This is a genomic window from uncultured Bacteroides sp. (genome assembly GCF_905207245.1).
In the GTDB taxonomy this organism is placed as follows: domain Bacteria; phylum Bacteroidota; class Bacteroidia; order Bacteroidales; family Bacteroidaceae; genus Bacteroides.
Map to the genome: position 1 here is coordinate 1 of NZ_CAJLKP010000032.1, position 57,543 is coordinate 57,543.

The 57,543-nt window shown below is 41.8% G+C and carries 57 protein-coding genes (1 of these 57 only partly in view); 40 read left to right on the forward strand and 17 right to left on the reverse strand.

Going from position 1 to position 57,543, the window contains the following annotated elements:
- Nucleotides 1-153: 153 nt before the first annotated feature.
- Nucleotides 154-3,054, forward strand: a complete 2,901-nt coding sequence (locus QZ135_RS11225; RefSeq protein WP_294609007.1) for a triple tyrosine motif-containing protein — start codon at nt 154-156, stop codon at nt 3,052-3,054.
- A 162-nt stretch (nt 3,055-3,216) separates the two neighbouring features.
- Here QZ135_RS11225 and QZ135_RS11230 read toward each other — a convergent pair whose 3' ends face one another.
- Nucleotides 3,217-3,540, reverse strand: coding sequence for a thioredoxin family protein (locus QZ135_RS11230; RefSeq protein ID WP_294609009.1), 324 nt, complete (start codon nt 3,538-3,540; stop codon nt 3,217-3,219).
- 128 nt (nt 3,541-3,668) lie between these two features.
- On the opposite strand from QZ135_RS11230, the gene QZ135_RS11235 reads away from it, so the two are divergent.
- On the forward strand, nt 3,669-5,939 hold the full coding sequence (locus QZ135_RS11235; protein WP_294609011.1) for a cation:proton antiporter: 2,271 nt from the start codon (nt 3,669-3,671) through the stop codon (nt 5,937-5,939).
- A gap of 53 nt (nt 5,940-5,992) precedes the next feature.
- Nucleotides 5,993-6,418: an HIT family protein gene (locus QZ135_RS11240; protein WP_294609013.1), complete on the forward strand. Its 426-nt coding sequence runs from the start codon at nt 5,993-5,995 to the stop codon at nt 6,416-6,418.
- Between the two features lie 90 nt (nt 6,419-6,508).
- Here the strand turns inward: QZ135_RS11240 and QZ135_RS11245 are convergent, their stop codons facing one another.
- The 5 genes from QZ135_RS11245 to QZ135_RS11265 form a co-directional block, all read right to left on the reverse strand.
- Nucleotides 6,509-7,495 carry a Gfo/Idh/MocA family oxidoreductase gene (locus QZ135_RS11245; protein ID WP_294609015.1) on the reverse strand — a complete coding sequence of 329 codons (987 nt, stop codon included), beginning with the start codon at nt 7,493-7,495 and terminating at the stop codon, nt 6,509-6,511.
- A 24-nt stretch (nt 7,496-7,519) separates the two neighbouring features.
- A complete protein-coding gene (locus QZ135_RS11250; RefSeq protein ID WP_294609016.1) occupies nt 7,520-7,939 on the reverse strand; it encodes an RNA-binding S4 domain-containing protein in 420 nt (139 codons plus the stop codon).
- Between the two features lie 16 nt (nt 7,940-7,955).
- Complete coding sequence (gene pth, locus QZ135_RS11255; protein WP_294609018.1) at nt 7,956-8,519, reverse strand: aminoacyl-tRNA hydrolase; 564 nt, start codon at nt 8,517-8,519, stop codon at nt 7,956-7,958.
- Nucleotides 8,520-8,660: 141 nt separating this feature from the next.
- Complete coding sequence (locus tag QZ135_RS11260; RefSeq protein ID WP_294609020.1) at nt 8,661-9,251, reverse strand: 50S ribosomal protein L25/general stress protein Ctc; 591 nt, start codon at nt 9,249-9,251, stop codon at nt 8,661-8,663.
- A gap of 125 nt (nt 9,252-9,376) precedes the next feature.
- A complete protein-coding gene (locus QZ135_RS11265) occupies nt 9,377-9,805 on the reverse strand; it encodes a PUR family DNA/RNA-binding protein (RefSeq protein WP_294609022.1) in 429 nt (142 codons plus the stop codon).
- Nucleotides 9,806-9,978: 173 nt separating this feature from the next.
- On the opposite strand from QZ135_RS11265, the gene nusB reads away from it, so the two are divergent.
- From nusB to QZ135_RS11295, 6 genes are all read left to right on the forward strand, one after another.
- Entirely contained in the window at nt 9,979-10,905 is a 927-nt protein-coding gene (gene nusB / locus QZ135_RS11270; RefSeq protein ID WP_294609024.1) for a transcription antitermination factor NusB, read from the forward strand.
- Between the two features lie 39 nt (nt 10,906-10,944).
- Nucleotides 10,945-11,274, forward strand: a complete 330-nt coding sequence (gene yajC / locus QZ135_RS11275; protein WP_007213184.1) for a preprotein translocase subunit YajC — start codon at nt 10,945-10,947, stop codon at nt 11,272-11,274.
- Between the two features lie 18 nt (nt 11,275-11,292).
- Nucleotides 11,293-12,312 (forward strand): YbbR-like domain-containing protein, encoded by a 1,020-nt coding sequence (locus QZ135_RS11280; RefSeq protein WP_294609026.1) that lies wholly within the window; start codon nt 11,293-11,295, stop codon nt 12,310-12,312.
- Nucleotides 12,302-12,916 carry a dephospho-CoA kinase gene (coaE, locus tag QZ135_RS11285; RefSeq protein WP_294609027.1) on the forward strand — a complete coding sequence of 205 codons (615 nt, stop codon included), beginning with the start codon at nt 12,302-12,304 and terminating at the stop codon, nt 12,914-12,916. Before QZ135_RS11280 ends, coaE begins: the two co-directional genes overlap by 11 nt.
- Nucleotides 12,917-12,945: 29 nt before the next feature.
- Nucleotides 12,946-13,380 (forward strand): DUF5606 domain-containing protein, encoded by a 435-nt coding sequence (locus QZ135_RS11290; RefSeq protein ID WP_294609029.1) that lies wholly within the window; start codon nt 12,946-12,948, stop codon nt 13,378-13,380.
- Nucleotides 13,381-13,806: 426 nt separating this feature from the next.
- Nucleotides 13,807-14,043, forward strand: a complete 237-nt coding sequence (locus tag QZ135_RS11295) for a hypothetical protein (protein WP_294609031.1) — start codon at nt 13,807-13,809, stop codon at nt 14,041-14,043.
- A 64-nt stretch (nt 14,044-14,107) separates the two neighbouring features.
- Here QZ135_RS11295 and clpB read toward each other — a convergent pair whose 3' ends face one another.
- Nucleotides 14,108-16,696 (reverse strand): ATP-dependent chaperone ClpB, encoded by a 2,589-nt coding sequence (gene clpB, locus QZ135_RS11300; RefSeq protein ID WP_294609033.1) that lies wholly within the window; start codon nt 16,694-16,696, stop codon nt 14,108-14,110.
- Nucleotides 16,697-16,976: 280 nt separating this feature from the next.
- On the opposite strand from clpB, the gene QZ135_RS11305 reads away from it, so the two are divergent.
- The 6 genes from QZ135_RS11305 to QZ135_RS11330 all read left to right on the forward strand — a co-directional run bounded on the left by QZ135_RS11305 (nt 16,977) and on the right by QZ135_RS11330 (nt 21,672).
- A complete protein-coding gene (locus QZ135_RS11305) occupies nt 16,977-17,579 on the forward strand; it encodes a DUF6621 family protein (RefSeq protein ID WP_294609035.1) in 603 nt (200 codons plus the stop codon).
- Nucleotides 17,580-17,624: 45 nt separating this feature from the next.
- The gene (locus QZ135_RS11310; RefSeq protein WP_294609038.1) at nt 17,625-18,521 is read left to right on the forward strand and encodes a LysR substrate-binding domain-containing protein; all 897 of its coding nucleotides are present in this window, start codon (nt 17,625-17,627) and stop codon (nt 18,519-18,521) included.
- Between the two features lie 111 nt (nt 18,522-18,632).
- On the forward strand, nt 18,633-19,709 hold the full coding sequence (locus QZ135_RS11315) for a YeiH family protein (RefSeq protein WP_294609040.1): 1,077 nt from the start codon (nt 18,633-18,635) through the stop codon (nt 19,707-19,709).
- Between the two features lie 180 nt (nt 19,710-19,889).
- Nucleotides 19,890-20,405 carry an RNA polymerase sigma factor gene (locus QZ135_RS11320; RefSeq protein ID WP_294609042.1) on the forward strand — a complete coding sequence of 172 codons (516 nt, stop codon included), beginning with the start codon at nt 19,890-19,892 and terminating at the stop codon, nt 20,403-20,405.
- Nucleotides 20,386-20,913 carry a hypothetical protein gene (locus tag QZ135_RS11325; protein WP_294609044.1) on the forward strand — a complete coding sequence of 176 codons (528 nt, stop codon included), beginning with the start codon at nt 20,386-20,388 and terminating at the stop codon, nt 20,911-20,913. The genes QZ135_RS11320 and QZ135_RS11325 overlap by 20 nt, the downstream gene beginning before the upstream one ends.
- A gap of 6 nt (nt 20,914-20,919) precedes the next feature.
- Nucleotides 20,920-21,672, forward strand: a complete 753-nt coding sequence (locus QZ135_RS11330) for a DUF4252 domain-containing protein (protein WP_294609046.1) — start codon at nt 20,920-20,922, stop codon at nt 21,670-21,672.
- A 76-nt stretch (nt 21,673-21,748) separates the two neighbouring features.
- Here the strand turns inward: QZ135_RS11330 and recA are convergent, their stop codons facing one another.
- From recA to QZ135_RS11345, 3 genes are all read right to left on the reverse strand, one after another.
- Nucleotides 21,749-22,792: a recombinase RecA gene (gene recA, locus QZ135_RS11335; RefSeq protein ID WP_294609048.1), complete on the reverse strand. Its 1,044-nt coding sequence runs from the start codon at nt 22,790-22,792 to the stop codon at nt 21,749-21,751.
- 25 nt (nt 22,793-22,817) lie between these two features.
- The gene (bcp, locus tag QZ135_RS11340; RefSeq protein ID WP_294609051.1) at nt 22,818-23,264 is read right to left on the reverse strand and encodes a thioredoxin-dependent thiol peroxidase; all 447 of its coding nucleotides are present in this window, start codon (nt 23,262-23,264) and stop codon (nt 22,818-22,820) included.
- Between the two features lie 106 nt (nt 23,265-23,370).
- Nucleotides 23,371-24,564 (reverse strand): saccharopine dehydrogenase family protein, encoded by a 1,194-nt coding sequence (locus QZ135_RS11345; RefSeq protein ID WP_294609053.1) that lies wholly within the window; start codon nt 24,562-24,564, stop codon nt 23,371-23,373.
- Nucleotides 24,565-24,877: 313 nt separating this feature from the next.
- On the opposite strand from QZ135_RS11345, the gene QZ135_RS11350 reads away from it, so the two are divergent.
- Nucleotides 24,878-25,669: an META domain-containing protein gene (locus QZ135_RS11350; RefSeq protein WP_294609055.1), complete on the forward strand. Its 792-nt coding sequence runs from the start codon at nt 24,878-24,880 to the stop codon at nt 25,667-25,669.
- 64 nt (nt 25,670-25,733) lie between these two features.
- On the opposite strand, the gene QZ135_RS11355 is transcribed toward QZ135_RS11350, so the two are convergent.
- Both QZ135_RS11355 and QZ135_RS11360 read right to left on the reverse strand, forming a co-directional pair.
- A complete protein-coding gene (locus QZ135_RS11355) occupies nt 25,734-26,060 on the reverse strand; it encodes a multidrug efflux SMR transporter (RefSeq protein ID WP_294609056.1) in 327 nt (108 codons plus the stop codon).
- 70 nt (nt 26,061-26,130) lie between these two features.
- Complete coding sequence (locus tag QZ135_RS11360; RefSeq protein ID WP_294609058.1) at nt 26,131-26,694, reverse strand: Crp/Fnr family transcriptional regulator; 564 nt, start codon at nt 26,692-26,694, stop codon at nt 26,131-26,133.
- Between the two features lie 189 nt (nt 26,695-26,883).
- Here QZ135_RS11360 and QZ135_RS11365 point away from each other — a divergent pair, with 189 nt between their 5' ends.
- Nucleotides 26,884-28,224, forward strand: coding sequence for an AAA family ATPase (locus tag QZ135_RS11365; protein ID WP_294609060.1), 1,341 nt, complete (start codon nt 26,884-26,886; stop codon nt 28,222-28,224).
- A 1,341-nt stretch (nt 28,225-29,565) separates the two neighbouring features.
- On the opposite strand, the gene QZ135_RS11370 is transcribed toward QZ135_RS11365, so the two are convergent.
- Nucleotides 29,566-30,141 carry a cyclic nucleotide-binding domain-containing protein gene (locus QZ135_RS11370; RefSeq protein WP_294609062.1) on the reverse strand — a complete coding sequence of 192 codons (576 nt, stop codon included), beginning with the start codon at nt 30,139-30,141 and terminating at the stop codon, nt 29,566-29,568.
- Entirely contained in the window at nt 30,080-31,513 is a 1,434-nt protein-coding gene (locus tag QZ135_RS11375) for an MATE family efflux transporter (RefSeq protein WP_294609064.1), read from the reverse strand. Before QZ135_RS11375 ends, QZ135_RS11370 begins: the two co-directional genes overlap by 62 nt.
- Nucleotides 31,514-31,784: 271 nt before the next feature.
- Here QZ135_RS11375 and dnaK point away from each other — a divergent pair, with 271 nt between their 5' ends.
- The gene (dnaK, locus tag QZ135_RS11380) at nt 31,785-33,707 is read left to right on the forward strand and encodes a molecular chaperone DnaK (RefSeq protein WP_294609066.1); all 1,923 of its coding nucleotides are present in this window, start codon (nt 31,785-31,787) and stop codon (nt 33,705-33,707) included.
- 199 nt (nt 33,708-33,906) lie between these two features.
- On the forward strand, nt 33,907-37,761 hold the full coding sequence (locus tag QZ135_RS11385; RefSeq protein ID WP_294609068.1) for a TIM-barrel domain-containing protein: 3,855 nt from the start codon (nt 33,907-33,909) through the stop codon (nt 37,759-37,761).
- Between the two features lie 110 nt (nt 37,762-37,871).
- Here QZ135_RS11385 and QZ135_RS11390 read toward each other — a convergent pair whose 3' ends face one another.
- The gene (locus tag QZ135_RS11390; RefSeq protein ID WP_294609070.1) at nt 37,872-38,327 is read right to left on the reverse strand and encodes an N-acetylmuramoyl-L-alanine amidase; all 456 of its coding nucleotides are present in this window, start codon (nt 38,325-38,327) and stop codon (nt 37,872-37,874) included.
- A gap of 265 nt (nt 38,328-38,592) precedes the next feature.
- Between QZ135_RS11390 and QZ135_RS11395 the strand changes: the two genes are divergently transcribed.
- Genes QZ135_RS11395 through QZ135_RS11415 form a run of 5 tightly spaced genes read left to right on the forward strand, consistent with a single transcriptional unit; the run spans nt 38,593 to nt 43,117 of the window.
- Nucleotides 38,593-39,855, forward strand: a complete 1,263-nt coding sequence (locus tag QZ135_RS11395; protein ID WP_294609072.1) for a carboxypeptidase-like regulatory domain-containing protein — start codon at nt 38,593-38,595, stop codon at nt 39,853-39,855.
- A gap of 49 nt (nt 39,856-39,904) precedes the next feature.
- Nucleotides 39,905-40,456 carry an RNA polymerase sigma-70 factor gene (locus tag QZ135_RS11400; protein ID WP_294609074.1) on the forward strand — a complete coding sequence of 184 codons (552 nt, stop codon included), beginning with the start codon at nt 39,905-39,907 and terminating at the stop codon, nt 40,454-40,456.
- Complete coding sequence (locus tag QZ135_RS11405; protein WP_294609076.1) at nt 40,453-41,313, forward strand: FecR domain-containing protein; 861 nt, start codon at nt 40,453-40,455, stop codon at nt 41,311-41,313. Before QZ135_RS11400 ends, QZ135_RS11405 begins: the two co-directional genes overlap by 4 nt.
- Before the next feature lie 18 nt (nt 41,314-41,331).
- Nucleotides 41,332-42,885: a carboxypeptidase-like regulatory domain-containing protein gene (locus QZ135_RS11410; RefSeq protein ID WP_294609078.1), complete on the forward strand. Its 1,554-nt coding sequence runs from the start codon at nt 41,332-41,334 to the stop codon at nt 42,883-42,885.
- A 55-nt stretch (nt 42,886-42,940) separates the two neighbouring features.
- On the forward strand, nt 42,941-43,117 hold the full coding sequence (locus QZ135_RS11415) for a DUF4250 domain-containing protein (protein WP_007213229.1): 177 nt from the start codon (nt 42,941-42,943) through the stop codon (nt 43,115-43,117).
- A 10-nt stretch (nt 43,118-43,127) separates the two neighbouring features.
- Here the strand turns inward: QZ135_RS11415 and QZ135_RS11420 are convergent, their stop codons facing one another.
- Nucleotides 43,128-44,225: a DUF4421 domain-containing protein gene (locus QZ135_RS11420; protein WP_294609079.1), complete on the reverse strand. Its 1,098-nt coding sequence runs from the start codon at nt 44,223-44,225 to the stop codon at nt 43,128-43,130.
- A 415-nt stretch (nt 44,226-44,640) separates the two neighbouring features.
- On the opposite strand from QZ135_RS11420, the gene QZ135_RS11425 reads away from it, so the two are divergent.
- From QZ135_RS11425 to QZ135_RS11435, 3 genes are all read left to right on the forward strand, one after another.
- A complete protein-coding gene (locus QZ135_RS11425; protein WP_294609081.1) occupies nt 44,641-45,003 on the forward strand; it encodes a DUF6463 family protein in 363 nt (120 codons plus the stop codon).
- A 223-nt stretch (nt 45,004-45,226) separates the two neighbouring features.
- Nucleotides 45,227-45,586: a hypothetical protein gene (locus QZ135_RS11430; RefSeq protein WP_294609083.1), complete on the forward strand. Its 360-nt coding sequence runs from the start codon at nt 45,227-45,229 to the stop codon at nt 45,584-45,586.
- Nucleotides 45,587-45,818: 232 nt separating this feature from the next.
- Nucleotides 45,819-46,412, forward strand: a complete 594-nt coding sequence (locus QZ135_RS11435) for a type 1 glutamine amidotransferase family protein (protein ID WP_294609085.1) — start codon at nt 45,819-45,821, stop codon at nt 46,410-46,412.
- 197 nt (nt 46,413-46,609) lie between these two features.
- On the opposite strand, the gene QZ135_RS11440 is transcribed toward QZ135_RS11435, so the two are convergent.
- Nucleotides 46,610-47,110, reverse strand: a complete 501-nt coding sequence (locus QZ135_RS11440) for a hypothetical protein (RefSeq protein WP_294609087.1) — start codon at nt 47,108-47,110, stop codon at nt 46,610-46,612.
- Nucleotides 47,111-47,268: 158 nt separating this feature from the next.
- Between QZ135_RS11440 and QZ135_RS11445 the strand changes: the two genes are divergently transcribed.
- From QZ135_RS11445 to QZ135_RS11505, 13 genes are all read left to right on the forward strand, one after another.
- Nucleotides 47,269-48,084, forward strand: a complete 816-nt coding sequence (locus tag QZ135_RS11445) for a hypothetical protein (protein WP_294609089.1) — start codon at nt 47,269-47,271, stop codon at nt 48,082-48,084.
- Nucleotides 48,085-48,343: 259 nt separating this feature from the next.
- Nucleotides 48,344-48,676 (forward strand): hypothetical protein, encoded by a 333-nt coding sequence (locus QZ135_RS11450; RefSeq protein WP_294609091.1) that lies wholly within the window; start codon nt 48,344-48,346, stop codon nt 48,674-48,676.
- Nucleotides 48,677-48,919: 243 nt separating this feature from the next.
- Nucleotides 48,920-49,531, forward strand: a complete 612-nt coding sequence (locus QZ135_RS11455; RefSeq protein ID WP_294609093.1) for a DNA-binding protein — start codon at nt 48,920-48,922, stop codon at nt 49,529-49,531.
- A 336-nt stretch (nt 49,532-49,867) separates the two neighbouring features.
- Nucleotides 49,868-50,338: a hypothetical protein gene (locus tag QZ135_RS11460; RefSeq protein ID WP_294609095.1), complete on the forward strand. Its 471-nt coding sequence runs from the start codon at nt 49,868-49,870 to the stop codon at nt 50,336-50,338.
- Between the two features lie 229 nt (nt 50,339-50,567).
- Nucleotides 50,568-51,623 (forward strand): Imm65 family immunity protein, encoded by a 1,056-nt coding sequence (locus QZ135_RS11465; RefSeq protein WP_294609097.1) that lies wholly within the window; start codon nt 50,568-50,570, stop codon nt 51,621-51,623.
- A gap of 384 nt (nt 51,624-52,007) precedes the next feature.
- Nucleotides 52,008-52,472, forward strand: coding sequence for a DNA-binding protein (locus tag QZ135_RS11470; RefSeq protein WP_294609099.1), 465 nt, complete (start codon nt 52,008-52,010; stop codon nt 52,470-52,472).
- Nucleotides 52,473-52,556: 84 nt separating this feature from the next.
- Entirely contained in the window at nt 52,557-52,784 is a 228-nt protein-coding gene (locus tag QZ135_RS11475) for a DUF4248 domain-containing protein (protein WP_009128717.1), read from the forward strand.
- Nucleotides 52,785-52,898: 114 nt separating this feature from the next.
- Nucleotides 52,899-53,984 (forward strand): metallophosphoesterase, encoded by a 1,086-nt coding sequence (locus tag QZ135_RS11480; protein WP_294609102.1) that lies wholly within the window; start codon nt 52,899-52,901, stop codon nt 53,982-53,984.
- A gap of 258 nt (nt 53,985-54,242) precedes the next feature.
- Entirely contained in the window at nt 54,243-54,779 is a 537-nt protein-coding gene (locus QZ135_RS11485; protein ID WP_294609105.1) for a DUF4738 domain-containing protein, read from the forward strand.
- 65 nt (nt 54,780-54,844) lie between these two features.
- Complete coding sequence (locus QZ135_RS11490) at nt 54,845-55,522, forward strand: response regulator transcription factor (RefSeq protein ID WP_294609106.1); 678 nt, start codon at nt 54,845-54,847, stop codon at nt 55,520-55,522.
- Nucleotides 55,519-56,808 carry a HAMP domain-containing sensor histidine kinase gene (locus tag QZ135_RS11495; protein ID WP_294609109.1) on the forward strand — a complete coding sequence of 430 codons (1,290 nt, stop codon included), beginning with the start codon at nt 55,519-55,521 and terminating at the stop codon, nt 56,806-56,808. Before QZ135_RS11490 ends, QZ135_RS11495 begins: the two co-directional genes overlap by 4 nt.
- Before the next feature lie 98 nt (nt 56,809-56,906).
- On the forward strand, nt 56,907-57,344 hold the full coding sequence (locus tag QZ135_RS11500; protein ID WP_294609111.1) for a PepSY-like domain-containing protein: 438 nt from the start codon (nt 56,907-56,909) through the stop codon (nt 57,342-57,344).
- A 14-nt stretch (nt 57,345-57,358) separates the two neighbouring features.
- A protein-coding gene (locus tag QZ135_RS11505) for a PepSY-like domain-containing protein (RefSeq protein WP_294609113.1) crosses the window boundary here: on the forward strand, nt 57,359-57,543 show its 5' end (the start). 316 nt of this gene lie beyond the right edge of the window; the window shows 185 of its 501 coding nt (coding positions 1-185); the start codon lies at nt 57,359-57,361; its stop codon lies beyond the right edge, outside the window.

Here is a 57,543-nt window from a genome sequence, read left to right on the forward strand (position 1 = left end):
TGGCCAGAGCACGTGATTTGTAATCTCGGGGTCGTTGGTTCGAATCCGACAAGAGGCTCAAAAAAGAGATATGTTCTATGTAAGAATGTATCTCTTTTTTTTATTTGTTTTTCGCGAAAAAAGTAATAGCTTTGTTCCGCTAAATCTAATATTATGATACGGATACAATCTCATTCCTCATATCTGACTCTCATATTTCTTCTTCTGATACCTTTTGGCAGAGCTTTTGCCGGTTGGAATAACTTCATTGTCAACTTTGATAAAAGCCTTTATGGGAAAGGTACGCAAACCTGGCAGATAGCTCCTTATGATGACCATTGGGTGTACTTTGCCAATAAGAATGGTATGGTGCAATTTGATGGAAATGTCTGGAAGGTGTTTCCGATGAATAACTTTTCAGATGTGCGTTCTGTGCTGGCATCCACTATTCAAAAGAGAATATATGCAGGTGGCATCAATGAATTCGGTTACTACGAACCGGCGGAAGATGGCGAACTGGTTTATCATTGCATGTCCGATACGCTCGGTGCTGACTCCCGTCTTCTGGGCAATGTATGGGGGATTCATGAAGCGGATAATATCTTGTATGTGCAAGGTGATGACCGTGTGGTGAAGTATCTGAATGGAAAATATACCACTATTGAAATGGATGCCAAGATAGATTGCTCCAATATGGTGAATGGCATCCTTTATATAGGTACCGACCGTGGCGTGTGGGTGCTGGTCGGAAATACTTTCTTTCCTTTGCAAGGAGCGGAGTCTCTGGTTTCCAACCGTATCCGTGGCATCATTCCCCATAAGGGTGGAGGCGTCATTATTGTTACGGCGTATGACGGGTTGTTTTATAGCAATGGACGCACCACTGTGCCTTTCGTTACCGGTGCCGAAGACTTCATGCGTGAGAATGAAGTGTTTTGTGTGGCTTCCCAAGATGACAAAATAGCTTTGGGAACTATTCATAAAGGTGTGTTGCTGATAGATTGTGCTACGATGAATGTGAAATACTTCAACGAGAATAACGGATTGCGCAACAATACCGTGCTTTCGGTCGCTTTCGATAGTCAGGGTAATTTGTGGGCGGGATTAGATAGTGGGGTTGATTACATTTCCCTTAGTTCCTCTTTTACCAATCTATATTCATATCCCTATTCTTATGGCACGGGCTACACGGCCGCCGTAGAAGACGGTTACCTCTATCTGGGCACCAATCGCGGACTCTATTATACCTCTTATCCGGTAAAGTTGGATGGTGATTTGCCTGATATTCACCCCATTCCTCAATCCAGTGGTCAGGTCTGGAATCTTTGTAAGATTGGCGATGATCTTTTTTGTCTTCACGACCGCGGCATTTTTCTGATAAAAGGCACCAGTGTGCGCCGCATAACGGATATCACGGGTGCCTGGTATTGTCAGGAGGTTGTGGGGCAACCCAACCGTATGTTTGTCGGGGTTTATAACGGTATTTATCTTTTGGAAAAGAAAGCGGGAGAGTGGAGTGTACTTTGCAAGGTCGATGGATTTATGGATTCGTGCCGTTTGTTTGAGCAGGAATCTGCCAGGGTTTTATGGGTCTATAACTCCGGTACTCTTATGCGTATTGAGTTGAGTGAAGATTTAACCCGGCAAATTAGTATGAAGTCTTATAGCGTGCCAGAAGGGCTTCCGGTGGAACGTGATATACATGTTGCCAAAATAGAAGGTCGTGTTTATTTCGCTACTCCGCAAGGGATCTATAAATATAACATTCATAAGGATATGATGGAACCTTGTAGTGATTTGAATAATCTGTTGAATGGAGCCGTACCTTATACCCGCTTGTTGGAATATCATGACCGTCTCATCAGTTTGAGTCCTCATGAAATCTGTATAGCCAACCTGGGAACTTATAAGCGGGGAGCCAACACCAGTATAAACCCCATCCGCCAGTCTTTACTGGAGCTTGTACCGCCTTATGAAGCGCTTATCCCTTTGTCGGACTCGTTAATAGTGATTCCGAGCGAAGAAGGCTTTGCTTTATTTACCATTCCGGCGGTGAAGCATCGGCAAGACCTGACTCATTCCGTATATATCAGGAACATGCATCTCACTTACCCCAAAGATTCGCTGGTATTTACGGCCAATTTTCTTGGAAAGAAGCCATCTCTCGCTATTGACTATACTTCCAATTCTGTCCGCTTTGATTATAGCCTTTCCTTTATTGCTTTGGGGAGCGATGATGTCCGTTTCCAGTATCGCCTGAATGGAGGAGCTTGGTCGGATTATACCACCGTGCGGACCAAGGAGTATAGTAATCTATCCGAAGGCGACTATACTTTTGAGGTAAAGGTGATTTATCCGGATGGTACAACTTCGGCAGATGCTCTCTCTTTCCGTATTCTTCCGCCTTGGTATCGTAGTGTTCCTGCTTATATCTGCTACTTTATTCTGGCGCTATTGGGCACGTGGTATATCTATCGCTGGGACGACACTCGCGTGAAACGAAAGGAAGAACTGGCTGTTGTAGAGAAAGATAAAAAGCTTCATGAAATGGAGAAAGAATTTGAAACCGAAAAGTCTCTCCGTGAGAAGCAGATCATGCAACTTGAAAAAGAAAAGCTGGAATATGACCTTCAGCACAAGAGTCAGGAGATGGCAAACCTTATGATAAACTTCGTCCGCAAGAATGAAATGTTGACGGAGATTAAATCGGAAATCTTTAAAGTAGCTGCTTCCTTGAAAGGGGAAGGTGCCCGCGAAGGTAAGCAGCTTCTCTTGGTGATAAATAGCAAAATTGATTCTAATATCCAGAGTGATGAGGTGTTGAAGCGTATTGAAGATCAGTTCGATTTGATTCACAATAACTTTATGAAACGTCTTCATGCCCGGCATCCCGATCTCTCTAATAATGAGCGTATGATGTGTGCTTATCTCAAGATGAATCTTTCCACCAAAGAAATTGCACCTCTGTTAAATATTTCTGTTCGTGGAGTAGAGACCATCCGTTATCGCCTGCGCAAAAAGTTTGGGTTGGAGCGTGAGGATAGTCTGACGGATTATTTGAGTAATAAATTGTAGATATATCCGATATTTAGACCATTTTCGGGTCTTCTACCTACCCGGTCCGTACCTGGCTCGTACCTGCTTCGTACCTACTCCCTCCCTAAGGACACGGAGAAAATACGGAGCAGGTACGGTTTTGGTACGGTTTGAGTATGAAGAAGAGGAAAAACAGACCAATCAAGACTTAAATTCTTTCACCGCCTTTTCCAGTCTTTCCAGAGGTAACTCTCCCGATTGCCTCCAAAGCTGTTCGCCTTTCCTTAATAATATAAATGTAGGATACATTTCGATGGTATAAAAATCAGCAAGTGCACTTTCCTGGTCAATATCCACCTGCACCACTTCGAGAGTACCTTCCATTGATTTCTTGAATTCTTCTACAATAGGTTGCATGCGCTTGCAATGAGGGCACCAGGTTGCATAAAATTCTGCCATGACCAGTTCGGCATTAGCCAACTTTTCTCTGTTCCGTTCTTCACGGGCTTCTTTCTTTTCTTCCATAATAATATGTTTTAAATGATTGATTGTCATCTCAACAATATCATAGGGAAAAAAGTTTGTGGGATTGTGATTCTTCGTGCTGTAAAAATTACTATTTTTGTCAGCAAAAACACGAAAGGACAAATAATATGTCACATTTGGCTACTTTAATAAACGATTTGGCTCTGATACTGATTTGCGCTGGAGTCATGACGCTATTGTTCAAGAAACTGAAGCAACCGTTGGTGTTAGGATATGTAGTGGCAGGCTTCCTGGCTAGTCCGCATATGCCCTATACTCCCTCGGTTATGGATACGGCAAATATACAGACTTGGGCGGACATCGGCGTGATTTTCCTTTTGTTTGCATTAGGTCTGGAGTTTAGTTTCAAGAAGATAGTCAAAGTAGGAGGAGCGGCCGTCATAGCTGCCTGCACTATTATATTCTGCATGATTCTTTTGGGAATTGCCGTGGGCACCGGTTTTGGTTGGCAACGTATGGATAGCATTTTCCTGGGTGGTATGATTGCGATGTCTTCCACTACTATTATCTATAAGGCATTCGATGATTTGGGTATGCGTAAGAAGCAATTCACCGGGCTGGTGCTTAGTGTGCTGATACTGGAAGATATCCTTGCTATCGTCTTGATGGTGATGTTGTCTACTATGGCGGTAAGGCATAATTTTGAAGGCTCGGAAATGCTGGAAAGTATCGGAAAGCTGCTCTTTTTCCTGATACTTTGGTTTGTGGTCGGCATTTATCTGATACCTGAATTGTTGAAACGTTGCCGCAAGCTGATGAGTGAGGAAACATTGCTCATTGTTTCGCTCGGTTTATGTTTTGGCATGGTGGTTATGGCAGCTCGTACAGGTTTTTCTGCGGCTTTTGGTGCATTTATAATGGGTTCTATTCTTGCCGAAACGGTGGAGGCGGAAAGTATTGAACGACTGGTAAAACCGGTAAAGGATTTGTTCGGTGCCGTCTTCTTTGTATCGGTTGGTATGATGGTGAATCCTGCTATGATTGTGGAATATGCGCTTCCGATTATCGTGATTACATTGGCGGTCATTCTGGGACAATCTTTGTTTGGTACACTGGGAGTGTTGTTGTCGGGACAGCCTTTGAAGACGGCTATGCAATGTGGTTTCAGTTTGACACAGATTGGTGAGTTTGCCTTTATCATTGCGTCGCTGGGAGTGTCCCTCCATGTGACGAGTGATTTCCTGTATCCTATTGTGGTGGCGGTTTCTGTCATTACCACTTTCCTGACTCCTTATATGATTCGCTTTGCTGAGCCAGCTTCCGGCTTTGTAGATAAACATCTGCCGGTCCGATGGATGAAGTTCCTGACGCGATATGCTTCCGGTTCTCAGACCATGAATCATGAAAGTCTCTGGAAGAAGTTTATCTTTGCCCTGACAAGGATTACAATAGTCTACTCCATCGTTAGTATAGCGGTTATTGCCTTGTCCTTCCGTTTTTTAGTCCCGATATTTCAGGAAAATTTGCCTGGTATTTGGGGTAAATTGCTGGCAGCAGTAGTTACCATCTTGTTTATAGCTCCTTTCTTGCGGGCTATCATGATTAAAAAGAATCATTCTGTAGAATTTGTAACTTTGTGGAATGATAGTCGTGGCAATCGTGCTCCCTTGGTTGCGACTATCGTTATACGTATCTTGATTGCTGTTTCATTTGTAATGTTCGTGATAGCCGGTTTGTTCAAAATATCTGTTGGATTGTTGCTCGGGGTGGCTGTATTGCTGGTTACGATGATGATTTTGTCCCGCCAGTTGAAGAAACAATCTATTATGATAGAGCGTAAGTTTTTTCAGAATCTGCGTTATCGTGATATGCGTGCTGAATATATGGGCGAAAAAAAACCGGAATACGCCGGACGTTTGTTATCCCGTGATTTGCACTTAACGGATTTTGTAGTACCTGGTGAGTCAGAATGGGCAGGACAAACGCTTGCAGAACTTAATTTGGGTAAACAATATGGAGTGCATGTCGTGTCTATCCTCCGGGGAAGGAAGAGGATTAATATACCGGGTGCTTCCGTACGCCTTTTTCCGGAAGATAAGATACAAGTCATAGCCACAGATGAAGAACTGAACCAGTTTGGTGCGGAGATGGAAAAGGCAGCAGCCTTAGAAACAGATGTGGTTGAGAAGAGTGAGATGATTTTGCGTCAGTTCCGTATAGATACCCATTCTCTGTTCTTGGGCAAGACAATGCGTGAGTCCGGCATTCGCGAGCAATATCATTGCCTGATTGTAGGTGTGGAAAGAGGAGAAGAAGCTTTGCATGCCCCCGATTCGCACGAGCCGTTTATGGAAGGTGATGTTGTCTGGGTGGTAGGAGAAAATGCTGATGTGTATAAATTAGTCGGACAAAAGAATGAGAATGTCGACATGAAATAAGGATAGAAAGTTTATCTTTGCTCCGTAAACATAAATAATAAACCAAGAATATCATGAAAAGTGATCCGAAAGAATGTCTGTATTGTCAGAATAATGAGACGCTGCACAATCTGATGATTGAGTTTGCAGAACTGAGTGTGTCTCGTGTGTTTTTATTCAAGGAACAAACGTACAGAGGACGTTGTCTTGTTGCTTACAAAGACCACGCCAATGATTTGAACGAATTGAGTGATGAAGATCGTAATGCTTTTATGGAAGATGTTACCCGTGTGACTCGTGCCATGCAGAAAGCATTTAATCCCGAAAAAATCAATTACGGTGCATATTCTGATAAATTATCGCATTTGCATTTCCATCTTGCTCCGAAGTATGTAGATGGTCCTGACTACGGCGGTACATTCCAGATGAATCCGGGAAAAGTATACTTGACGGATGCTGAGTATCAGGAATTGATTGAGGCAGTAAAGAAAGGACTTTGAGAAATTAAAAATTAAAAATTGAAAATTAAAAATAGGCTATGCTGTGACCGCATGGCATTTTTTAATTTTCAATTTTTAATTTTTAATTTCTCAAAGCTTATTCAGTATTTTGTCCATCGCCCAGTTTGTCAGCGTTGCACTTGCTCCATCACAGGTGCAGACGGATTTACCCAAAAGATGGTCGACAACGGCTTGAATGAGCGGTTGTTGTACATGTTCCGGATTTGCTACCGGAATTTCTTCTCTTCCTTTTTCTGTATGCAGTGCGATGGGGTCGTAAGTAAATACAGAGAAGCAAATCATTCCTTTGTCCCCGATAACTTCGATGCGGTCTTCGCGAGCAGAATCATGTGCAACGAAGCACCAGGAACCACTACCTACCAATCCACTATCAAACTGAAAACATGCACTTAGAGTATCTTCGGCTTGATACAATCCGCCGCGATTGCTCTTGTATCCGTTAGCTTCAAGAATACAACCGAACATATCTTGTAATAAATCAATTTGGTGAGGAGCTAAATCGTAGAAATAGCCACCACCAGCAATGTCAGGCTGTACGCGCCACGGAAGATTCTCCTTGTTGTAATCCAGATTTCGGGGAGGCTGGGCAAAGCGGATTTGCACATTGATGACATTACCAATCATTCCATTCTCTATCAGTTCCTTTACTTTCAGGAAATAGGGTAGATAACGGCGATAATAAGCCACGAAGCATGGAACCCCTGTTTCATTTGAAATGCGGTTGATGCGGCAGCATTCTTCATAGGTTACCGCCATAGGTTTTTCTATATAAACAGGTTTGCCGGCTTTCATTGCCATAATGGCATAAGTAGCGTGCGAAGAAGGCGGTGTGGCGATATAAATAGCATTTATTTCTTCATCATCAACCAGTTCCTGGGCATCGTCATACCACTTCGGGATGCCCCTTTCTTCAGCATAGGCTTGGGCTTTGGCACCGTCACGACTCATGACAGCAATCACTTCCGAACCTTCCACTTTTTGAAAGGCGGGACCACTTTTATATTTGGTTACTTCTCCGCAACCAATGAATCCCCATTTAATCTTCTTTTCGCTCATAATAGTATAATGTGAATCCCCTTTTTATTCTTCTTCAAAATCAAATTCAAAATCAAAGTCGTCCATGAATTCAGGAGTTGTGAATTCTTCCAAAGTCCGTCGGTCCTTCTTGGTGGGGCGACCGGCACCTTTGGCGCGATCTATGAAACCGCTGATGCGGCTCATTTCCAACAGTTCATATTGATCGGGAGTTGTTACATTTTCCATCATTTCCGAAACAAGCTTTGCTCCGACACGCTTCTCAATGGTTTGCAGTACCTTGAAAGAGTAGGTGATAGGTGGTTTGCGAACTTGTATCACATCTCCCGGTTTCACTGTGCGGGCAGCCTTTGCTAAGGCTCCGTTTATGCTGATGCGGCTTTTTTTGCATGCTTCGGCAGCAATGGTACGTGTCTTGAAGATGCGTACGGCCCACATCCATTTATCTATTCTTGCTTCACTCATATTATTTAAGTAACTACTACTTCTTATTAAATTGGTTCATGGTAATATCAATGCCGGCCAGGCAGAAACTCTTGATTATTTCTCCTGCTGTTTTCAGACGTTCGTCCATGGTCTTCCAGTCTTCTTCGGTGAAGTGTCCCAACACATAGTCTATCTGTCCGCCTCGTGGAAATTCGTTACCAATGCCGAAGCGGAGCCGTGCATAATTCTGCGTTCCCAGAATAGCTGCAATGTGCTTCAATCCGTTATGGCCAGCGTCGCTACCTTTACTTTTCAAGCGTAAAGTACCAAATGGCAAAGCAAGGTCATCTACTATTATTAACACATTTTCCAAGGGAATGTTCTCTTTTTGCATCCAGTAGCGCACAGCATTTCCACTGAGGTTCATGAATGTGGATGGCTTCAACAGTAGTAGTTGACGTCCTTTGACAGATAGTGTAGTGGTAAAACCATAACGTCCGTCATTAAAGGTGACGCCTGCTTCTTTAGCCAATGCATCCACTACCATGAAACCTATATTATGGCGGGTTTCGTGATATTCAGGACCTATGTTTCCTAATCCAACAATTAAATATTTCATTTCTTTGAGAAATTGTATCTTTTAACCCTGTGACTATAATGAGGAACGCGGATTATCGCAGCTTTCCGCGGATTAGTGAAATCTGCGTCATCTGCGTTAATCCGCGTTCCGGAATATGTTGTTTTCTTACGAAAAGCTTGATTAGTTGCCAGCAGTAGCAGCAGCACCTCTTGCAGCACGAGTCAGCTTAACGGCGCATACGACAGCTTCTTTAGCATTCATCAATTCCAGACCTTCATAGCTCAATTCGCCAACCTTAACAGTTTTACCCAGTCCCAGGTGAGCAACGTTTACAATCAGTTTTTCTGGAATAACGTTATATAAAGCTTTTACTTTCAGCTTACGTGTCTGCAATACCAGCTTACCACCGGCTTTCACACCTTCTGCCAAGCCTTCCATCTGTACCGGAACTTCCATAACAATAGGTTTAGCCTCATCAATCTGATAGAAGTCAATGTGCAGGATGGTATCCTTTACCGGGTGGAATTGAATATCTTTCATGATAGCATTTACTTTCTTGCCATCAATAATCAGGTCAACTACATAAATGTGCGGAGTGTAAACCAAGTTACGCAAACCGTCAGCGGGTACAGTGAAGTGAACGTTTTCACCTGCTCCGTAGAGTACGCAGGGTACGCCGTTGTTTTTACGAATAGCTTTCAAAGCTCTTGCTTGTTCCGAAGAACGCTCTGCAATAGTTCTTGCAGTACCTTTTACTTCAATTGATTTCATTTTTTAAATTTTTTGTGTTACTCTAAATTAAGTTAGTTCTTGCTTAATTCACCATCGCACGATGTGGGGTTAGCCACACAATGTTGCAAAAAAGCGGTGCAAAAGTACAGCTTCTTTTTGAATTATCAAAGAGTTGGCTCTTCAAAATCAATATCAATCTTGATTTCCCCTTCCAAATCCATACCTTTTTCATTCATTTCGGCTATAGCGTCGAGTTCAGCTTCTCTATTTGCATCTGCCTCTGCGTTCATATCATTTATGACTTCCAGCATTTCTTTCTGGTTAATGAAATGGATAGCTTCATTCAGACCGTTCATGAACTTTTCAAAATCTTCTCTATACAAGAAAATCTTATGTTTCTCAAAGCTCACCTGTGCATCTTCACCTTCACCGGTCACTACTTTCTTACTTTCAGTGATAGCGAGAAACATTTCATCCTTCCTATTTTTCTTCACATCCAGATAGTAGATTCGTTTACCTGCTTTAATGGATTTAGAGAATACAATCTCCTTATCGTTCATGTCCGCTCCGTTTTTCTTCTTTAAGTCTTCCATATTTATAGGTCTCTTGTTATTAGTGACTCCAAAATTGACGATTTTTTTTAAACTGTCAAAAGAAAATGCCCGGATAATGAACTTCTGCATTAAAAAATGTGATTTATTTGTGTAAACTCATTAAAAATGTCTACTTTTGCATCTCGTTAAAACAGTATTGATTAAATAGACTTATGATTAACAGAGTTCTTATTCGTCTTAAGATTATACAGATTGTATATGCTTATTATCAGAATGGCAGTAAAAATTTAGACTCAGCGGAGAAAGAATTATTCTTTAGTCTTTCAAAAGCGTATGACCTTTATAATTATCTGCTTATGCTGATGGTAGCTCTGACGACTTACGCACAAAAACGCATTGATGCGGCAAAAGCCAAGTTAGCTCCGACCGCAGAGGAGTTGTATCCCAACATGAAATTCGTAGAAAACAAGTTTGTTTCTCAACTGGAGGTTAATAAACAGTTGATGGACTTTGCAGCCAACCAAAAGCGTTCGTGGGCAAATGACGAAGATTTTGTGAAAGGATTGTATGATAAGATTATAGTTTCCGATATATATAAGGAATATATGGCTTCGTCTGATAAATCTTATGAAGCCGACCGTGAATTATGGAGGAAGCTCTATAAAGCTTTTATTTTCAATAATGAGGAGTTGGATACTTTGCTGGAAGACCAGAGTCTCTATTGGAATGACGATAAAGAGATAGTAGATACCTTTGTTCTGAAGACAATTAAGCGTTTTGAAGAAAGAAATGGTGCTAACCAACCTTTGTTGCCTGAGTTTAAAGATGAGGAAGATCAGGAATTTGCCCGTCGTCTGTTCCGTCGTACTATATTGAATTGTGATTACTATCGTCACCTTATCAGTGAGAATACGCGCAATTGGGATTTGGAACGTGTAGCCTTTATGGATGTAGTGATTATGCAATGTGCATTAGCAGAAATTCTGAGTTTCCCGAACATTCCGGTAAGTGTTTCGTTAAATGAATATGTTGAAATAGCTAAGGTCTACAGTACGATAAAGAGCGGAAGTTTTGTAAACGGTACTTTGGACGGAATAGTTAATCAATTAAAAAAAGAAGGTAAGTTAGCGAAAAACTGATACCTTTGTTGAGTATTAAAAACTAAAAACGAATAATTTATGAATTTAATGACCGTATTCTTGCAAGCTCCTGCCGCAGCGCCTGGTGGTGGTAGCATGATGTGGATTCTTCTGATTGCCATGTTTGCTATCATGTATTTTTTCATGATTCGCCCACAAAACAAAAAGCAGAAAGAAATTGCAAATTTCCGTAAATCACTTCAAGTGAACCAGAAGGTGATTACTGCCGGTGGTATCCATGGTGTTATCAAAGAAATTAATGATAATGATATCGTGCTTGAAATAGCTTCTAATGTTAAGATTAGAATTGATAAGAATTCTATATTCGCCGCGGCTGCTGATGCTAACAGTAATCAGGCTGCTAAATAATTTTGAATAAGTGAGCCTATGATTAATCGTAGGAACATAAAACGCATATATCTGATAACAACGAGGAAAGTTAAGGACTTTCTGCTCAGTGATAAGAGCAGAGAGTTCTTAATTTTTTTATTTTTCTTTCTTATTGCTAGTGGATTCTGGCTGCTCCAGACGTTGAACAATGATTATGAAACGGAATTCTCCATTCCTGTGCGTCTGAAAGGAGTACCTAACAATGTCGTGATAACTTCCGAACCATCTTCCGAACTTCATATCCGGGTAAAGGATAAGGGTACTGTGTTGCTTAATTACATGCTTGGGAAGAGTTTCTTTCCTATTACTCTGGATTTTTCTGATTATAAAGGAAATGATGATAACCATGTACGTATTTATTCTTCACAGTTTGAGAAAAGACTGCTCAGCCAGTTGAATGTATCTACAAAGTTACTTTCTGTGAAGCCCGACACATTGGAGTATATCTATTCTACAGGAGCTTCTAAATTAGTTCCGGTAAAGTTTCAGGGAACGGTAAGTGCAGGCCGTCAATATTACATCTCGGATACAATCTGCAAACCGGACTCGGTGTTGGTTTATGCACCTGCGGGAGCATTGGATACCATAACTGTTGCTTATACGCAAAAAGTTAATTTTGATGATGTTTCTGATACATTGAAGCGGCAAATTCCTTTGCTCAGTCAAAAGGGGGTTAAGTTCGTTCCGGCTTCGGTAGAGATGGTTTTTCCGGTGGATATTTATACAGAGAAGACAGTGGAAGTCCCTTTGCGTGGGGTTAACTTCCCGGCAGGTAAAGTGTTACGTGCATTCCCATCTAAAGTAAATGTTACCTTTCAGGTTGGTTTGAGCCATTTCCGTCAAATAACAGGGAGCGACTTTCATATCAATGTTTCTTATGAAGAACTTTTGAAACTCGGTTCGGATAAGTATACCGTGAAACTGAGGTCGGTGCCGAAAGGTGTAAACCAAATACGTATTAATCCCGAACAAGTAGATTTTCTCATTGAACAGGTAGCACCCGAACATGGCAATTAAGATAGGTATAACTGGTGGTATCGGCAGTGGGAAAAGTGTAGTTTCCCGTCTGTTGGAAACGATGGGGGTTCCCGTCTATATCTCGGACGTCGAGTCAAAGCACTTGACGGTTTCAGATGTTCAGATTCGCCGGGAACTGATTGCTTTGTTGGGAGAGGAAGTATATATTGGCGATGAACTGAATAAAACTTTGCTTGCCTCCTATATATTTGGTAATCCCGAACATATCCGTATAGTGAATGGCATTATCCATCCGCGGGTGCGGGATGATTTCCGTCGGTGGGTGGAGCGCCATGTTGCTTATCCGATAGTGGGGATGGAGTCTGCTATTCTGATTGAAGCAGGTTTTGCTGGCGAAGTAGATGCTGTGGTGATGGTTTATGCGCCCGAGGAAATTCGCATAGCACGCGCCATGCAACGCGATGCTGCTCCGCGGGAATTGGTAGAACGTCGTGTCCGTAGCCAGATGAGCGATGAGGAGAAGCGTACCAATGCTGATTTTGTAATTGTAAACGACGGTGAAACTCCGTTAATTCCGCAGGTTTTAGAAGTTATAACTTCTCTATCTAAAAATATTGCTTACCTTTGCCAACCGAAAAAATAAAATATTACTAATAAAAAATAGAACATACTATGTTGAAGACTATTTTGTCTATCTCCGGTAAACCGGGATTGTATAAACTCATTTCACAAGGTAGAAATATGTTGATTGTAGAGTCTCTGACGGACAAGAAACGTTTCCCCGCTTATGGTAACGAAAAAATAATCTCTTTGGGTGATATTGCCATGTATACAGATACGGACGATGTACCTTTGAAAGATGTGTTGACTACTATGAAAGAGAAGGAAAACGGTGCTCCTGTCGTAATGGATTTGAAGAAAGCTACTGCTGACGAACTTCGTGCTTATTTGGGAGAAGTTTTACCGACCTTTGACCGTGACCGTGTATATCTGGCGGATATCAAGAAGCTTATTTCCTGGTACAATCTGTTGGTTTCTTGCGGAATGACTGATTTTGCGGATACTCCTGAAACGGAAGAAGTAGTAGAGGAGAAAACAGAAGAATAAATTTTAAATAGAACAATTCTTTTGATAGAATATGCGGATAATCCCAGGTACTCCCGGGGGTATCCGCATATTTTTTATGTTGTAGTTTCATTTTGACTACTTTTTTCTTACCTTTGTTGCCATCCTGAAATGCAGAGTGGGTAGTGACCTCTCTCACAAAGATTGAAGGATAATTATGGATAAAAGCGTTTAATATTATCTTGTACTTGAAATCTGGACAATTTCACGCTATTCAAGGATAATAGACAACAAACGCTCATGCTCTGTTGTATATGCATATTCAAATGTATAGTACGGAGCGTGGGCTGTTGTATATTATTTGAATAGTGGCAGTCCAGAGCCCCAGGTACAATAATAACAGCAGTTCCCACGCTTTATATATGAACTTACTGCCTTTAGGGGGACTTGAGGCTGCGTATTAATAAGATGGAAGAGCATAAGAGCGTAACAGTGAAGGTGGATAAAGCCGCTGGGAAGATATATGTGGACGGAGTGTTGCCGAATGCCACACTTTGTTTGTATCATATTCGGGGGAAGGTGGTTGAGGTGAAACAGACGCAGGAGGAAAGTTCTTCGTTTGATTTACCGTGTGCAGGAGAATATGTGTTGGTTGTGACACACGCCCTGTCCGCACCAGTTGTTAAGCAGCTCGTTATAGAATAATGAAAAGGCTGTCTTGCTCTATCAATGTGGTAAGACAGCCTTTTTTATTCATTAGTTTTTCAGTTTAATTTCTGAATACCAGCGCTTCGCCACTGGCATCTACAATAATGGACCTGCTGCGGTCTACTTCCTGTGCCAATAACTTTTTCGACAAATCATTCAATAGGTAATGCTGGATAGCTCGTTTCACAGGACGGGCACCGAACTCCGGATCATACCCTACTTTGGTAAGGAACTCTATGGCTCCCTCCGTCAGTACCAGTTCCACACCATTCTGAGCCAGCATTTTCTGTACACCTTTTATTTGGAGCACTACAATCTGCTTAATTTCACTTTCATTTAGTGGGAGGAACATGATGGTTTCATCAATACGGTTCAGGAATTCCGGACGAATCGTTTTCTTCAACATATTCATCACTTCCTTCTTCGTTTCCTCTATCACTTGCTCCTTGTTGGCGCTGTTCAGTTTCTCCATCTGACTCTGAATGTAGGCACTACCCATATTCGAGGTCATGATGATGATGGTATTTTTGAAGTTTACCACACGTCCCTTGTTGTCCGTCAACCGTCCGTCGTCCAATACTTGCAGCAGGATATTGAATACATCCGGGTGCGCTTTCTCTATTTCGTCAAACAATACCACAGAGTACGGTTTGCGCCGGATGGCTTCGGTCAACTGCCCACCTTCATCATAGCCCACATATCCCGGAGGCGCTCCGACCAGACGTGATACACTATGCTTCTCCTGATATTCACTCATATCGATGCGCGTCATCATAGTCTCGTCATCGAAGAGGAATTCTGCAAGTGCTTTAGCAAGTTCTGTTTTACCTACACCGGTAGTACCGAGGAAGATGAACGAGCCAATCGGACGTTTAGGATCCTGCAAACCGGCACGGCTACGGCGCACGGCATCAGCAACTGCCTGGATGGCTTCATCTTGTCCGATGACACGTTGATGAAGTTCATCTTCGAGATGTAACAGCTTGTCCTTTTCACTTTGCAGCATCTTGCTTACAGGGATACCCGTCCAGCGAGATACTACGTCTGCAATGTCCTCAGCATCTACTTCTTCCTTAATCATGGCTTTGTCGCCCTGCATGGCATGAAGCTCTTTCTGAGTATCTTCAATTTCCTGATTCAAAGCCTGTAACTTGCCATAGCGGATTTCGGCTACCTTGCCGTAGTCGCCTTCGCGTTCTGCCTTGTCAGCTTCGAATTTCAGGTTTTCTATTTCAACCTTGTTCTGCTGTATTCTGTTAACCAGCGTTTTCTCACTCTGCCATTTCGCCTTGTAAGATTTCTCTTGTTCTTTTAGTTCAGCAAGTTCCTTGCCAATGTGTTCCAGCTTTGGCTTGTCGTTCTCACGCTTGATGGCTTCGCGTTCAATCTCCAATTGTTTGATTTTGCGTGAAATCTCATCCAATTCTTCCGGAACCGAGTCTACTTCCATGCGCAACTTAGCGGCAGCTTCATCCATCAGGTCGATAGCTTTATCCGGTAAGAAACGATCCGTGATGTAGCGATTGCTTAACTCTACGGCGGCAATGATGGCGTCATCTTTAATCCGTACGTGGTGATGGTTTTCGTAGCGTTCCTTCAGTCCGCGCAGGATGGATATGGTGCTCAGCGTATCGGGTTCGTTCACATATACAATCTGGAAACGACGTTCCAATGCTTTGTCTTTCTCAAAATACTTCTGATATTCATCGAGAGTAGTGGCACCTATACTTCTCAGTTCGCCACGCGCCAGCGCAGGTTTCAGTATATTGGCGGCATCCATGGCTCCTTCGCCCTTTCCAGCACCCACCAGCGTGTGAATTTCATCAATGAAAAGGATAATGTCTCCTTCCGATTTCTTCACTTCGTTGATTACCGCTTTCAGGCGTTCCTCAAATTCACCTTTGTACTTTGCACCAGCCACCAGTGCACCCATATCCAGTGAGTACACTTGTTTGTTCTTTAGGTTTTCAGGAACGTCACCACGCAGGATACGGTGGGCGAGTCCTTCCACAATAGCAGTTTTACCAGTACCCGGTTCACCTATTAATATAGGGTTGTTCTTGGTGCGGCGACTCAGGATTTGCAGCACGCGACGTATTTCCTCGTCACGACCAATCACAGGATCGAGCTTACCGCTTCGGGCAGCTTCATTCAGGTTGATGGCGTACTTCTCCAATGACTGATAAGTATCTTCACTGGATTGTGAGGTCACCTTTTCGCCTTTGCGCAGTTCGGTGATGGCATTGCGAAGCTCATGTTCCGTCATTCCCGCATCTTTCAGGATGGTGGAGACTGTGCTTTTTACGGTCAGCAATGCCAGTAACAGATGTTCCAGTGAAACGAATTCGTCACCCATTTCTTTGGAATACTGGGTGGCTTTTTGAAACACATCATTCGTTTCACGGCTTAAGTAGGGTTCTCCACCCGAAACTTTGGGCAAGGAATCCGTTTGTTTATCGAGCACCAGTGCAACCTGTTGTCCGTTCATGCCCAGCTTCTGGAAAATGAAGTTGGTGACGTTTTCGCCCACCTTCATCACTCCTTGCATCACATGAACCGGTTCAATGGCTTGCTGCCCACGGCTCTTAGCTAGATTCAGTGCTTCTTGCACTGCCTCTTGTGATTTAATGGTGAAATTGTTAAAGTTCATATCTTATATCTCCTTTCTATTTTCATTTTCAATAACAACTAATAGGGCGCAAAAGATTTGCCAATGACTTATTTCTGACAAAATAGCAGATGGAATATAAAAATTTCTGACAAAATGTCTTTATTGATTGGTTGTAATGCCCATAGGGGGACGTTGCCCACTGTATTTATAGGACTTCTCTTCATTATTATATAGCAATACGCAAATTCTGTTTAAATCCTGTGTGTAGCTAAAAGGATTATTGTATCTTTATCCCTTAAAATATAGAATTATAGTAATTATGGCAGAAAATGTAAAGTTCGCAGAGAATGTGATATTAGTGGACGTAGCATACTTCAATGACGTGGTTAAAGATTTGAAGAGATACTTTGAGTTACAATTAGGACGTCCCTTACAGAATATTTATGTAGAAGAATGGGCCTCTTATCTGGCACTTGATTCTGGTGTTCGCGATAAGGACAATAATATAGGAGTGTTATTTGTGCATGATGAGCAGACAAATGAACTGCTTCACTGTGACCCTACCAATTTAAATAAAGATTTGAATGGGGTAGGATATACTAATCAGTTGGGTGAATTTATATTCACTTCAGTATCCTCCGAGGGGTTTGTGTCGAGGGCGAACCTCTATCTTGATTTGCTGAATATAGCTCTTGATTCTGCCGATGTGAAGCGCCTTATGCTGGTTCCGTTTATTGAAGACTATGGTGCCAAACTTATGGAAGTTCTGGATGAATATCTGAAAGACGCCAATCCGGAAAAGTCAAAAGAGGTTTTTCTTTTTAATATGGATGAGCCTGCACGTCCTCTTGCTTGTAAATGGGATTTGTTGGGTTACTCCATGATGCGTGCTTTGGGTATTAAGGCCGAAGAATTGCAATAGCCTTGTTATTAACCACTTATCACTAACCCTTAATCATTAATTACCGTGTCCGATTTTCGTTTAAAAGTCTTCCGGTCCGTGGCGAAGAACCTGAGCTTTACGAAGGCTTCGCAAGAGTTGTTTGTAAGCCAGCCCGCTATTACAAAGCATATACAAGAGTTGGAGAGTACTTATCAGGCACGTTTGTTTGACAGGCAGGGCAGTAAAATAAGCCTGACGGAAGCTGGGAAACTGTTGTTGGAACACTGCGACCGTATTCTGGAAGATTATAAACAACTGGAATATGAAATGCATCTGTTGCATAATGAATATATGGGAGAGTTGCGTTTGGGCGCCAGTACCACCATTGCCCAATACGTTTTACCTCTTTTGCTTGCCAGTTTTATTGAAAAATTCCCACAGGTGAATCTTTCGTTGATGAATGGTAATTCTCGTGAAATAGAGGCGGCTTTGCAGGAACACCGCATAGATTTGGGATTGGTAGAAGGTGTCTACCGATTGCCTAATCTGAAGTATGTAACTTTTCTTAAAGATGAATTGGTAGCTGTGATACATGCCAAGAGTAAGTTGTCGCTACCCGAAGAAATTACTCTCGAAGATTTGAGGAATATTCCCCTTGTGCTTCGTGAACGTGGTTCTGGTACACTCGATCTCATAGAGCGCGCATTGGGGCAATGCAGCATCAAACTTTCTTCACTTCATGTTTTGATGTATTTGGGCAGTACTGAGAGTATCAAGCTCTTTCTGGAAAACACGGATTGCATGGGAATTGTATCTATTCGCTCCATTTATAAGGAGCTCGCTGCGGGTGTTTTTCGTGTTGTCGAAATTAAAGGGATGACCATGCATCGTGATTTCTGCTTCGTTCAGCAGCAAGGGCAGGAGGGAGGCTTGCCGCAGGCTTTCATGCGGTTTGCGGAACATAATAGTGGAAAGTTATAAGTATTACTTTCAGTTATAATGTATAATCAGATTTAAATTGGATGAATAATGCGAATGACGTACCTTTGCGCCAGTTAAAAAACAAACATTATTAATACTAAATTTAAATCTATGTTTAGTCGTGGAAACAGAGGCAACACTCTGCATGGTATTTTGCTGATTGCCTTATTCTCTTTTTCAGCTTTCTATATCGCTGAAATTCCTTTCGTAAAAAGTTTATCATTTAGTCCACTCATTGTTGGCATCATTCTGGGTATGATATATGCCAATAGTCTGCGTAATCGCTTGCCGGAGACATGGGTGCCGGGCATTAAGTTCTGTACCAAACAGGTGCTGCGCGCAGGTATCGTGCTGTACGGTTTCCGTCTGACACTTACGCAGGTGGCAGAAGTAGGGTTGCCGGCAGTTGTAATTGATACGATTGTGGTTGCGGGCACCATATTCCTGGGTATCTGGTTGGGCAGGTTGCTGAAGATTGATAAAGATACTGCATTGATGACTTCTACCGGTAGTGCTATTTGTGGGGCGGCAGCCGTACTGGGTGCTGAGCCAGTGGTGAAGTGTGAAGGACATAAAACGGCCATTGCTGTATCCACAGTAGTTATATTCGGTACGATTTCCATGTTTTTGTATCCCATTATGTATCGTGCCGGACTGCTTGACGGATTGAGTGATATGGGAGTTGCCATCTACACTGGAAGTACCCTGCACGAAGTAGCCCACGTGGCAGGTGCGGGTAATGCAATGGACCCTACAGATGCCTTGGGCATTGCCGGACCGGCAACCATCACGAAAATGATACGCGTCATGATGCTGGCTCCTGTATTGGTTATCATGAGTCTCGCCTTGGCCGGACGCAAACGTGTAGACGCTGAAGGTAGACCGGTAAAGAGTAAGATTACCATTCCCTGGTTCGCTTTTGGTTTTATTGGAATTATTTGTCTGAATTCCCTTCTGCAATACCTGACTGGTGCGGAAACGGTAAAGGATATTCCTTTGAATGGTGCGATTGAATACATCGATACCTTTATGTTGACAATGGCTATGACGGCATTGGGAACTGATACCAGCATTGATAAGTTTAAGCAAGCAGGTGCCAAACCGTTTGTTCTGGCTTTCTTTCTCTATATCTGGCTGGTAGGCGGTGGCTATCTGCTGACTAAATATCTGGTGCCGGCATTGGCATAGTCTGATTTAATAGTATAATCCGGAAAGAAAATTTGTGTGTTCGGGTAAAAGTGTCTCGCTCCTATAGGTCATTTGAACTTGTAGGAGCGATTTTTTTCTTTTCTTTGTAACAATATTCCGCCTCTTTACGTCTAACCAATAGATACAACAAGTAAACAGGATTGAGATACAGAAAAGCCCATGGATGCTGAGAGTTTTAAAAATGAGTTTCTACCCTATCACCGCAAACTGTACTGCGTGGCCTATCGGTTACTGGAGAATGCGGCCGATGCGGAAGATTTGGTGCAGGAAGCTTATCTGAAGTTGTGGGATAAGCGGGAAGGACTGACGGTTATCAGCAACCCGGAAGCGTTCAGTGTCACTTTGGTAAAGAACATGTGTTTTGACTTGCTTCGTTCGGGAAAGTACGTTTTATCCAAACAATCTGTAGAACTGACTGCCGTGCAAGACGTCTCTCAGGCAGATAATCTGGAGATACGCGACGAAGTGCGACAAGTGAAAAATATCATTGCCCACTTGCCCGAACAGCAACAACGGATTGTGAATCTGCGGGACGTCAAAGGCTGTTCTTACGAAGAGATAGAACAAGTGACCGGTCTGAACTCTACAAACGTCCGTGTACTGCTGTCTCGGGCAAGGAAAAAGATACGTGAGGAATTTAATAAATGGAATAACTATGAAAGTCGAGGAAATTGAAAGGCTGCTCGCCGAGTTTTACGAGGGGAACACTACCGAGAGCCAGGAAGAGGCGTTGAGAGATTATTTCAGAACAACGGAAGTACCTGAGCATCTGTTGAGGGATAAAGAGTTTTTTCTTAGCCTTTATCAAGCTGCGGATAAAGATGTGGAAGTTCCTGCGGGCCTGGGAGATAAACTAAGCCTGCTGATTGATGAAAAGGCCGAAGAAGAACAACGTTTTTTCCGTCCTAACAAAGCTAAACGCAACTGGCGCTGGATTGGCGGCATTGCCGCTACTGTGTTGCTGCTTATTGGCATCGGATATGGTGTTGATAAGCTGGGAAATGATGTGTGTCCGCCTACACCACAGGATACATTCTCCGACCCGGAAGAAGCCTATCGTGTGTTGCAGGCAACATTATTGGAAGTTTCCACTAATCTGAACCAGGGCATTGCCCAAGTGAAGGAGACGCAGGTAGATATGAAAAAAGTGAATCAGGAAGTAAAAAAAGAAATACAAAGATAAACGATTATGAAACTCAACAAAATTTTATTGGCAGGTGCGTTGCTACTGTTACCCCTGCTCTGCCAGGCGCAGAAGAACATATTCAATACCTATAATGATATGAAAGGGGTATCTTCGGTTTATATATCGAAAGCGATGATTGAAATGAACCCCAATCTTTTTACGAAGGATATCTATATAGGAAAGGTATCCGGTAAGTTGGATTGTGTGCAGATTCTTTCAACAATGGATAGCAATATCAAGAAAGATATGCGCAAAGACCTGCGCTCGCTGGTGCAGTCGTCCAAGTATGAACTGCTGATGAAACAGAAAGGAACCGTATCCAGTTCTGAATTCTATATCAACAGGAAAGGGGATAAGGTGAAGGAACTGATTATGATAATTGACGGTGCTGCCACTTTGAAGTTTGTCTATCTGGAAGGAGAGATGACGCTGAAAGATATTCAGAACATTATGATGTATCAGAATACCGGTATGAACGAGGGTGGCAATGTTTATCATATTGATGGCAATATTGATTTGGCGAATGCCGACATTTGGGATAGCCTGAAAGGATTGGAGGGTTTGCAAGGATTGGAAGGACTGAAAAGTCTGGAAAGCCTGAAGAGTCTGGAAAGTTTAAAAGGATTGAAAAGTTTGAAAGACTTAAGTAAACTAAAGGATAGCGAATATCTGAAGAAACAGATGGATGCCGATACTTGGAAGCGTTTTGAGAAAAGCATGGAGATGCTGGAAGAACGTTTGGAAAACCTGGAATAAGGCCGTCTGCTGATAGGTGTAAATAGTTTGTTGAAAAAGGGGGAACCGGTTCCGGTTCCCCCTTTATTATAGGAGATTACTTGTCTTTCTTTAATGCTTCGAAAATCAATCCTTCCAGTTCTTCTGCCAGTTCCGGATTATCAAGGATGACTTGTTTGGCCGCATCACGTCCTTGGGCAATTTTGGTTTCGTTGTAGCTGAACCAAGAGCCGCTTTTCTTGATGATACCCAAGTCTGCACCCAAGTCAATGATTTCACCGGCACGTGAGATTCCTTCACCGAACATGATGTCGAATTCAGCGCGACGGAAAGGAGGAGCCACTTTGTTCTTTACAACTTTCACTTTAGTTTGCTTGCCAAGAACTTCTTCACCATTTTTTATGGCTTGGCTTCCACGGATATCAATACGTACGGATGCGTAGAATTTAAGTGCATTACCACCAGTTGTTGTTTCGGGATTGCCGAACATGACGCCAATCTTTTCACGCAACTGGTTGATGAAAATGCAAGTGGTGCGTGTCTTGCTGACAGTACCGGTCAGTTTACGCAACGCCTGTGACATAAGCCGGGCTTGCAAACCTACCTTGTTCTCGCCCATATCGCCTTCAATTTCTGCTTTTGGAGTTAAGGCGGCTACGGAGTCGATGACGATGATGTCGATAGCTGAGGAACGAATCAACTGTTCTGCAATTTCCAATGCTTGTTCACCGTTGTCCGGCTGGGAAATAAAGAGATTATCTACATCTACACCCAGTTTGGCTGCGTAGAAACGGTCGAAGGCATGTTCTGCATCAATGAATGCAGCGATACCACCAGCTTTTTGTGCTTCAGCAATGGCGTGGATGGCCAGAGTTGTTTTACCAGATGACTCCGGACCATAAATTTCGATGATACGTCCACGCGGATAACCGCCGACACCAAGTGCTACGTTCAGTCCGATAGAGCCGGTAGGGATTACTTCTACTTGTTCGACGATGCCGTCGCCCATTTTCATGATAGAACCCTTACCAAAGCTTTTTTCTATTTTGTCCATGGCAGCTTGCAGAGCTTTCAACTTCTCGCTGGATGCCATCTTGCTGCCATTTTCGTTTTCAAAAATAAGTTCGTCTTTCTTTGCCATATTGCTTTCTATTATTTAGAGTTTTCTATAATATTTGTGCGGCGTGCTCCTTGGTTTTCACTTCCTTGGGCGTGATGATACGCTCTATCACTCCTTCTTCATTAATGATGAAGGTAGTGCGGAAAGTTCCCATATACTTGCGTCCGTACATGCTTTTCTCTCCCCATACTCCAAATTGTTCCACGAGTTTCTTGTCCGTGTCTGCAATGAGGGTGAAGGGCAGTTCGTTTTTCTCTATAAATTTCTGATGTGACTTTTCGTTGTCCACGCTTACGCCGATAACTTCGTAACCAGCCTTGCGCAGTTCCGAGTAGTTATCGCGTAGGTTACAGGCTTGCGCCGTGCAGCCTGAGGTCATATCTTTGGGATAAAAATAAAGAACTATTTTTTTTCCTTTATAGTCACTGAGGCGGATTTCTTCGCCTTTTTCGTTGATGCCCAATACTTCGGGCGCTTTATCTCCTACTTGCATAATTTATTAAATTAAGAATGAAGAATTAAGAATGAAGAATTAGGCTGCACAATGAAAGCACACCGAAGGTAATTCTTCATTCTTCATTTTTAATTCTTCATTTATATTACACTTCCAATTCTCCGTCAAACACCTCGTGCCAAGGCAATCCCTGTTTGTTCAGTTGTTCCATGAACGGGTCCGGATTAAACTCTTCCACATTCCATACACCCGGTTTCTTCCACAAGCCTTTCATGAACATCATGGCACCTATCATGGCAGGAACGCCTGTTGTGTAGCTTACACCTTGCATGCCTGTTTCTTTGTAGGCTTCCTGGTGGCTGCAATTGTTGTAAACGTAGTAAGTACGTTCTTTTCCGTCTTTCAAACCACGGATACGGCAACCGATGGACGTTTCTCCTTCGTAGTTCTCGCCCAGGTCTTGCGGGTTAGGAAGCACGGCTTTTAGGAATTGTAGCGGAACAATTTTCATTCCGTTATAATCCACTTCGTCGATACGTGCCATGCCTATATTCTGGATTACACGGAGGTGAGTCAGATATTCTTGTCCAAACGTCATCCAGAAGCGTGCACGTTTGATGGTGGGGAAATTCTTCACCAACGATTCCAGTTCTTCGTGATATAACAGATAAGAATCGCGCGGTCCGATGTTCGGATATGTCAGATCCTTGTGAATTTCCAGTGGTTTGGTAGTCACCCATTCACCATTTTCGTAGAAACGACCATTCTGAGTAATTTCGCGAATGTTTATTTCCGGATTGAAATTGGTGGCAAATGCCTTGTGGTGGTTGCCGGCGTTACAGTCTACGATATCCAGATATTGCATTTCGTCGAAATAATGCTTGGCAGCGTATGCGGTATAAATGCCGCTTACGCCCGGGTCGAAACCACAACCGAGGATAGCCGTCAGTCCGGCCTCTTCGAAGCGTTTCTTGTATGCCCATTGCCAGCTATATTCAAAGTGAGCCACATCCTTCGGTTCATAATTGGCTGTGTCCAGATAGTTGACTCCACTTTTCAGACAGGCTTCCATGATGGTGAGATCTTGATAGGGGAGTGCTACGTTTATGACGATTTCGGGTTTGAAGCTATTAAAAAGAGCTACCAGTTCGTCCACATTGTCGGCATCCACCTGTGCGGTCCGGATGTTTGGGTTACCGATTGCTTTAACGATAGCGTCGCATTTGGACTTTGTGCGGCTGGCAATCATGATATCAGTGAATACATCAGGATTTTGAGCCACTTTGTGCGCAACAACGGTACCTACACCGCCTGCACCGATAATAAGAACTTTACCCATTTCTTTTGATTACATTGTTAAATTTAAAATCGCATTGTTATATAAGTTACGAGCTACAAGCTGCAAGTTATGAGTTGCTGCGCTGTACTTGTCACACCGAAAGGCATTTGTCACTCGTAGCTTGTAGCTCGTCACTTATCGCGCCTTGCACGATAATTTTTGGTGAGCAAATATAGGATTTAATTCGCAGATAAACATTAAAATCCTGCTAAATACTTTTTAGAAATAGCATCTATTTTCAAACAAACAGCTCACGTTTGGGTTATTTTATATATATTTGTCCCGTGAAAATTAACTTAAACAACGAATAACAATGAAGAAAGTATTTGTTTCTCTCTGTATGGCAGGGGCTTTGGTAGCTTTGTCATCTTGTCGCTCGTCCAAAGATGCTGCGACGCTGTCTTCCATCAGTGGTGAATGGAATATTATAGAAATCAACGGTGCTGCCGTAGTTCCCGCACCTAATCAGGAATTTCCCTTTATAGGCTTTGATACATCTACCGGAAAAGTATTCGGTAACAGTGGTTGCAACCGTATGATGGGTTCATTCGACGTGAATGCCAAACCCGGCACGATTGACTTGGGCGCTATGGCAAGCACACGTATGGCTTGTCCGGACATGACGTTGGAACAAAACGTTTTGTCTGCTTTAGGACAGGTGAAGAAGTATAAGAAGTTGGGCAAGGAGAACATGGCTTTGTGCGGTTCATCCAATCGTCCTATTATTGTATTACAAAAGAAAGCTCCTACAGTGAAACTATCAGATTTGAATGGTAAGTGGATGATTTCCGAAGCTGGCGGTCAGGCTATTCCCGAAGGAATGGAAAAGCAACCGTTTGTAGAATTCAATCTTGCTGAAAAAAGAATACATGGCAATGCCGGTTGTAATCTTATCAACGGCGGATTTGTGGCAGATAACGAAAATTCATCCGCTATCTCTTTCCCGCAACTTGTGAGCACTATGATGGCTTGCCCGGATATGGAAGTGGAAGGCCGTGTGATGAAAGCACTGAATGAAGTGAAGTCTTTCGGCAAACTGGCGGGCGGAGGCATCGGACTTTACGATGCAAACAATACGCTGGTAATGGTGTTGGTGAAGAAGTGATTTAGATAATCAGAAGATAAAAAAAACAGGGTGTCAATGTTCGGTTGGCATCCTGTTTTTGTTTTTAATGTGATACGACTTTAAGTCCGATAATTGAGCCGATCAGTGTCACAATGAAAAACACTCTCCATGCAGTGGCTGGTTCTTTGAATATCAATATACCCGCCAATACGGTTCCCACTGCGCCTATTCCCGTCCATACTGCGTAAGCCGTACCGATAGGTAGGATTTGTGTTGCTTTTATCAACAAATACATGCTGATACTCATAGAAATCAGGAAACCGGTCAGCCACCAGTACATCTCGCTTCCGGTTGTTTCTTTCACTTTGCCTATGCACGATGTAAATGCCACTTCAAACAGTCCGGCAACAACTAAATATATCCAACTCATAACTTTTGATTTTGGGTACAAAGGTCATGAATTGCTTTGACTTCCTGTTTAACAAATGATAAAAAGTGATTTACCGGAACTTCGCCCGGATACGGCTCAGGCTGACTTGGGTAATGCCGAGATATGAAGCGATATATCCCAACTGTACCCTTTGCAGTAGGTCGGGGTTATTATTCATTAGTTCCCTGTACCGTTCTGTGGATGTTTTGAGCTGCCTGCTGATGAACCGTTCTTCGGTTTTGAGCAGTTCTTGTTCTGCAAATTTTCGTCCCCAGTTGGATATGTGTATGTCCTTGCCAAAGAGTTCGTGTAAGGCTTGTTTCTTCACCTCATACAATTCGCATTCTTCCAGGAGTTCTATATTCTCATAACCTTTCCGGTCGTTCACATAGCTTTTCATCGAAACCACTGTATCGCCTTCACGTCCAAACCAGAACGTGATTTCGTTATCCTCCATTTCAGTGTAAGCACGTACAATCCCCCGCTTGATAAAATATACTTTGGTCTCCACCTTATCCGCTCTGAACAGTATATGCCCTTTAGGGTAAGTGACCTCGGTAATAATCTCCTTCAACGCATTTTTTGATGGTTCCGGGAGGATGCCTATGTTATCGATAATCTGATTTATATCCATATGGGTGCTATTTATCTGATTGATTTGCTAAACGCAAATATAGGGAATTTCTGCTGATATGAGAAAATGCCTATGTTTTTATATGAATATTCTATTTTTTTTGCCTATGTTTTTAGACTGTTTTCTATTTATTTTGCCTATGTTTTTAGTTTAAACTTATATCTTTGTAGTTGAATAACAATGCTTTCTATGTTTAGAAGAGATATTTATAAAAAAATGCAGGAATGGGCGGAACGTAAAGGTCGTAAACCATTGGTGCTACGCGGTGCCCGCCAAGTTGGGAAAACGACTGTAGTTAATGAGTTTGCGCAGCAATTCGAGAACTATCTTCACTTGAATCTTGAACGTGAAGAAGATGCACGATTATTTTTGAGTACAGATAAAGTACAGGAAATAGTCAAGATTGCTTGTTTCCAAAAAAATATCCTTTTGCGTGAGGGGCGGACATTGCTTTTCATTGATGAGATACAAAATGTGCCTAAAGCAGTGGCTTTACTGAGATATTTCTATGAGGACATGCCGGAATTATATGTAATAGCTGCCGGTTCCCGTTTACAGTCCCTACTTAAAGAACGGATATCTTTTCCGGTGGGGAGAGTGGAGTACATGCAGCTTGCTCCTTGTACGTTCGGTGAATATCTGACAGCGATGGGAGATGAACAATATCGTACGGCAATAGATAAAGTGAATTTACCGTCTGTGCTGCATGAAGAAGCAATGTCCCGTTTTCATCGTTATGCTCTTATAGGAGGAATGCCCGAAGTGGTGGCGGATTATGTAGTGAATGGTGACCTTGTGCGTTTGAAATCTATTTATAATTCCCTTTTGAAGGGTTATAATGAGGATGTTGAGAAGTATGCTCCCACTCAATTGCAAACGCAGGTTATTCGCCATATCCTTAAAACGGGTTGGAATAAGGCGGGACAGACGATTAAATTAGGAAATTTTGGAGAGTCTAATTATAATTCTAAAGATGTGCGTGAGGCTTTTGGCATTATGGAGAAAACCTTTATCCTAAACTTGGTTTATCCTATTACGGCAGTGTCTGCTCCGGCATTACCAGCTTTGAAACGTGCGCCTAAACTAATGTGGCTGGATACCGGTTTGGTTAATTTTGCGGCTAACATCCAAACTGAGTTTTTGCATGACCGTACTTTAATGGATACGTGGCAGGGAGCTGTGGCTGAACATATTGTTGGGCAACAATTGCGTGTGTTGTTAGATGATTTATATATTTCAGATTTATATTTTTGGGTGAGAGACAAACAAGGTTCCAATGCAGAAACTGACTTTGTATGGCAAAATGGCACGCAAATTATTCCTATAGAAGTGAAATGTGGAAACAATGTTCATCTGCGTTCCCTGCATTCGTTTATAGACTTGTCAGGTGGAAATCTGGCTATCCGTATTTGGAATGGTGGATATTCTGTGGACGATGTGAAGACTGCTTCCGGCAGGGTATTCCGACTGATAAACCTTCCTTTCTATTACGTAGGAAGTCTGCAAAGAGTACTGGAGTTGAATCTATAGTATCGATTATCATATGGGTATTATTTTTGTTCATAGCCACAAAGGTAATACAATAAATCGTATTTGGTCTGCGTGATGCTTCATCCGGTTCATATTGGTATTGTTTGGCTGATATTTCATACAAATGCTACACAAGACCACTTTCCGGAGACATTTTCTTACCGAACAGGTATCCGAGTAGTACTGTGTGTGTCTTAATGCGTTGATAACAAGTGATATATCTCTTCGAGTGAACAGCAAACCGTATCGTTGACCGTACATGATATAATAATATAAAGAAAAAAAGAGGAATATATAAATATATTTTTCCTACATTTCCGGTTTTGAGTTGCCTCATATATGTTTTTAGCCATCATCTTCCATGCTCTATCATCACCACTGAAGAGTTACTTAATGCATTATGTTGTTTCATTTTGATTAGTTACTTAATATTTAAACCAAGGTATTCTTCTCTTTTTCTTGATTTCCTCTTCCTTCGTCTACGTCCTCTTCTCTTCTGTATATATTGGATATTTTCTCTTAGCAGATTCGGTTCATTCCCGTTAAATAGACTATTTAACCGAATTTATACCGAGTATATACCGAGTTTGTACCGAATTTGATATATACACAACCTCTTTCAATGATTTCTGAATAGTAAGTGCTGATTTAAAATTAATTCAAGAAATGCGAATAGAACCCTATCATTTTATGTCATATTTTTTAGTTAAGTAACTAATCAAAATAAAGCCGCATAATGGCTAAAGTTAATACTCAGTCGTGTTCCTATAGCCGCCAAAGTCCTGTTGGTGGCATAAAAAAGCGATTCCATAAAGGACATAGCTTTCCGTGCAGATATGAGATTCGTCACCATAGAAGAGGTCGATCGCTCCTTTTATCAAAAAGATCATGCTTTTGCTTGGATTAATAAAGGCAAAATATAAACTTTGCAAACGGAAATGAGCCGTTATTTGGTAAGTAATTCTATCGCAACACTATGTTCTATAATGGATAACGTATTTCTCACTTCTGACTTTGTGTTTTCTGGCAGTAGAAATTAGCTTACGATTTTCCCTGTCGACCTTCTCATTCTCGAAGGGTTTCAGATAAGTTTCCATTCACGGACATTGCACCGCAGGATATCTTCTATCTTCTTTCAATTCGTCAATGACCTCCGCCATATACAGCGAAGGGTCCATCCTTCCGTCATCTTTTTCAATCCTTTTTGTATTCATTACTTTTATCATTTAAAGTTGCACACTACGAAGTGAGTCCTGAAAACAGGAACCACAAGCGTAATGTTTGTGAATACAAAGTAAAGAAAGTGGGGGGAAAGAGAAATTAAACAATTCCGCTAGCGAATTATTTCCTTCTTTTCAGACCTGCTCGTATTCTGCTCAAAGATTGTGGTGTGATGTATAAGTACGATGCAAGATGTTTCAGTGGAACATCTTGCAATAATTCCGGGTTCTCTTCCATTAAAGTCAGATAACGTTCCTTGGCGCTGGGGGTGCCATATGCCACAGTATAACCATCAATAAGCAGGACTTCCTGTTCAAAAATCTTTCTGCCGAAATTGGCTAATGCAATAGATTTATTGAAGAGATCCTCCAGTGTGGACTTAGCAATGCAGTAGGCAGTACTTTCATTTACAGATTCAATATTAACCAAAGATACTTCGTTGTTGACGTATCCCCAAGAACAAAAGGCTATCTCACCTGTTCCGGCAAACCAGAGAGAACTTTCGGTTCCATCCATCATGTAGTAAGAACGCCAGATACCTTTCTTTAGAATGTAGAAATTGGTATTACGTTCCCCTTCTTTTACAATTGTTTCCCCTTTGCCGAAATGATATTCTGTCATGTGTGACAAAAGTTCACGCAGGCTTTCTTCCGGGAGTCTGTATCTTTGGCAGAATTTCTTTATCATCGTTTCCATGTGGCAAAGATACTATATTTTTTTTGCGCTTCCTTTTCGCTTTTATATAAATAATGAGTATGAAGAGGGTGGTGAGTAACTCTGCCAATGGGGTTGCCAGCCAAATGCCCGGATTGCCAAGGAGTAGGGGAAGACCGAAGAAACAGACTGTCAATAGGACGAAACCGCGTAGTAGAGTGATGATGGTGGCATATCGTGCCCGTTCCACGCTTTGGAAGTATCCGATGGAAACAATGTTGACGGCGAAGAATACGAACCCGGTAGCATAGAGAGGAAGTCCTTTGCTGGCTATTTCGTAAGCCGGATAACTGCGCTCAATGAACATAGAGACAATTTCCGGGCTGAACAATGCTGTTATCAGCGCAAAGACTGCACCGCAACCGATGGCTGTTTTCAGTGCCAGCAGATAGGCACAGCGGACGCGGGTTTCTTCGTGGAGTCCATGATTGTAACTGATGATGGGTTGTGCCGACTGGGCAATGGCATTGTACACCATAAATATAATAGGAAAGAAGTAACAGGCAATGCTGAATGCTGCCACACCTTCTTCTTTCAGATAGTGTATAAATACGATATTGCCGACAAACATCATACAGGCAATAGCGACTTCGCACAGGAATGCGGAGGAACCCAAACGGCACATATAGCCTATGTTACGGCGGGTCAGTTGCATACTTTTGCGGCTTAGTTTCACTGGGTAAAAGTGTAGGGTACATTTGCGACGGGAGAGGTAGACGATTATCATCAGTGCGCCAACCGTAGTACCGATGGCACTGGCAATGGCTGCGCCGAACATTCCCCAACCAAAATGGAAGATGAACAGGTAATCAAGAATGATATTCAGGATGGCAGCCACTACGTTGCACATCATAGCAAAGTTAGGCGAACCGTCCAGTCGCAAGAAGAACATGCCTGAGTTGAGCAGGGCAGTAAATGCCGAGAACGGGACAAACCACACCATATATTCTATTGCCAATGGGGCCAGCCGTTCCGAACCGCCCAATAGCTGCACTACCTGCGGAGCAAAGCAACAGAATAGGGTAGAGGTTGTTAGCAATAATAGTGAGGATATGACTATAGATTGTGTGATATTGATGCGGGCGGCTTTCACCTTTCCATGAGATAGGTGGATGGATGCCACAACAGATGCTCCTACACCAAACATTAATCCGATGCCGGTGGAGAATAACCATAACGGTGACACAATGTTTACTGCTGCAAGTGCATCACTACCGATACCTCTTCCTACGAATATACCGTCTGTAATTACAAATAAGGCAGAAAATATCATGCCCAGTACAGTAGGAAGTAATAATTTGCGGAACAATGCCGCGATGTCCATGTTTTTAAAATCAATGCTATCTTTTTCCATAATATGTATGTTAGTTACGAGATACAAGTTACGGGCTACGGGGCCTAAATCGTCTGCAAAAGTAGCGCATTTCTATAGGACAGTGATTAACAATTGGTAATTTACGACAGAAAAGTGAAGAATAATTCTGCCAAACTGACAGCATTCCTGCCAAGCAATAAAATTACAACCCCTCTGAACAATTTGGCACGACGTTTGTCTTTCTATTGGCGTCTGCTGCTGAGGCAGACGAGATGAAACTTGAATAATAACAAATAAAATAGTAACGATCATGGGAAAAATTATTGGTATTGACTTAGGAACTACAAACTCTTGCGTTTCCGTATTTGAAGGAAACGAACCTGTAGTAATTGCAAACAGTGAAGGAAAACGCACTACTCCGTCTATCGTAGCATTCGTAGATGGTGGCGAGCGTAAAATAGGTGACCCTGCAAAACGTCAGGCTATCACGAACCCGACGAGAACCGTGTTCTCAATCAAACGTTTCATGGGTGAATCATGGGATCAGGTACAAAAAGAAATAGCCCGCATGCCTTATAAGGTGGTGAAGGGTGACAACAATATGCCGCGTGTAGATATAGACGGCCGTCTGTATACTCCGCAGGAAATTTCAGCTATGATTCTTCAGAAAATGAAGAAAACTGCTGAGGACTATTTGGGACAGGAAGTGACGGAAGCTGTTATCACCGTTCCGGCTTACTTCTCCGATTCTCAGCGTCAGGCTACCAAAGAAGCCGGTCAGATTGCCGGTCTGGAAGTGAAGCGTATCGTGAACGAACCGACAGCCGCTGCATTGGCCTACGGTATCGATAAAGCGAACAAAGATATGAAGGTTGCCGTATTCGACCTTGGTGGTGGTACATTTGATATCTCTGTCCTTGAATTCGGTGGTGGTGTGTTCGAAGTTTTGTCAACGAATGGTGATACTCACCTCGGTGGTGATGACTTTGACCACGTAATCATCAACTGGTTGGTAGAAGAATTCAAGAACGACGAAGGTGCTGACCTAACTCAGGATCCGATGGCTATGCAACGTCTGAAAGAGGCTGCTGAAAAAGCTAAGATTGAATTGTCTTCTTCTACAAGCACTGAAATCAACTTGCCGTATATCATGCCGGTAGGTGGTGTGCCCAAACACTTGGTTAAAACTTTGACCCGTGCTAAGTTTGAAGCTCTGGCTCATAATTTGATTCAGGCTTGTCTGGAACCCTGTAAGAAGGCTATGTCTGATGCTGGTTTGAACAATGCTGATATTGACGAAGTAATCCTTGTAGGTGGTTCTTCTCGTATTCCGGCTGTACAGAAGCTGGTTGAAGACTTCTTCGGTAAGGCTCCTTCCAAAGGTGTGAACCCGGATGAAGTAGTAGCTGTGGGGGCTGCTGTGCAGGGTGCTGTATTGACGGATGAGATTAAAGGTGTGGTATTGCTGGATGTTACTCCGCTGTCTATGGGTATCGAAACTCTGGGTGGTGTAATGACAAAACTGATTGATGCGAATACCACTATTCCGTGTAAGAAGAGTGAGACCTTCTCTACGGCTGCCGACAACCAGACGGAAGTTACCATCCATGTATTGCAGGGTGAACGTCCGATGGCTGCACAAAACAAATCTATCGGTCAGTTCAATCTGACAGGTATTGCTCCGGCACGTCGCGGTGTTCCTCAAATTGAGGTAACGTTCGATATCGATGCTAACGGTATCTTGAAGGTATCTGCCAAGGATAAAGCTACCGGTAAGGAACAAGCTATCCGTATCGAAGCTTCCAGCGGTTTGAGTAAGGAAGAAATCGACAAGATGAAGGCTGAAGCAGAAGCCAATGCAGAAGCTGATAAGAAAGAACGTGAAAAGATTGACAAGCTGAATCAGGCTGACTCAATGATTTTCACTACTGAAAATCAGTTGAAAGAGTTGGGTGATAAATTGCCGGCTGATAAGAAGGCTCCGATTGAAGCTGCTTTGCAGAAATTGAAAGATGCTCACAAGGCACAGGATTTGGCAGCAGTAGATACTGCCATGGCAGAATTGAACACTGCATTCCAAGCTGCAAGCGCTGAGATGTATGCACAGAGTGGTGCCCAAGGTGGTGCTCAGGCTGGGCCGGACATGAATGGTGGACAACAAGCTGGTGGTGCTCAGAATGGCAGCAAGCATGATAGTGACGTGCAGGATGCTGATTTTGAGGAAGTTAAGTGATTATTCGCATAATTTAAGCAATATATTAAAAGGGAAAAGCTGTAAATCTATGATTTATGGCTTTTCTCTTTTTTGATACCTTTATTTCTTTTACAAGAATAAATCTATAATTTTATATCTGATATTTTGTCTTACATGATAATTTATTTACCTTTGATTGAAGAAGACATTCATAACCTTAATATATAAAGAAAAAGACATGAACAAATCAATTAACTACTGTAGGAAATTTAAGGCATTATCGTTTACTTTCCTACTATCTTTTACGCTATCCTGTCTGCATGCGTATGCAGTAGAAGAAAGTAACATTGGAACAACGCAACAAGAAACTAAAATTGTCGATGTAGTAAAAATCAATCCGGCTGCGGTTGACATCTTGTTTTCCAACCATCAACGTATGACACTCGACTTCTACGGAGAGAACATTTTCAGAATGTTTCAGGATAATTCGGGTAGAATGCTCCGGGATCCGGAAGCAAAACCTGAAGCTAAAATCCTCGTAAGCCAACCACGTAGGGACGTATCGCAATTGGATGTTATAAACAATGCCGGTTCCGTTTCCATCACTACCGGGAAGATTAAAGTAGAGTTCGATAAAAACACTACATTGATGAAAGTCACTAATCTTGAAACAGGAACTACCGTGTTGGAACAGGCTGAACCCATTCTTTTTGATAAAGAGAGAGTCACTCTGAAATTGAAAGAGACCCCGCAGGAGTATTTCTTTGGCGGTGGTGTGCAGAATGGACGTTTCTCGCACAAAGGCAAAATGATTTCTATCGAAAACCAAAATAGCTGGACGGATGGCGGTGTAGCATCCCCCAATCCATATTATTGGTCGACAGGTGGTTACGGCTTGATGTGGTATACTTTCAAAAGAGGAGTTTACGACTTTGGAAGAGAAGAGAAGGGCATTGTGAAGCTGTTTCATCAAACGACTTATCTTGACCTCTTTATTATGGTCAGTGATGGTGCCGTGCCTTTGCTGAATGACTATTACCAACTGACTGGGCATCCTGTGCTGGTACCGAAGTTTGGTTTTTATCAAGGACATCTGAACGCCTATAACCGTGATTACTGGAAAGAAGATGAAAACGGCATCCTGTTTGAAGATGGGAAACGCTACAAAGAAAGCCAGAAAGATAATGGAGGTATCAAAGAATCGTTGAACGGAGAAAAGGATAACTACCAATTCTCGGCACGTGCTGTGATAGATCGCTACAAGAAACATGACATGCCACTCGGTTGGCTGTTGCCTAACGATGGCTACGGGGCCGGTTACGGTCAGACGGAGACATTGGACGGAAATATTCAGAACTTGAAGAGCCTGACAGATTATGCCCATGGGAATGGTGTGGAAATTGGTCTGTGGACACAGTCCGACCTTCATCCTAAAGAGGGCATCAGTGCTTTGCTGCAACGTGATATCGTAAAAGAGGTGCGTGATGCAGGTGTACGCGTGCTGAAAACCGACGTTGCCTGGGTAGGTGCCGGATATTCCTTCGGACTGAACGGTATTACAGATGTAGCACAGATTATGTCTTACTATGGTAACGATGCCCGCCCTTTCATTATTTCTCTCGACGGTTGGGCAGGTACACAACGCTATGCCGGCATCTGGTCGGGCGACCAGACCGGAGGTGTCTGGGAGTACATCCGTTTCCACATCCCGACATATATTGGTTCGGGGTTGTCGGGTAATCCCAATATCTGTTCTGATATGGACGGTATCTTCGGTGGAAAGAATCCGGTAATCAACACCAGAGACTTCCAGTGGAAAACCTTCACACCCATGCAGTTGAATATGGACGGATGGGGAGCCAATGAGAAGTATCCTCATGCTTTGGGCGAACCGGCCACTTCTATCAATCGCTGGTATCTGAAACTGAAATCGGAAATCATGCCTTATGCTTACAGCATTGCCAAAGAATCAGTGGACGGTCTGCCTATGATACGGGCCATGTTCCTGGAATATCCCAATGCTTACACGCTGGGTAAAGCCACTCAATATCAGTTTCTCTATGGTCCGTATTTTCTGATAGCACCTGTTTATCAGGCTACAAAGGCAGATGAACAAGGCAACGACATTCGTAACGGCATCTATCTCCCTGAAGGCGAATGGATAGATTATTTTTCCGGTGAAATATATCAGGGCGGACGCATCATCAATAACTATGCTGCACCACTCTGGAAATTACCCGTATTTGTGAAGAAAGGAGCCATTATCCCCATGACATCACCCCATAATAATGTCAGCGAAATAGACAAAAAACTGCGTATATATGAACTTTATCCTTGCGGACAAAGCGCATTCACCGAGTATGATGATGATGGAACGACTGAAGAGTACCGCTTAGGTAAGGACGTAAGTACAGTGATTGAATCCGACGTCAACGCTAAAGGCGATGTTACAGTTACTATTCATCCGGCTCAGGGTGATTTTGATGGTTTCGTAAAAGAGAAAGCCACCGAGTTCAGGATTAATGTCACCGAAAAGCCTAAAAAGATTTCGGCAACTATTGGCAAGAATAAGATAAAACTCACAGAAGCAGGCAGCATGGATGAATTTCTCCGGAAAGAGAATGTTTACTTTTACGATGCCCGGCCAAACCTGAATAAGTTTGCCACCAAAGGTAGTGAGTTCGAAAAAGAGGTTATCACCAAGAATCCTCAACTTCTCGTCAGATTGGCTATTTCTGATATTACGGCAGCTCCGACAGTACTCAAGATAAATGGATTTGTATTTGCCCCGGCAGACACTCATCTGCTATCCTCGGGTTCGCTGGTTGCTCCTCAGGCACAGGTGACGGAAGAAAACACAGCAGCCTATACTCTGAAACCGACTTGGAACAAGGTAGACAATGCCGATTATTATGAAATCGAGTTTGACGGCATGATCTACAGTACTATAAAAACCACAGAATTGTTGTTTGACGGCCTGAACGTGGAAACTGATTATAGCTTTAAAATACGCGCCGTGAACAAAGAAGGACAGTCCGACTGGTCATCTTTCAGCGCCACTACCAAGAAAGATCCGCTGGAATTTGCCATACATGGTATTGTGGGCGAGACTACCGCTGCTAATCAGGGCCGTTCGCTTCGCCGCCTGTTCGATTTTGAGGAAGGCGAATTGTGGCACACCAAGTATAATGAAAAGGCTGTTCCCTTTGACCTGATTATGGATATGAAATCTATTAACCAAGTTGAGAAATTCCACTACCTGCCTCGTGAGAATGCCGGAAACGGAACACTGCTGAAAGGCACTGTTTACTATAGTATGGATAAAGAAAACTGGACCGAAGCGGGAGCTTTCGACTGGAAGCGCGATAATGAAGTGAAGATATTCACCTTTGCCCAAACTCCTACCGCCCGTTATATTAAGATGAGTATCTCTGAGGCTGTGGGCAATTATGGTTCGGGACAAGAAATTTATGTCTTCCGGGTGCCTGAAACGGAAAGTTATCTGCCGGGCGACATCAATAACGACAAGCTGGTTGACGAAAATGACCTGACTTCCTATATCAACTACACAGGACTGAGACGTGGTGATGCAGACTTTGAAGGATACATCAGTAATGGCGATTTGAACCGTAACGGTTTGATAGATGCCTACGACATCTCTGTGGTTGCCACGCAATTGGATGGTGGTGCCGATGCCGTGAGAGGTGAGAAGGTGGAGGGAAGTCTGGGCATCAGTACACCCAAACAATCTTATGCCAAAGATGAAATTGTTGAGGTTCTTGTGAAGGGTATCGGTCTGCGTTATGTGAATGCCCTCAGCTTTGCGCTGCCTTACAATCCTGCCGATTATGAGTTTGTAGGCATACAACCATTGGGTATGAAGGAGATGGAGAATCTGACCAATGACAGACTCCATACCAACGGTACCAAGTCATTGTATCCTACGTTCGTAAACATAGGAGAACGTGAGACGCTTGAGGGAGACAGTGACTTGTTCATTATCAAGCTCAAAGCCAAGCGGAAAGTAACTTTCAACTTGAAGGTGATAGATGGATACTTGGTAGATAAACTATTGAATGTGCATGCGTTCTAAGAAGAAACGGGATATTTTATAGAAAAAGGTGCGTCAGGAATTAATCTGATGCACCTTTTTCTATTTGTAGGAATCAAGTAAAGACATTTTCCCCCTTGGGAGTAAAGAGACTATTGGCGCAGACTCCTGAACTCCATAGCTGCATCAAAACAAGGACACTCTTCCAGCCAGGATTCCGGTTCTACCTGTGAGTTGGCATTCGCCATTTGAGGTAAATCTCGATGTCCGCAGATGTGGCATTGGGGAAAGTCGACGAGAAGTGTTTTGAGCAGGACTGTCATGGAGTGTTTTTGCCATTCGGTGCGCGTATCCTTGGGTGCTCCATGACGGTTGAGACCGCCTTCATAGCATATGGCAATGCTGCTGATATTATGTCCTCTGGCATGTGCTCCAGGCTTTCGGATAGGACGTGTGCTCTTTATGTCGCCGTTCTTCCGGATATAATAATGGTAACCAATACCGTTTAATCCACGTTGCCGATGCGACTTTTCTAACTCCATTTCTGTTAATGTATCATTTTCTTTTGTTGCAGAACAATGAATAACTATCAGATGAATTGTTCTCATAGGTGTTAAATGTTTTGTAAGGTGAATACTCTGTCTATTCATCGTAAGAAAACAATATGTTTAAATCAATGTTCACGTTTGCAAAAGCTTATTTGATGTTTTTACATTCTTTTGCTTATTAGCTATTGGTGTACCGATTGTTGGAAATATTTCCTGTCGGAAACTTTTTCCTTATTTTTTTCTTCGCCAATCGATAGGGTTTTTCTGTTCTGAGCAATCTTATAAGTAGAAAACAAGAATTGTTCACCTTTAAAATCATATGAAGATGAAAAAGTTAGTTGGAATTACAGTCGGGTGGTTGATGGCATTTTTGCTGTTGGGCGTTTCACCTCTATGGGCACAGGACGAAGTTGAAAGTTATTTCACTATCACAGGGGTGGTGAAGAATAAGGATAACAAGCGGAAGCTGGAAAACGTGAATGTGTCTGTTCCCGGTACGAATATCGGAACTGTTACAAATGCGGACGGTGTGTTCTCTCTGAAGATTAAGGATGCGGAAGTTGTTCATGGATTGGAAGTTTCCCATATCGGATATCTTAATACTCAAATCTCCCTGAAAGAAAATAAAGATGTATCCAATTTGACAATCTGGATGCTGCCTGCCCCTAATCTGCTGAGTGAAATTGTAATCTTCGGCAATAATGGCCGGGCTCTTGTGGAAGAGGCTATCAAGAAAATTCCGGTGAATTATGCCGCAGATAAAAACCTGCTGACTGCATTCTATCGGGAGACTGTGCAGAAGAGACGCCGTTACATCAGTGTATCGGAAGCTGTTATAGATGTGTCTAAAACAGCCTACAGTGACCGTGACCCGGCGGGTGATAAAGTGCAGTTGCAGAGGGGTCGGCGCCTGTTGAGTCAAAAGACGAGCGATACGCTGGCTGTCAAAGTAGTGGGAGGACCTAATCTGTCTATCTATCTGGATATTGTGAAGAACGGAGATGCATTGCTGAGTATGGAAAATCTGAATTATTATGATTTCCATATCGAAGAACCTGTAAACCTAGACAACCGTATGCAGTATGTGGTAAGCTTCCGCCCCAGAGTCAGCCTGATGTATGCGTTGTTCTACGGGAAGCTCTATATCGATTTTGAGAAACTGGCATTCACCCGTGCGGAGTTTTCACTGGATATGCAGAATAGGGTGAAAGCTGTGGAAGCTATTCTCCATAAAAAGCCTCTCGGACTGCGCTTCAGACCGCAGGAAGTTTCCTATCTGGTGACGTATAAAGAAAAGAATGGGAAGACATACCTGAACTATATCCGGAATGAAATCCGCTTCAAGTGCGACTGGAAAAAGCGTTTGTTTTCTTCAAGCTACACAGCATTTTCTGAAATGGTGGTGACGGACAGAAAGGAGAATAACTTCGCGGCTATTCCCAGTAAAAAGGCTTTCAAGGAAAAACAAGTGTTCTATGATATGGTAGACGAATATTGGAACGAAGACTTCTGGAATGCATACAATATTATTGAACCTACAGAATCTCTGGAGCATGCAGTGAGCAAATTGAAAAAGCAATCACGTTAGATTTCAGATAGTTTTGCTTATATTTGGAGACCAACAATAATTCCGGGATATGCTGAATGAACTGTTCATACTGACTAAAATAAAAGAGGGCGATATAAAGGCGTTTGAGGAAATCTTCCGCCGTTACTATTCCCCTCTTTGCTGGTATGCCGCAGGTATTACGGGAGAGATGGAGGTTGCCGAGGAAATAGTGGAAGAACTGTTCTACGTCTTTTGGAAAGACCGGGAACACTTGCAGATTTTCCAGTCTGTAAAGAGCTATCTATACAAATCAGTGCGTAATGAGGCTCTCCAATATTGCCAGCACAAGGAGGTGAAAGAACGGTATCGCGAGTATGTATTGGCGGGCAATGCCACGGAACCGGTTTCCGATCCTCACCGGCAATTGGAGTATGAAGAGTTACAAGGGGTGATTCGCCACACACTTGAAAAACTGCCCGGACGAAGGCTCCGGATTTTTGAAATGCATCGCATGGAAGGAAAGAAATATGCGGAGATTGCCTCGCAACTCTCTCTCTCCGTCAAGACGGTAGAGGCTGAGATGACGAAAGCACTCCGAACCTTACGAAATGAAATTGATAATTATATTCTTACGAAATGATTGAACTGAATAAAAATAGGACAAAGACGGATGAGGCATGGGAACGTTTGTATGCCCGTTTGGATGAAGACCACCTGCTGACAGAGGTAGGGAGGGGATGGGCAGTGCGCCGCAAACTTCTTCTGCAATGGGGAATGTTGGCGGCTGCTGTGATTGCAGGCTTTGTCTGGCTGGCATCTGCCCTGTGGCTTGTGCCGGGAAGTGAAAACATGGACCTTAACCTGGTGACACAAGAGAATCGGGAAGCATCTACACTGGTCACTACCCTTGAAGATGGTTCTGTGGTTTATCTGGCAAAAGAAAGCACTTTGCAGTATCCCGAACATTTTGCTACGGATAAAAGAAAAGTGAACTTACAGGGAGAAGCCTTCTTCGACGTGGCGAAAAAGCAAGAACAAACCTTTCTGATTGAGACGGAAAAGGTGCGGATAGAGGTATTGGGCACGGCTTTCAATGTCCGCAGTCATGAAGATGGTCCTTTCAAACTGTCTGTACGGCGGGGCAAGGTAAGGGTGTCTATGAAACAAGGCGGACAAAGCGTGCTTGTGAATGCAGGAGAAACTGTTACACTACAGGCGCAACAGTTGCAACTGAGCGAGACGGCAGATTTCGACGCATTCGGGCGTTATACCCGGAATATACGTTTCAAGGACGAGTGCCTGGAAGACGTCTTGAGGGTAGTGAATACGGAAGCCTCTGCCTTGCAGATAAAGACCAGTTCATCAGCTTTAGGCAAACGGAAGCTGACTATTGAGTTTGAAGACAGTTCGCCCGAAGCAATGGCTGAACTGATTTGCTGGGCACTTACTTTGAAGTGTTCCCGTGAAGGGGATAAGTTGATTCTGTCCGAACGATAACCTCAAACATATAAAACAATGAAGCCGCATCGTTTCCTCATCATCCTTTTAGGACTGCTCCTCGTCATCGGTAGCATGAAAGCAGAGGGGGGAGATGTGCTGGACCGTATCATCAGGCTGCCCCGAGCGAAAGGGACGGTATATGCGTTGTTGGGGAAAGTCTCGGAGCAATCTGGATACCTTTTTGTGTATGACAGCAAGATTGTGAACAATGATGCGGTAGTGAAGACGAAAGGGAAAAAGTGCACTGTCCGGCAGGCAATTTACGAAATAATAGGTAATAAGAGATTAGAACTTAAAGTTATAGGGCAGCATATCCTGATTCTGCCTCCTGCGGAAAAGATTGTAAGAACAGAAAAGGTGGCAGAAATACCTCAATCGTTTTTCTTCACTATCACTGGCACTTTGAGGGATAAAGAAACGGGCGAACCTGTATCCAATGCTTCCGTAATAGTTCAAGGAACTTCAATAGGTAATATTTCAAATAAAGATGGGGAATTCCGGCTTCATTTGCCGGATTCCCTGAAAAACAGCAGTCTCTCTTTTTCACATTTGGGCTATATGGCGCAGACTATTGAAGCGGCTACGCTGGTTGGTCGTGACAATGTGCTGAATCTGGAGCCTAAAGTAGTCCCTTTGCAGGAAGTATTGATAAGGCTGGTGGAACCCAAGAAATTACTGCGGGAAATGCTGGAACGCCGGGAGGATAATTATTCATTGGAACCTATTTATCTGACTACGTTCTATCGCGAGGGGGTTCAGTTGAAGAATAAATTCCAAAGCCTGACGGAAGCTGTCTTCAAAGTATATAAGACTTCTTTGAAAGAAAAGAATGCGTTCGACCAAGTGAAGCTGTTAAAGATGAGTCGTATTGACAACCGGGAAAGTTCTGATAGTCTGGTAGCTAAGATAAGAGCCGGCATCCAGGCCTGCCTGCAACTGGACATAATGAAAGACCTACCGGATTTCTTCTCTGTTGATGAATTGAATAATCCCTATGTATACACCTCCGGCGATATCACATTCATAGACGACCGCTGCGTTAATGTGGTCTATTTTGAGCAAAAGAGCGATGTCAAGGAACCGCTTTATTGCGGAGCGCTGTATATCGACTCGGAAAACGGGGCTTTGGTACAGGCCCGTATCGAGATGCAGCCCAAATACATAAAGAAAGCCACACGGATTTTCGTGGTCCGGCAGGCGCCGAAGGTGAATCTGACAGCTCAGAAAATAGAATATACCATCTCCTATAAGCCTTGGAACGGGACTTATTATATTCATCATATCCGTGGCGACCAGTATTTCAGGATGAAGCGGAAACGTGCTTTCTCAAGCAATCCCATTTTGCACACATGGTTTGAGATGGTGACATGCAGGGTAGATAATGAGAATGTGACTCGTTTTCCGCGTGCCGAAAGGCTGCCGACACGTACGGTTCTTGCCGAGGAAGACTTCAGGTATGACAAGAACTTCTGGGAGGATTTCAATGTCATTCCACTGGAAGAGGAACTCAGTAAGATTATAGAGAAAGTAGCGTTAAAGATAGAAAAAATAGGTCCGCAAGAAGAATAATATAATTCGGATAGTTGTAATTTTGCAGCCTGAATCAATAAGTATTAGTATAGAAATGGAATTACCTAAAGACCCAATGATGCTTTTCAGCTTCATCAATACGAAATTGCGTGATTGTTATTCTTCACTGGATGAACTCTGCGATGATATGAATGTCAATAAAGAAACGATTGTAGGGCTGTTGCAGTCGGCCGGATTTGAATATAGTGCAGAGCATAACAAGTTCTGGTGATTTTCGGTGATTATTTCTTCTTCCGGTGTTCCTTCTTTAGGTAGAAGTTGAATCCGGCGTATATTTGTAGCGTACCGAATCCGTTGTTCAGGGAAAAATTGTCCCGGTAGTAATCATATGTTCTGCCCAGGAACGAAGTACCTACGAAGTATTTACTGTTGTTGTATACCACGCCTGCCCGCAATATAAAGTCTATATTGAAGTTCTTGTACCAATCACTTGGCTCTTCCGCCGTCTTTTCAATACGCGAAGTCTTATAAGCAACCGCCGGACAGAGCGACAGGCAGGCAAGGCAGTTGCGTGCAAACACCCAGTTGTAAGCATAGCCGAAGTTGAGGCTGATGTTTGTGTATTTTATGTGCCTTACTTTCATACCGGGATTCATCGTTTCCTGAATCACTTCGGGCAATTTTGTATAATCGAACTTCAGATTGTGTGTAGACACGGAGAGTCCGGCTATGAGCGAACCCGCATTTCGGCGCTGGTTGGTGGACTGGCTGAAAGCTGCCGGATAAGAAAAGTGCCGGTTATTGAAGATATAGTATAGGTTCATCCCTTTCATATTCACTTTCAAACCGTTGAAGTCTTCGGAGTAATTGGAAGGAATGCGGTCTGAGAAACCTGTCACATTGTGTATCTTATAATCGTTTCCTGTGCGGCGATAGAATATATCCACACCTAACTTTGAACTATAAAGGCTAAGGTCAAATTCCGTTCCCCTGTTTTTACCACTTTTCTTTCCGATGAGTCCGTCTGTGTCTACAGACCAACCTAAGAATATCCAGCGCCAACCAAAATAAGCACCTATTTTATTGCGAGGGTTGGGAGTGAAACGGAGCCGTTGGGGCTCGGGGGCGGAAGTGCCTACGGAGTAATACTCGTAGTTGGTGAAATGGTCCAGCATTAAAGCGTAGTTGTAGCGGTTGGGACTTATGTAGGTTGTATCAAAATCATTAAAATTGAGGAACTTCTTTATTGCTTTCATGAAGCCTCCCTGTTGCTTTCCGGTGCTGAGGCTATCATATACAATAGAGTCGTTCTCTCTGTTTTGAGCAAACAAAGCGAGCGGCAACAACATACACAACCAGACGACAAAGCCTTTCAACATCAACCTTATTTTAAATTAATTCTTCATACTTCTACGCTATAAACAAAGTAAAAAAGAAAAAGTGCAATCATTCTATTTGCGAATTTAACGGTTCTTTTGCATATATCCAATAATCTCGCAGGTTTGTTTCATTCTTGTTTTTGCTATGTTATTTTTTAACAGGAGATGCTTGGGTAGTTAACAAGATTGTTATGTCTATTAAACCATGTTATAAAAGTGCCTGTTTGGGCCTGATAATTTGGAGTTATCCTCAAAGTCCGTATCTTTGCAATGTGTTTTTCATAGTATTAGATTTAAGGTTAACAAAAAGATTGGCTGTCTGGGATAGATAGCCTTTTTTTATTGCCATATATGAAGGGCATATAGATAAAATGCTGATAATGTAATATTACCTATGACAATAAATTAAAAGAATATGAAACTTTGGAAATATAGTGGGACATTTCTTGTTATAACAGGACTAATCCACACGATTTATGCACTACTGCTTGGAAAAGAGGATTTTGCGGACATGATAAAAGATGGATTCATAAACTCCACAGGTGATAATTATAACCGTGCATTCGCCCTTTGGTTTTTAGTGTGTGGAATTATACTTATTCTTTGGGGGCAAACACTTCAATACTATATTAAAAAGGAGCATAAACCTGCACCTCTGTTTTTGGGGTATTGCATTTTGGTATTTACTGTAGTAGGGTGTATTGCAGAGCCTATTTCTGGTTTCTGGCTTTTTTTACCACAAGCATTGATAATAATTACTGCAAATAGAAAAAGGTAGATATATTGAAATGAAACTAAGTTAATAGCAACTACAAAACGATATAGAACTTTATACTCCTCTTCGGGCTAAATAGGATTGTTATTAATTTGGCCTTCTTTGTCATAGCTTTTAATCTCAAATTCAAACGTTGCGCTAAATGGTGGAAGTATGATTACTATGGCGATTGCAGCGTATGGAGAGTAGTTAAGGAATAGAAAACGAATTAAAAAAAGAGAATATAATGAATTATAAAGACAAGGCGATACATTGTGTCAAGGATACGATATTGCCAATGCAAAGAAAGCAATTTGAAGAATGTGGTTGCTGTTTAGACGAACAGTACAAACGATATGGGAATACAGAATGGCTTTTTGCGAAGACAATTGAAGAAGGACACATTTATGAAATTGGTTACCCGGCATGTGTTTGTCCGGAGGTGGTAAGCGGAAAAATAAAAGACGTATCACATTGTGAATGTTCTCGCCAGAGCGTATTGTATATTATCGGAAATTTGTTGCCCGATAAAAATATCAGCGTGGAAATAATTGAAACCGTTTTGAGGGGCGCAGAAAAATGCCGTTTCAAGGTAACTGTGGAGTGAGTGGGGAAACGTGTAAATCTGAGTGCATGAATAGACGTTGAAAAAGTTAAAATACATGCATACAGTCTTTTGTGAGAGTGCTAAAAAGGGACGTTTACTCTCTGTAAAGTAACTTTTTGGAAATGGTTTATTTTTCTCTTTTAGAAGTATATCTCTGCAGCTGAGAAATATTGATTATTAATCGTGCTTATGTAGGCTTATATGCTATTTTTTGATTTAAAACAAAAAAACAATGAAACAAGAAGTTTTATTCCTTTTACTGAATGATTATGCCGACTGGGAAGGCGCATTCCTATCTATTACTTTAAATGCCGGAGTAATGCCGGGCAGTGAAGTGAAATACATCCCCAAAACAGTAGCCCCAACTCTGAACGAAGTACGTTCCATAGGCGGTTTCCGTACTTTGCCTGATTATAGTTTCCAAACCATGCCTGCTGATTATGCTGCATTGATATTGATAGGTGGCATGCAATGGCAATCACCCGAAGCTGAACTGGTTGTCCCCATTGTGCAAGAGGCTTTGCAACGTGGGAAAATTGTCGGAGCTATTTGTAATGCTTCTGCATTTATGGCGGCACATGGCTTCTTGAATAATGTGAAGCATACCAGCAACACGCTTCCGTATCTGAAACAATTTGCGGGTGAGCGATACACCAACGAAGCCGGGTATCAGGAAAAGCAAGCTGTCAGCGATAAGAATATCGTGACTGCCAACGGCACGGGACATTTGGAATTTACTCGGGAATTACTACTTCTTTTAGAGGCTGACAGTCCGGAAAAGATAGAAGCGGCTTACGATTTTTATAGAAATGGCTTTGTGAGGTAACTTGCGAAGTTATATCTTTTTTAATAACATGACTACACTTTTTTTGAAAAGATAATTCAGAAATTATCTTGATAACAGTAGAATAAATATCAAAGAAATAAAAAAATGAATTTATATTTTAGTCTAATAATCAATACCATTTCATAACTGTTTGAACTAAATAATTGTTTTTTGTAAAAGCAGTGATACCAGCACTCTTAGGATTCTAAAAGTGCTTTAAACCAGTAGTCATACAGCGATTTGTCACGTACCATCCCTCGCTGTATGACGTTGTGTACTGTAGGAATATTGATGTCTACAGAGCTGTCACTATATAATTCATCCTCATAAATGGTGAGTCTTACTTCCGTATCTCCTGTCGGACGTTCAATCAGCAAGAAACTTAAATGCCGATTGTATCTTTTGTATTTTTCAATCCCTATAAATTCAGCAGTGATGACTCCTGAAGCTTTATCACTGCTTGAAATATAGCATCCTTTCGCTTGTAGACGTTCCAAAAGGTAGGGATAAAGTGTGTTGAAATGGTCTGAGTAGACACGTTTTGTTAAAAGGGTAATTTCTTCTTCTGATAAGGGCTCTGTGCTTTTCTTAGAAGAAGTGACGGATACAGCGGCAACGCCTCCTACCATAGCGGCTCCGCAAGATGAGAAGATACATAGTGCAATGACGGCACTTGTTAATAAAGTTATAGTTTTCATGTAGTTGCTGTTTTAAATAGTTTCTGACCTTATGCTACAAATATATAAATATTTTCTGTCTTTTCCTTTTTTGGAGTCACGGACTTTTTAGTATTTTTGGAGTAAAATTAAAATGCCACGTGGCAATGAAGGTATACATTGTCCAAAAATATAAATTTATGAATAGGCTAATCGTTTTTCTTTTTATCGTTGTTGCAACATTCTTGCTATATGGTTGTGGCAATTCGCAAACTCTGAAAGAGGGTGTAAATTATTATTTTGATTCGAAAAATGGGAATGATGATAATAATGGGTTATCCGAAGAGACAGCCTGGAAAAGTATTGATAAAATAAGAAGTGTCCGGTTGGAAGCAGGTGATAGTCTATTATTTTGTCGTGGTTCTGTTTTTTCCGGTATTCTTGAGATAAGTGTACAAGGCCGTTCCGATTGTAGATTTGTCATCGATGCTTATGGTAAAGGCAAGAAACCTTGTATTACTGCTCCCGACAGCTCATTATATGCAGTCTGCATTAAAAATTCAGACTATGTGACGTTGCAGCACCTTGAAATTATCAATAAAGGGACTGAACGCATGGCCCACCGTACGGGAGTAAAAGTGGTATGTGAGAATTATGGGACATCGCATAATGTGATTCTTAATGCTTTGGATATTCATGATGTGAACGGAAGCCTGGTTAAAAATGAAGGTGGAGGTTCAGGTATTTTGATTTATAATAAATGGAATAAGGATAGCATTGTTTCTGTCTTTGATAGTCTGACTATTGAAAATTGTGCCATACGCCGATGTGAGCGTAATGCTATAATCTGGAGTGCTCCCTGGAGCCGGAAGAACTGGCATCTGAGCACAAATACCGTTGTGCGAAAGAATCTTATCGAAGAAGTTCCTGGTGATGGAATCGTTCCTATAGGTTGTGATGGAGTTTTAGTGGAATATAATCTGATGCGCAACTGTACGGACCTTTATTCAATATAATTACAGCCACCATAATGAAGGAGGCTTCATCCTGATTTGCAATGCCGGAAAGGGAGAAACTGATCCTGAAGATAACATTGGAAATATAGGCACTGTTGTCCGCTATAACATAAGTATAAACGATGCAATTCGCACACGCAAAACACGTGTAGGCATCTTTTCACCTACCATACATATCGCTGGCCCCTGTGAAAATACCCGTATTCATAATAATATTCTGCACGCCAACGTAAAACCTGCCAGCCATATTGACCGGAAAATGATTACAGCCGATTCATGGGGTGGTTATGCTGACAATACTACTTTTGTGGAGAATGTTTTTTATGCTCCCGAAGTTTCGGCATTTAATCTCACGAAGTCCACTCGTAATATCTTTGACGGAAATTATTATCTGGGTTCTTTTGCCGGAAAACCGGAAGATAATCAGGGACATGATACATCAGCTTATTATTGCTCACTTCTTGAAAAAAATATGGAGGGCTTCGGTACTCTTTCCCATTTATTTGAAGAAGTGGAAGTAGGAGATGGAGCGGCGACTATTAAGGCCGTTAAAAAAGAGGCTGTTCATGAATTCTTTGAGAAGATGAAGTGATTTTATTAGGCATGGTTTCGCAGGACAATAGAAGAATTAGTACCTTTGTATGCGAATACTAATGCGTTCCACCATAGGGAACATTGCGTCCCTTCATAAGGTACTTTTCGTCCCTCCATAAGGGAACGCAAAGTTCCTTATGGAGGGACGAATAAGCTTTCGTTATCTTAGTCTTTAGTCCTTACGAAAAAGCGCCTTAGCCTTCACAGGTAATTTGATTAATCAATTAAAGAAAAGAAGATTATGAGCGCTTATTACGACCTCTTTGAAAGTCCCGACGTACAACACACCGGAGAACCTCAACCTTTGTATGCCCGTTTTGTCCCCAAAGGCACTATGGGGCAGGAAGAATTTATTGACCGTGTCCATCGTTTCACGGGCATTAGCCATAGTTTGCTTCAAGGAGCAATGAAGGCTTTTACGGACGAACTGCGTGATTCCCTCGCCAATGGCTGGACTGTGGAGTTTGGCGAACTCGGATATTTCACTCCCTCTCTGAATAGCCGTCGGGTGATGGATAAAAAAGAACTTCGTTCGGCGTCCGTGTCCTTACGTGGATTGAACTTCCGTCTTAGCAAACCGTTTTTCCGGGGACTGAATGAAAAGATTTCCTTTGAACGCAGACCCGCTCAGGAAGCATCTTCTAATGCTTCCCGCGTTTTGTCCAAAGAAGAATGTTTGAGACTCTTACAGGAGTATTTGCAGAAGTATCCTTGCATTAATCGTGCGCAATATTCACAGTTGACCGGACGCAGTCGCAAACAGGCGATTGTGGAACTGAATGCTTTCATACAGGGAGGAGTGCTGGCGAAGCATGGGATGGGGAAGACGGTGGTATATGTAATTTGCAGGTAATAGTTGTAATTTCTAAGACGAACACTACTATTTAATTTTTATTTTCTAGCTTTTTTAATATGTCAAACCGTTTGTTTTTTATTCTTTGTTTCTTCGTATGTTTCTTGATATTTACTTCTTGCAGTAGAGGAGAACAGGTAAATCAACGATTACTTCGTGCTAAAACTCTAATGAATTCCTTCTCGGATAGTAGTTATTTAGTTTTGCAAAAAGTCCGATGTGGCAAAGATTATCTACAAGATTTGCCCAAGGAACGGAAGGTACGGTTCATTTCTTCCCTGGTAAAGTGGTGGATCCAGAGAGTAAATATTATTACCCATTAAATAAATTATAAAGATGAAGAATGTAAATATAGAAAATCTTACCGTTAATTTAGTCGTAGAAGAGGCTGGTATACGTGTAAAATCAGATGTTGGAAATATTCTGTTAGTTAATCAGGATATAGATAATGTAGCTGAACTTATCAGAAGTAATTTTAAGATTGTGGAAGAATATTATGAACAGCTCGTCAATAGGACAGATGAAATCATTAATATGTTAGATATATATTATTTGAGTCTTTCTATTGTATTGCATTATTTATATCTATATAATTTTTGGAGGACAAATTATAAAAAGCAAGAAAATAGAAGTTTAAAATTTAAGGAGGAGGATTTTAATCATCCATCAACTCATGATATAATATTTCATTATTTCAGATTAAAGTATCCGACAAGTTGGAAAATACAAAGTGCAGTCTTGTTAGGAGTAGGATTGGATGAAGTTGAGAGATATTACAAAGAAAGAGAAGAATTTTATAATAAATAATTATGGAGTCTTATGTACGTATTAATCTCCGTTCTGCCAACCGTGTCATCCAACTTTAACCAAAATGCTGTTGAGCAGATAATCATAAGTGAAATGTTTCGGGTTGATTTAGAAATAGATTGAAATAACGAAAAGTATAAGAATCAATGAGAAAAAAGAAAGATGTAAATAAGTAAATGTGAAGTACATTGTTTTTTTGATAAAGACTCGGTATAAAACAATCTATTTTATGAACATGAACAAAAAAGGAATTGCACTATTAAGTTTATTAATATGGCTTTTAGGATGCATACAAAGGCCGGATGATGTATATCAACGGGCTATTGGATATGTGATGCCACTTATTGATAGTGGATACATAACTGATAATTATATCCATTTGTATGAGATGGGAATGAACGATTCCAGTAGTATTTATACAATATTTGGAAGTGATTCTGTAATATCGAATTTTACAGAGTTCCCGTCTAAAATAGTGATGTCTGGTGGAAAGTATTTTTGTTTCGTAGAGTTAGATGAACCGGAGTTATCTGTAGAACAAGTAAATAGGATAACTAATTGCTACAATGACATTGGGATTGGGTATCCTAATTCTGATATTTGGTATATGGGGATTTCAAAATACAAAGATAACGGAGTACTAATAAAACAGTCACAAGATGCTTGGGATATGGTGGATTATCCGGAACTGTGGCCTTATTATTCAGGTGGGCAACCAGATAGAACAGATTTTTATATGTGGTTAGTGAGCCATGATATGGTATTGTCAAAATCGGACTCTCTGTTTACTGACAACTTCAAATTTTATATAAGAAATATTTATGGAAAAATTGAAGTTTATAATAAGAGTGATTCAACAATAATATTAGCTTCTGATGTTCCAGATAAAGCTTGTGTTGTTAGTGGGCATGATACACTTATGTTAGCACTTCGTGACTCATTGCCCTTTGAAATAGCTCCAAATAGTTTATGTGTGTTGCATTATGAAAGTGAACAGAATGATTCGTTTTTTCAGAAACTGCCCACTAAAAATACATGGATGTCTTTATATGAGTTGTTAAGTGATTCGACCTATTGTTTTCTCAAAATAAATGGAGAATCTAAAACAATCCATTTACTGCATAATGACTTTCAATCATCTAGCAAAATAGTTGATGATTCAGGAAATGTTTTGAAAAGAATATGGAATGAGGGTATCTTTGATAAAGATAAACGAAGAGCAAGATTTTGGGGGATCAGTACGGCGTCTGTTCCACCAATGGGGGGGATTTTAGAATGTATATAACTGAATTAATATTTATCAATGTATTTCTTGATTGATAAAAACTATATAGAAGTTATTGATACTGTCTTATTATAGAATAATCTTTTTTAGAATAAGACAGTATCAATAATTGCTATATATCTTAATCGCTTTTTTAAGCTAAAAGCGTGTTAAAGCTACCGAAAAATAGGAATAATTGATATTGTACTAAATGATATACTTTTTTTTATATTATTCTTATACTGCTATATTTCAAAGACTTATTAACTATAATATATCCAACTTTTTTCTACTAATATATACCTAAGTCACCGTTAAAGCACCACCTCGCTTTCACGGCATAGTATCTTTGCAACGTGATCACAAACAAAGAACAATTTATTAACCATTTAAACTTTAAGAATTATGTCTTTACGTTATGTTGTAAGAAAAAGAGTGTTTGGCTTTGACAAAACAAAAGCTGAAAAGTTTGTAGCTGAATCTCGTACGCTTGGGTTGATTGACTTTAAAGAACTGTGTGAGGAGGTGACAAAAGTTGGTCTGGTGCCGAGTGGTGCGGTGAAATTTGTGTTGGATGCACTGATTGATACCCTGAAGTTGAATATTAACAAAGGCTTTTCCGTACAATTGGGAGATTTCGGTTGTTTCCGTCCCGGTATTAATGCAAAGAGCCAGGATAAACTGGAAGATGTGACAACAAGTACGATTCGTCGTAGAAAAATCATTTTTAGTCCGGGAACCGTTTTCCAGGATATGCTACGGAATGCCAGCCTGACGCGTATGGTTGGAGAGGTAGCGGTTTCCGGTGGCACAACTCCTGACCCTGATGAAAGTGGTGAGGGAGATCTTAATGACAACCCATTGGGATAAACAAAATCAATTTATTCTCTCTGAAAATTTGATTTCGCCTTTTGAATGTTGTATCTTTACAAAATAAACCTAAACTTTATAATCATGGAAGATGAACCTGTGTTTCGCATCCGGACATATAGAAAAAAAGAATTAGCTCACCTGTATTGTCCTGATATAACCGAGCGTTGTGCCATTCGTACACTTACTCACTGGATAAAATTAAATAAAGAACTTTATGCAGCTTTGCTTCATACGGGCTATACACCCAGGGCGCGTACATTTGTTCCTAAGCAAGTCTCGATTATTGTCCGTTACCTGGATGAACCCTAAACTTTATAGTTAGGTATGTTATTAATTCATAATTAAGAATAAAGCCAACTGAGTCAATGGAACTTAGTTGGCTTTTTGACGATATTTTTGAGCCTATTTAAATTGATAACGATTATGCGAATGTTTTTCTTGCTATTTATACTTGGCTATATAGGTGGTAACGTGTACGTCTTTATTCGTGCTTTGCAGATGCTTTCCGGAGTATCGCTGCCTTTGAGAATTTTGCTGTCTGCCTTTTTCTGGTTAGCGGCATTTTCGTTGGTAATTGCTCTATTGACCCGCCACATGGAGATACCGGTTGTCTTGTCGAAAACAATGTTTTGTGTCGGCTCGGTATGGTTGGTATTTACGCTGTATATGGTATTGTCTCTTTTGTTGGCGGATGTGGTGAGGCTGTTTGCGCCGACAATGAAGTATGGCTTTTACTATGCTTTAAGTTTCACCAGTTGCCTGCTCCTGTACGGTTACTATAATTATCTCCATCCGCAGATAAACAATATAAATATCCCTATCGACAAACCCATAGAAGGTGAAGGAGTGAAGATTGTTGCCGTAAGTGACCTTCATTTAGGCAATGGGACGGGAAAAGCTATGCTGAAGCGGTATGTGGATATGATAAATGCTCAGACTCCCGATTTGATATTTATCGGTGGTGATTTGATAGACAACAGTCTCATCCCGTTGTACAATGAAAATATGGCGGAAGAATTGGCGGAACTGAAAGCTCCGATGGGTATTTACATGGTTCCGGGCAATCATGAATATATCAGCGGTATTGATGAATGTGTCCGCTTCTTAAAAACGACTCCCATAAAACTATTGCGTGATTCTGTGGTGACACTGCCTAATGGGGTGCAGATAATAGGGCGCGACGACCGTTCCAACCGTTCGCGCCACTCTTTGCCTGAGTTGCTAAAGCAAATAGACAATAGCAAACCTACGGTTGTTTTGGATCATCAACCTTATAATTTGAAAAAAACGGATTCTTTAGGAATAGACTTGCAATTCAGCGGACATACACACCACGGGCAGGTGTGGCCTATCAGTTGGGTGACAGACAGACTATATGAACAGAGCCATGGTTACCGTAAGTGGAGTAAATCGCACATCTATGTATCCAGTGGATTGTCTCTTTGGGGACCTCCTTTCCGAATCGGAACAAATAGTGATATGGCGGTGTTGCATCTTTCGGGTATGTGATTGAACCATAATGGGAATAGAGATTATATTTGTCTTTAAATCTTGTTTTTTGTTAAAGTGAAGAGCTTAATTAAACTTTTCTCTTTTCCTGTTGTCTTATAATCATTGTAATTCAATAGGTATGATAAAAGATATGCAGGTATTAGTTTAGAGCGGGCGGATGATGATTCGCCCGTTTTTTATTTATTTTGGCTTTCTCTTGTATTTTTGCCTCTCTTTTTGTTCCTTTGTTCCCGTTAATTGTAAACAAATGGTAGAATGAAAAACGTATTTTACTTCTGGATATGTATAGCAATGTGGTTATTGTCCGCTTGTTCTTCACAGAAAAAAGGGGATGGGGGAGACATACAAATACTGATGAAAGACAGTGTGGATGCCAATGGTTTGCAACGTATGCAGGTGTCTGATATTAAAACAACATTTACTTATAAAGGTAAGGATTATCAGTCAAATATAGTTCGCCGACCTGATGATGGTCTGCCTGTCGTGATAAATGAACAGGGAGAAAAGTTTATAGATAACCGAATCACACTACGTATAACTTCTGGTGGTAAGTCCGTTGTGGACAAGTCATTCACTAAGGAAAGTTTTGCTTCATTGGTGGATGCAAAATTCCTGAAACACTCCATTCTTGAAGGATTGGTGTATGATAAAACCACACCGAAAGGTATTGTATATGCTGCAAGCATTTGCTATCCGCAGACAGATCTCTATATTCCGTTGTCGCTGACGGTTACGCCGGATGGAAAAATATCTATGGAGAAAGAAGAATTACTGGAAGATTTTGAAAATTAAAAATTAAAAAACAGAAAGTTGGGAATTCCAGAATGTTTCCTAATTTATGAGTTTCCTTTGCCGGTATGAAAATCTTGATTGTAGAAGACGAACCGGATTTGCGGGAAACTATCCGCATTTCCCTTTTGAAAGAGAACTTCGTAGTGGAAACTGCCGCCGACTATTATTCGGCACTGGAGAAAGTGAATGACTACGATTATGACTGCATCTTGCTGGACATCATGTTGCCCGGTGGAAGCGGTCTGGATTTGCTACGCGAACTCAAACGCCTGCATCGTAGCGACAGTGTACTAATCATTTCAGCTAAAGATTCTCTGGACGATAAAGTGGAAGGATTGGAGTTGGGCGCTGATGACTATCTTACGAAACCTTTTCATTTGGCGGAACTCAATGCGCGCGTTAAATCTGTTATCCGGCGTCGGCAGGCAAAAGGAGATGTCTCAATTACAGTGGGCAATTTGCTGTTGTTCCCTGATAAACGGCAGGTGGAAGTTGGGGGAATCCCGTTGCAACTCAACCGGAAAGAGTTTGATTTACTCTATTATTTTGTGGTCAACCCTAACCGGGTCATCAATAAAATGAGTCTTGCGGAGTCTGTATGGGGTGATAATATCGACCAGGCGGACTCATTAGATTTCATATACTCGCAGGTGAAAAACCTTCGTCGGAAACTGAAACAGGCCGAAGCTACCGTAGAACTGAAGGCGGTGTATGGCTTTGGGTATAAGCTCTCTGAAGTATGAAACTGCTTCACTATACCTACGGAAAGCTTTCGTTACTGTTGTTTTTTCTAATGGCGGCATGGGGTGTGTTGTTTTATTATGCCATCGTTGAAGAGGTGGTGGATGAAACGGATGATACACTTGAAAACTATGGTAAAATTTTGATTAGTAATGCTTTGATGGATCCTTCCATACTTGATACGGAAGGTACGTTGATGTCCTTTTACAAATTCCGCCCTATATCCGAGGAAGAAGCGGAAGATTATGATGAGGTATATTATGACTCTACCGTTTATATAGAGAGTGAAGATGAGGATGAGCCGGTGCGGGTCATGAAAACAGCTTTCCGTATGCCGGACGGGCAATATTACGAATTGGAACTGATGATTTCTATTCTGGAACGTGATGATATGGTGGAAGCGATTCTGTGGTATCTGGGAGCTTTATTTCTGCTTTTTCTGATTTGTACATCCATCGGAACCCGCCTGATATTGCAAAGTGTGTTTCGTCCGTTGCATCGCCTGCTGGATTGGCTGAAGCAGATTCAACCGGGAAAAGAAGTGCCGGTACTGGATAATCCTACTAAAATCCGGGAATTCCGTCAGTTGGGGGATGCGGCTGTGGATATGGGGAACCGTAGCTACAAGGCATATGAAGAGCAGAAGCAGTTCATAGAGAATGCTTCGCATGAGTTGCAGACACCACTTGCTATTGTACGCGGCAAGGTGGAGTTACTTGCCGAAAATGAGTCGATGACCGAAGAGCAGTTGAAAGAACTGGATGAGATATATGCTACGCTGGGTAGGGCAGTGAGATTGAATAAATCTCTGTTATTGCTGTCCCGTATTGAGAACGGGCAATATACTGAAACGGAAGATGTATCTGTAGATGATGTGCTGGATGAGCTATTGCCTGACCTGATGGATATATATGAGGGAAAACATATCCATTTGGTACGTACTCAAGGAGAGGCTCCTTTTATAATCCGTTGTAATCTTTCCCTGGCGCAGATTCTGGTTTCCAATCTGGTGAAGAATTCTCTGCTACACAACCGTGCAGGTGGTGAATTGCATATTGTGACTACTCCTTCCTCATTGAGTATAAAGAATAGTGGTGACCACCCTTTGGATGGAGAAAAGCTTTTCCGGCGTTTCTATCGTGGCATCGACGGAAAGAAAGATTCCACCGGATTAGGGCTTGCCATTGCCCGCTCCATTGCTACGTCTGCATCTCTTCGCCTGATTTATAAGTGGGAAGAAGGAATGCATGTATTCTTACTCGTTAAAGAACCTAAAAAGAAAAGCTAAAGGCGTATATTCCCAAATCTTTCCCAGTTCTGTGTCGTTATTTGCAGTGTGAACAAAAACAGGTAATAAATTAGTAACACTTTAAAAAAATAACGATTATGAAGAAGATTTTATCTATTCTCGTATTGGCTATCGTAGCCATTCAGTTCGCTTTTGCAGGTGACGTCATTACTAAGGATGCAAAGGAACTTCCATTGACTGCGCGTAATTTTATTAATCAGTATTTCAGCAAACCGCAGATTTCATACATCAAGATAGATAGTGATTTCTTATCCAAGAAGTATGAAGTGCTCTTGACTGACCGTACGGAAATCGAGTTTGACAAGAAGGGTAACTGGACAGAAATTGACTGTAAGAAGAATGCTGTACCTGCTGCCTTAATCCCTGTTTCTATTAAGGATTATGTGAAGGCTAATTTTCCTAATGAGATTATCACTAAGATAGAGCGCAAGGGTGTAGGTATAGAAGTGGAACTTGCGAATGATTTCTCTTTGAAGTTTAATAAGAAAGGACAATTTGTCAGCATGGATGATTAATGGGGGAAGACAAGATGAAAACAAGATTTTTGATGATAGCGATGATGATGTTCATAGCTGCTATGACATTCAGCGCATGTAGTGATGATGACGATGATGATAAAGGTATTAAAGTACCGGAATCTGTGGAACAGGCTTTGAAACAGAGGTATCCGAGTGCAACAGGTATAGAATGGAAACAGAAAAAATCGTATTATGT

Excerpts from the sequence above, each read along its gene's own strand:
- yajC (WP_007213184.1), top strand. The coding sequence starts at position 10,945 with ATGAATTTAATGACCGTATTCTTGCAAGCTCCTGCCGCAGCGCCTGGT.
- QZ135_RS11225 (WP_294609007.1), top strand. The coding sequence starts at position 154 with ATGATACGGATACAATCTCATTCCTCATATCTGACTCTCATATTTCTT.
- QZ135_RS11365 (WP_294609060.1), top strand. The coding sequence starts at position 26,884 with ATGTTTAGAAGAGATATTTATAAAAAAATGCAGGAATGGGCGGAACGT.
- QZ135_RS11265 (WP_294609022.1), bottom strand. The coding sequence starts at position 9,805 with ATGGAAGACTTAAAGAAGAAAAACGGAGCGGACATGAACGATAAGGAG.
- QZ135_RS11350 (WP_294609055.1), top strand. The coding sequence starts at position 24,878 with ATGAAGAAAGTATTTGTTTCTCTCTGTATGGCAGGGGCTTTGGTAGCT.
- QZ135_RS11500 (WP_294609111.1), top strand. The coding sequence starts at position 56,907 with ATGAAGAAGATTTTATCTATTCTCGTATTGGCTATCGTAGCCATTCAG.
- QZ135_RS11450 (WP_294609091.1), top strand. The coding sequence starts at position 48,344 with ATGATTACAGCCGATTCATGGGGTGGTTATGCTGACAATACTACTTTT.
- QZ135_RS11485 (WP_294609105.1), top strand. The coding sequence starts at position 54,243 with ATGAAAAACGTATTTTACTTCTGGATATGTATAGCAATGTGGTTATTG.
- QZ135_RS11280 (WP_294609026.1), top strand. The coding sequence starts at position 11,293 with ATGATTAATCGTAGGAACATAAAACGCATATATCTGATAACAACGAGG.
- QZ135_RS11430 (WP_294609083.1), top strand. The coding sequence starts at position 45,227 with ATGAATTATAAAGACAAGGCGATACATTGTGTCAAGGATACGATATTG.
- QZ135_RS11470 (WP_294609099.1), top strand. The coding sequence starts at position 52,008 with ATGTCTTTACGTTATGTTGTAAGAAAAAGAGTGTTTGGCTTTGACAAA.
- QZ135_RS11405 (WP_294609076.1), top strand. The coding sequence starts at position 40,453 with ATGATTGAACTGAATAAAAATAGGACAAAGACGGATGAGGCATGGGAA.
- QZ135_RS11315 (WP_294609040.1), top strand. The coding sequence starts at position 18,633 with ATGTTTAGTCGTGGAAACAGAGGCAACACTCTGCATGGTATTTTGCTG.
- QZ135_RS11330 (WP_294609046.1), top strand. The coding sequence starts at position 20,920 with ATGAAACTCAACAAAATTTTATTGGCAGGTGCGTTGCTACTGTTACCC.
- bcp (WP_294609051.1), bottom strand. The coding sequence starts at position 23,264 with ATGCAAGTAGGAGATAAAGCGCCCGAAGTATTGGGCATCAACGAAAAA.
- coaE (WP_294609027.1), top strand. The coding sequence starts at position 12,302 with ATGGCAATTAAGATAGGTATAACTGGTGGTATCGGCAGTGGGAAAAGT.
- QZ135_RS11260 (WP_294609020.1), bottom strand. The coding sequence starts at position 9,251 with ATGAAATCAATTGAAGTAAAAGGTACTGCAAGAACTATTGCAGAGCGT.
- QZ135_RS11345 (WP_294609053.1), bottom strand. The coding sequence starts at position 24,564 with ATGGGTAAAGTTCTTATTATCGGTGCAGGCGGTGTAGGTACCGTTGTT.
- QZ135_RS11395 (WP_294609072.1), top strand. The coding sequence starts at position 38,593 with ATGAAAAAGTTAGTTGGAATTACAGTCGGGTGGTTGATGGCATTTTTG.
- QZ135_RS11420 (WP_294609079.1), bottom strand. The coding sequence starts at position 44,225 with ATGTTGAAAGGCTTTGTCGTCTGGTTGTGTATGTTGTTGCCGCTCGCT.
- QZ135_RS11425 (WP_294609081.1), top strand. The coding sequence starts at position 44,641 with ATGAAACTTTGGAAATATAGTGGGACATTTCTTGTTATAACAGGACTA.
- QZ135_RS11355 (WP_294609056.1), bottom strand. The coding sequence starts at position 26,060 with ATGAGTTGGATATATTTAGTTGTTGCCGGACTGTTTGAAGTGGCATTT.
- QZ135_RS11320 (WP_294609042.1), top strand. The coding sequence starts at position 19,890 with ATGGATGCTGAGAGTTTTAAAAATGAGTTTCTACCCTATCACCGCAAA.
- QZ135_RS11385 (WP_294609068.1), top strand. The coding sequence starts at position 33,907 with ATGAACAAATCAATTAACTACTGTAGGAAATTTAAGGCATTATCGTTT.
- QZ135_RS11240 (WP_294609013.1), top strand. The coding sequence starts at position 5,993 with ATGAAAAGTGATCCGAAAGAATGTCTGTATTGTCAGAATAATGAGACG.
- QZ135_RS11295 (WP_294609031.1), top strand. The coding sequence starts at position 13,807 with ATGGAAGAGCATAAGAGCGTAACAGTGAAGGTGGATAAAGCCGCTGGG.
- QZ135_RS11390 (WP_294609070.1), bottom strand. The coding sequence starts at position 38,327 with ATGAGAACAATTCATCTGATAGTTATTCATTGTTCTGCAACAAAAGAA.
- QZ135_RS11230 (WP_294609009.1), bottom strand. The coding sequence starts at position 3,540 with ATGGAAGAAAAGAAAGAAGCCCGTGAAGAACGGAACAGAGAAAAGTTG.
- nusB (WP_294609024.1), top strand. The coding sequence starts at position 9,979 with ATGATTAACAGAGTTCTTATTCGTCTTAAGATTATACAGATTGTATAT.
- QZ135_RS11305 (WP_294609035.1), top strand. The coding sequence starts at position 16,977 with ATGGCAGAAAATGTAAAGTTCGCAGAGAATGTGATATTAGTGGACGTA.
- QZ135_RS11435 (WP_294609085.1), top strand. The coding sequence starts at position 45,819 with ATGAAACAAGAAGTTTTATTCCTTTTACTGAATGATTATGCCGACTGG.
- QZ135_RS11375 (WP_294609064.1), bottom strand. The coding sequence starts at position 31,513 with ATGGAAAAAGATAGCATTGATTTTAAAAACATGGACATCGCGGCATTG.
- QZ135_RS11400 (WP_294609074.1), top strand. The coding sequence starts at position 39,905 with ATGCTGAATGAACTGTTCATACTGACTAAAATAAAAGAGGGCGATATA.
- QZ135_RS11235 (WP_294609011.1), top strand. The coding sequence starts at position 3,669 with ATGTCACATTTGGCTACTTTAATAAACGATTTGGCTCTGATACTGATT.
- pth (WP_294609018.1), bottom strand. The coding sequence starts at position 8,519 with ATGAAATATTTAATTGTTGGATTAGGAAACATAGGTCCTGAATATCAC.
- QZ135_RS11360 (WP_294609058.1), bottom strand. The coding sequence starts at position 26,694 with ATGGATATAAATCAGATTATCGATAACATAGGCATCCTCCCGGAACCA.
- QZ135_RS11410 (WP_294609078.1), top strand. The coding sequence starts at position 41,332 with ATGAAGCCGCATCGTTTCCTCATCATCCTTTTAGGACTGCTCCTCGTC.
- QZ135_RS11250 (WP_294609016.1), bottom strand. The coding sequence starts at position 7,939 with ATGAGTGAAGCAAGAATAGATAAATGGATGTGGGCCGTACGCATCTTC.
- QZ135_RS11465 (WP_294609097.1), top strand. The coding sequence starts at position 50,568 with ATGAACATGAACAAAAAAGGAATTGCACTATTAAGTTTATTAATATGG.
- QZ135_RS11440 (WP_294609087.1), bottom strand. The coding sequence starts at position 47,110 with ATGAAAACTATAACTTTATTAACAAGTGCCGTCATTGCACTATGTATC.
- QZ135_RS11445 (WP_294609089.1), top strand. The coding sequence starts at position 47,269 with ATGAATAGGCTAATCGTTTTTCTTTTTATCGTTGTTGCAACATTCTTG.
- QZ135_RS11370 (WP_294609062.1), bottom strand. The coding sequence starts at position 30,141 with ATGGAAACGATGATAAAGAAATTCTGCCAAAGATACAGACTCCCGGAA.
- QZ135_RS11460 (WP_294609095.1), top strand. The coding sequence starts at position 49,868 with ATGAAGAATGTAAATATAGAAAATCTTACCGTTAATTTAGTCGTAGAA.
- QZ135_RS11455 (WP_294609093.1), top strand. The coding sequence starts at position 48,920 with ATGAGCGCTTATTACGACCTCTTTGAAAGTCCCGACGTACAACACACC.
- QZ135_RS11480 (WP_294609102.1), top strand. The coding sequence starts at position 52,899 with ATGCGAATGTTTTTCTTGCTATTTATACTTGGCTATATAGGTGGTAAC.
- recA (WP_294609048.1), bottom strand. The coding sequence starts at position 22,792 with ATGGCAAAGAAAGACGAACTTATTTTTGAAAACGAAAATGGCAGCAAG.
- dnaK (WP_294609066.1), top strand. The coding sequence starts at position 31,785 with ATGGGAAAAATTATTGGTATTGACTTAGGAACTACAAACTCTTGCGTT.
- QZ135_RS11415 (WP_007213229.1), top strand. The coding sequence starts at position 42,941 with ATGGAATTACCTAAAGACCCAATGATGCTTTTCAGCTTCATCAATACG.
- QZ135_RS11245 (WP_294609015.1), bottom strand. The coding sequence starts at position 7,495 with ATGAGCGAAAAGAAGATTAAATGGGGATTCATTGGTTGCGGAGAAGTA.
- QZ135_RS11495 (WP_294609109.1), top strand. The coding sequence starts at position 55,519 with ATGAAACTGCTTCACTATACCTACGGAAAGCTTTCGTTACTGTTGTTT.
- QZ135_RS11325 (WP_294609044.1), top strand. The coding sequence starts at position 20,386 with ATGAAAGTCGAGGAAATTGAAAGGCTGCTCGCCGAGTTTTACGAGGGG.
- QZ135_RS11490 (WP_294609106.1), top strand. The coding sequence starts at position 54,845 with ATGAAAATCTTGATTGTAGAAGACGAACCGGATTTGCGGGAAACTATC.
- clpB (WP_294609033.1), bottom strand. The coding sequence starts at position 16,696 with ATGAACTTTAACAATTTCACCATTAAATCACAAGAGGCAGTGCAAGAA.
- QZ135_RS11475 (WP_009128717.1), top strand. The coding sequence starts at position 52,557 with ATGGAAGATGAACCTGTGTTTCGCATCCGGACATATAGAAAAAAAGAA.
- QZ135_RS11290 (WP_294609029.1), top strand. The coding sequence starts at position 12,946 with ATGTTGAAGACTATTTTGTCTATCTCCGGTAAACCGGGATTGTATAAA.